The organism is Flavobacterium tructae, from assembly GCF_002217475.1.
GTDB lineage: Bacteria > Bacteroidota > Bacteroidia > Flavobacteriales > Flavobacteriaceae > Flavobacterium > Flavobacterium tructae.
In genome coordinates this window covers 1-45,368 of the sequence record NZ_MUHH01000010.1, presented here as the reverse complement: position 1 = coordinate 45,368, position 45,368 = coordinate 1, and the positions used below count along the sequence as shown (strand labels likewise).

Annotated in this window: 39 protein-coding genes and 1 other RNA gene; 23 read left to right on the top strand and 17 right to left on the bottom strand. The window is 34.2% G+C overall.

Features of this window, described 5'->3' with window-relative positions; genetic code table 11:
• Positions 1-58: 58 nt before the first annotated feature.
• Positions 59-1,261, bottom strand: a complete 1,203-nt coding sequence (locus tag B0A80_RS02515) for an NAD(P)-dependent oxidoreductase (protein WP_089076305.1) — start codon at positions 1,259-1,261, stop codon at positions 59-61.
• A gap of 240 nt (positions 1,262-1,501) precedes the next feature.
• On the opposite strand from B0A80_RS02515, the gene B0A80_RS02510 reads away from it, so the two are divergent.
• The 3 genes from B0A80_RS02510 to B0A80_RS02500 all read left to right on the top strand — a co-directional run bounded on the left by B0A80_RS02510 (position 1,502) and on the right by B0A80_RS02500 (position 3,950).
• Complete coding sequence (locus B0A80_RS02510; RefSeq protein WP_089076304.1) at positions 1,502-2,704, top strand: serine hydrolase domain-containing protein; 1,203 nt, start codon at positions 1,502-1,504, stop codon at positions 2,702-2,704.
• 219 nt (positions 2,705-2,923) lie between these two features.
• Positions 2,924-3,320: a transfer-messenger RNA gene (gene ssrA, locus B0A80_RS02505) on the top strand.
• 222 nt (positions 3,321-3,542) lie between these two features.
• A complete protein-coding gene (locus B0A80_RS02500; protein WP_089076303.1) occupies positions 3,543-3,950 on the top strand; it encodes a helix-turn-helix domain-containing protein in 408 nt (135 codons plus the stop codon).
• A 179-nt stretch (positions 3,951-4,129) separates the two neighbouring features.
• Here the strand turns inward: B0A80_RS02500 and B0A80_RS02495 are convergent, their stop codons facing one another.
• The 11 genes from B0A80_RS02495 to B0A80_RS02445 form a co-directional block, all read right to left on the bottom strand.
• On the bottom strand, positions 4,130-4,744 hold the full coding sequence (locus B0A80_RS02495) for a hypothetical protein (RefSeq protein ID WP_089076302.1): 615 nt from the start codon (positions 4,742-4,744) through the stop codon (positions 4,130-4,132).
• Positions 4,745-4,878: 134 nt separating this feature from the next.
• A complete protein-coding gene (locus B0A80_RS02490; protein WP_089076301.1) occupies positions 4,879-5,385 on the bottom strand; it encodes a hypothetical protein in 507 nt (168 codons plus the stop codon).
• A gap of 439 nt (positions 5,386-5,824) precedes the next feature.
• Positions 5,825-6,238, bottom strand: a complete 414-nt coding sequence (locus B0A80_RS02485) for a type II toxin-antitoxin system HicB family antitoxin (protein ID WP_089076300.1) — start codon at positions 6,236-6,238, stop codon at positions 5,825-5,827.
• 44 nt (positions 6,239-6,282) lie between these two features.
• Positions 6,283-6,471, bottom strand: a complete 189-nt coding sequence (locus tag B0A80_RS02480; RefSeq protein WP_089076299.1) for a type II toxin-antitoxin system HicA family toxin — start codon at positions 6,469-6,471, stop codon at positions 6,283-6,285.
• Positions 6,472-6,951: 480 nt separating this feature from the next.
• The gene (locus B0A80_RS02475) at positions 6,952-7,530 is read right to left on the bottom strand and encodes a DUF4833 domain-containing protein (protein WP_089076298.1); all 579 of its coding nucleotides are present in this window, start codon (positions 7,528-7,530) and stop codon (positions 6,952-6,954) included.
• Between the two features lie 18 nt (positions 7,531-7,548).
• Positions 7,549-7,980 carry a GtrA family protein gene (locus tag B0A80_RS02470; RefSeq protein WP_089076297.1) on the bottom strand — a complete coding sequence of 144 codons (432 nt, stop codon included), beginning with the start codon at positions 7,978-7,980 and terminating at the stop codon, positions 7,549-7,551.
• A 1-nt stretch (position 7,981) separates the two neighbouring features.
• A complete protein-coding gene (locus tag B0A80_RS02465) occupies positions 7,982-8,668 on the bottom strand; it encodes a CDP-alcohol phosphatidyltransferase family protein (protein ID WP_089076296.1) in 687 nt (228 codons plus the stop codon).
• Between the two features lie 153 nt (positions 8,669-8,821).
• Positions 8,822-9,628, bottom strand: a complete 807-nt coding sequence (locus B0A80_RS02460; protein WP_089076295.1) for a phytanoyl-CoA dioxygenase family protein — start codon at positions 9,626-9,628, stop codon at positions 8,822-8,824.
• A 230-nt stretch (positions 9,629-9,858) separates the two neighbouring features.
• The gene (locus B0A80_RS02455) at positions 9,859-10,647 is read right to left on the bottom strand and encodes an SDR family NAD(P)-dependent oxidoreductase (protein WP_089076294.1); all 789 of its coding nucleotides are present in this window, start codon (positions 10,645-10,647) and stop codon (positions 9,859-9,861) included.
• 252 nt (positions 10,648-10,899) lie between these two features.
• The gene (locus B0A80_RS02450; protein ID WP_070907296.1) at positions 10,900-11,883 is read right to left on the bottom strand and encodes a hypothetical protein; all 984 of its coding nucleotides are present in this window, start codon (positions 11,881-11,883) and stop codon (positions 10,900-10,902) included.
• 245 nt (positions 11,884-12,128) lie between these two features.
• Positions 12,129-12,959 carry a M57 family metalloprotease gene (locus tag B0A80_RS02445; protein WP_089076293.1) on the bottom strand — a complete coding sequence of 277 codons (831 nt, stop codon included), beginning with the start codon at positions 12,957-12,959 and terminating at the stop codon, positions 12,129-12,131.
• Positions 12,960-13,525: 566 nt separating this feature from the next.
• Between B0A80_RS02445 and B0A80_RS02440 the strand changes: the two genes are divergently transcribed.
• Complete coding sequence (locus tag B0A80_RS02440; RefSeq protein WP_165769211.1) at positions 13,526-16,240, top strand: S8 family peptidase; 2,715 nt, start codon at positions 13,526-13,528, stop codon at positions 16,238-16,240.
• A 335-nt stretch (positions 16,241-16,575) separates the two neighbouring features.
• Here B0A80_RS02440 and B0A80_RS02435 read toward each other — a convergent pair whose 3' ends face one another.
• Positions 16,576-18,774: an alpha-galactosidase gene (locus B0A80_RS02435; protein ID WP_089076291.1), complete on the bottom strand. Its 2,199-nt coding sequence runs from the start codon at positions 18,772-18,774 to the stop codon at positions 16,576-16,578.
• 858 nt (positions 18,775-19,632) lie between these two features.
• Here B0A80_RS02435 and B0A80_RS02430 point away from each other — a divergent pair.
• The 8 genes from B0A80_RS02430 to B0A80_RS02395 all read left to right on the top strand — a co-directional run bounded on the left by B0A80_RS02430 (position 19,633) and on the right by B0A80_RS02395 (position 27,819).
• Entirely contained in the window at positions 19,633-21,648 is a 2,016-nt protein-coding gene (locus tag B0A80_RS02430; protein ID WP_089076290.1) for a hypothetical protein, read from the top strand.
• Positions 21,649-21,918: 270 nt separating this feature from the next.
• Positions 21,919-22,272 (top strand): hypothetical protein, encoded by a 354-nt coding sequence (locus tag B0A80_RS02425; RefSeq protein WP_124020553.1) that lies wholly within the window; start codon positions 21,919-21,921, stop codon positions 22,270-22,272.
• A 158-nt stretch (positions 22,273-22,430) separates the two neighbouring features.
• Positions 22,431-22,811 (top strand): heavy-metal-associated domain-containing protein, encoded by a 381-nt coding sequence (locus B0A80_RS02420; protein WP_089076288.1) that lies wholly within the window; start codon positions 22,431-22,433, stop codon positions 22,809-22,811.
• A 63-nt stretch (positions 22,812-22,874) separates the two neighbouring features.
• Positions 22,875-23,363 (top strand): TlpA family protein disulfide reductase, encoded by a 489-nt coding sequence (locus B0A80_RS02415; protein WP_233430688.1) that lies wholly within the window; start codon positions 22,875-22,877, stop codon positions 23,361-23,363.
• 1 nt (position 23,364) lies between these two features.
• The gene (locus B0A80_RS02410; RefSeq protein ID WP_123923531.1) at positions 23,365-23,892 is read left to right on the top strand and encodes a heavy-metal-associated domain-containing protein; all 528 of its coding nucleotides are present in this window, start codon (positions 23,365-23,367) and stop codon (positions 23,890-23,892) included.
• 2 nt (positions 23,893-23,894) lie between these two features.
• Positions 23,895-24,701, top strand: coding sequence for a hypothetical protein (locus B0A80_RS02405; RefSeq protein ID WP_089076285.1), 807 nt, complete (start codon positions 23,895-23,897; stop codon positions 24,699-24,701).
• Between the two features lie 48 nt (positions 24,702-24,749).
• Entirely contained in the window at positions 24,750-26,723 is a 1,974-nt protein-coding gene (locus B0A80_RS02400; RefSeq protein ID WP_089076284.1) for a protein-disulfide reductase DsbD family protein, read from the top strand.
• 349 nt (positions 26,724-27,072) lie between these two features.
• The gene (locus tag B0A80_RS02395) at positions 27,073-27,819 is read left to right on the top strand and encodes a HesA/MoeB/ThiF family protein (protein WP_089076283.1); all 747 of its coding nucleotides are present in this window, start codon (positions 27,073-27,075) and stop codon (positions 27,817-27,819) included.
• A 75-nt stretch (positions 27,820-27,894) separates the two neighbouring features.
• Here the strand turns inward: B0A80_RS02395 and B0A80_RS02390 are convergent, their stop codons facing one another.
• Together B0A80_RS02390 and B0A80_RS02385 are read right to left on the bottom strand one after the other, a co-directional pair.
• Positions 27,895-28,878 carry a hypothetical protein gene (locus tag B0A80_RS02390; protein ID WP_089076282.1) on the bottom strand — a complete coding sequence of 328 codons (984 nt, stop codon included), beginning with the start codon at positions 28,876-28,878 and terminating at the stop codon, positions 27,895-27,897.
• A gap of 25 nt (positions 28,879-28,903) precedes the next feature.
• The gene (locus B0A80_RS02385; RefSeq protein WP_123923529.1) at positions 28,904-29,635 is read right to left on the bottom strand and encodes a hypothetical protein; all 732 of its coding nucleotides are present in this window, start codon (positions 29,633-29,635) and stop codon (positions 28,904-28,906) included.
• An 85-nt stretch (positions 29,636-29,720) separates the two neighbouring features.
• On the opposite strand from B0A80_RS02385, the gene B0A80_RS02380 reads away from it, so the two are divergent.
• Entirely contained in the window at positions 29,721-29,972 is a 252-nt protein-coding gene (locus tag B0A80_RS02380) for a JAB domain-containing protein (RefSeq protein ID WP_070907313.1), read from the top strand.
• A gap of 91 nt (positions 29,973-30,063) precedes the next feature.
• Here B0A80_RS02380 and B0A80_RS02375 read toward each other — a convergent pair whose 3' ends face one another.
• The gene (locus tag B0A80_RS02375) at positions 30,064-30,981 is read right to left on the bottom strand and encodes a hypothetical protein (RefSeq protein WP_070907314.1); all 918 of its coding nucleotides are present in this window, start codon (positions 30,979-30,981) and stop codon (positions 30,064-30,066) included.
• 54 nt (positions 30,982-31,035) lie between these two features.
• Positions 31,036-35,154 (bottom strand): glycoside hydrolase family 108 protein, encoded by a 4,119-nt coding sequence (locus tag B0A80_RS02370; RefSeq protein ID WP_070907315.1) that lies wholly within the window; start codon positions 35,152-35,154, stop codon positions 31,036-31,038.
• Between the two features lie 340 nt (positions 35,155-35,494).
• Between B0A80_RS02370 and B0A80_RS02365 the strand changes: the two genes are divergently transcribed.
• The 10 genes from B0A80_RS02365 to B0A80_RS02320 all read left to right on the top strand — a co-directional run bounded on the left by B0A80_RS02365 (position 35,495) and on the right by B0A80_RS02320 (position 45,199).
• On the top strand, positions 35,495-36,556 hold the full coding sequence (locus B0A80_RS02365) for a hypothetical protein (protein WP_089076281.1): 1,062 nt from the start codon (positions 35,495-35,497) through the stop codon (positions 36,554-36,556).
• The gene (locus tag B0A80_RS02360; protein WP_070907317.1) at positions 36,556-37,617 is read left to right on the top strand and encodes an NHL repeat-containing protein; all 1,062 of its coding nucleotides are present in this window, start codon (positions 36,556-36,558) and stop codon (positions 37,615-37,617) included. Before B0A80_RS02365 ends, B0A80_RS02360 begins: the two co-directional genes overlap by 1 nt.
• A 98-nt stretch (positions 37,618-37,715) precedes the next feature.
• Positions 37,716-39,785, top strand: a complete 2,070-nt coding sequence (locus B0A80_RS02355) for a hypothetical protein (RefSeq protein WP_089076280.1) — start codon at positions 37,716-37,718, stop codon at positions 39,783-39,785.
• Between the two features lie 383 nt (positions 39,786-40,168).
• Positions 40,169-40,363: a hypothetical protein gene (locus tag B0A80_RS02350; protein WP_089076279.1), complete on the top strand. Its 195-nt coding sequence runs from the start codon at positions 40,169-40,171 to the stop codon at positions 40,361-40,363.
• A gap of 27 nt (positions 40,364-40,390) precedes the next feature.
• Positions 40,391-40,861, top strand: coding sequence for a hypothetical protein (locus B0A80_RS02345; protein ID WP_070907320.1), 471 nt, complete (start codon positions 40,391-40,393; stop codon positions 40,859-40,861).
• Positions 40,862-40,876: 15 nt separating this feature from the next.
• The gene (locus tag B0A80_RS02340) at positions 40,877-41,434 is read left to right on the top strand and encodes a DUF6046 domain-containing protein (protein WP_089076278.1); all 558 of its coding nucleotides are present in this window, start codon (positions 40,877-40,879) and stop codon (positions 41,432-41,434) included.
• Positions 41,427-42,725 (top strand): hypothetical protein, encoded by a 1,299-nt coding sequence (locus tag B0A80_RS02335; protein ID WP_089076277.1) that lies wholly within the window; start codon positions 41,427-41,429, stop codon positions 42,723-42,725. Before B0A80_RS02340 ends, B0A80_RS02335 begins: the two co-directional genes overlap by 8 nt.
• A 12-nt stretch (positions 42,726-42,737) precedes the next feature.
• Entirely contained in the window at positions 42,738-43,670 is a 933-nt protein-coding gene (locus B0A80_RS20940; RefSeq protein ID WP_208861476.1) for a hypothetical protein, read from the top strand.
• A gap of 3 nt (positions 43,671-43,673) precedes the next feature.
• Positions 43,674-44,318, top strand: coding sequence for a DUF4280 domain-containing protein (locus B0A80_RS02325; protein ID WP_089076276.1), 645 nt, complete (start codon positions 43,674-43,676; stop codon positions 44,316-44,318).
• Positions 44,309-45,199, top strand: coding sequence for a hypothetical protein (locus tag B0A80_RS02320; RefSeq protein ID WP_070907325.1), 891 nt, complete (start codon positions 44,309-44,311; stop codon positions 45,197-45,199). Before B0A80_RS02325 ends, B0A80_RS02320 begins: the two co-directional genes overlap by 10 nt.
• Positions 45,200-45,368: the final 169 nt, after the last annotated feature.

Genomic DNA, 45,368 nt, shown 5'->3' with positions numbered 1-45,368 from the left:
AATTTTCTCCTTTTTTTAATAACTTGAAACTTGAAACCTGAAACTTGAAACAAAATTTCTATTTCCCGTCTACATAATCCTGCAGGTAACTAAATCGTTCTGTTAGTTTTCCTTTCTCGGTTATTTTAGCACGTTTTAAGATTCCGTCCTTATCACCATTGAAAAAAGCCGGAATTACATGTTCCATAAATTGCTCTCCGAAACCTTCACTTGCATCTTTCGGAATTTCACACGGTAAATTATCAACCGCCATCACTGCTACTGCCGCGGGATGAAAAAGATCCACTTCTATATCTTCTAAAGGAAAATAACCGTATAAAGGATCGGCAATTGTCGAAGATCTTAACGTACAGGCAATTGGTCCGTTAACATCACAAGAAATGTCGGCAACAACTTTTAACTTACAGTCGTTCGCATTCAGCATTTCACGTGTTAAAATCATCGGTGCTCCCGTCGCATAAAAATGACCTGCGAAATAAATATCCGTTACTTTTGTAAATTTCTCAAAATCAGAAACATACACTTCAGGATGCGCTACAAAATCCTTAAAATCAACCACCTGACCATCAATACGCTTGTTGTATTCTAAAACATCTAACTGTACATAAACAGCCTGCGCATAATTTTTAGTCAAATAATTATCAACTGTTACCTCTTTTACTTTTATAGCATCCAAAATCTCTTTGGCACCACTCCCTACCTTACCCGTTCCGGTAATCACAAATTTCAAAGCGGGCATGGTAATACGCTTCAAATGCTTGATTAGAGCCTCTTTTCCGTCAAGTGTTTCTGCTTTCGGCAGCTTAAACAATTCAAACTTAATCCCAAAAGCACGAATTCCGTTGTAAACACCAACCATTCCGGCATACCTTCCAAAACCAATTAAACGGCGGTTGTGAGCATCAACTATGGTTTCATGATCGTATAAATCAATATTTTTTTCCAAAATAGCCTGTAACAGTTTTCGGTTATAAGGCTGTTTCTTAATGGTATGCGAAAAGAAGAAGTAAGCCTTATTCGGAATCAAATTCTCAACCGGAACTTCTTTTACTCCAAATAATACATCACAATTAGAAACATCTTCCGTAACGGTGATTCCCATACTCTTATATTGTATATCCGAAAAAATCCTGATATCAGAACTTTCTACCTCAACTACTGCTTCGTGGTAAAGCTGTTTGAGTTTTGTAAGTTCATTAGGAGCAAAAACAACTCTGCGGTCCGGCGGGTTTTTTCTTTCTTTTATGATTCCAAATTTCATTTAAACGGGTTTAAAATAATTATTAATATAACTTTTTACATCTTATTTGTTTCAAATATAACAAATTTAGTTAAAATTTTGTTGAAAAAATACAATTTAGAATGTTTAAAAACCGTTAAAAGCTGACAAACAACCAAATAAATAAACAAAATCTTAATTTTTTGTTAAATCATGCTTTTAGAGCATCTCAAAACAGCCAAACATAAATATTGAATTCTATATATTTGTTTTTAAAGAATGATGAAAATGAGCCTCCTTAAAAAAACAAATATACCACAAATACTTTTCCTGTTATTAGTTTTAAGTTCTTGTGGTAATGATAAAAAAACAACCGCCGATACTACCACTACAACAGAAGATACATTACCGAAAATGAAACCGTTAGGTCCTGAAAAAAGAATTTCGCAGGCCTATATCAATTCAGTTGCAGGAAGAATAAATCACTTTTACAATAAAAACTGGCCCAACAATACGATGAACGGAAGTTTTTTGGTCGCCCGAAACGGTCAGATTATTTTCGAACGCTATAATGGTTTTGCCAATAAAAACGAAGGCACCAAAATAACCGCAGAAACTCCTGTTCAGATTGCTTCCGTGAGCAAGGTTCTGACTGCTACTGCTGTTTTAAAACTGGTTAATGCCGGTAAGATCGATTTAGATCAAAAGGTAAATACGATTCTAAAAACCTTTCCGTACGAAGACTGTACTATCAGAATGCTGCTGGACCATCGTACCGGAATGCGCAATTATGCCTATTTTACAGACAGAGACAAATCCGTTTGGGACAGGCACAATCAGCTTACCAATAAAGATATTCTGGACATTTTAGCGACCAAAAACATTGGTTTGGAATCCAGAACCGGAACGCGATTTAGTTATTGCAATACCAACTATGCGATGCTTGCTCTAATTATTGAAAAAATTACGGGCTTAACGTATAAAGATGCCATGCACCAAATGATTTTCAAACCTTTGGGAATGAAACACACCTACGTTTTTGATGATGATAAGGACAGAAAGAAAATTGTTCCTTCTTATAAAGGTAATGGTGTAGAAATTGGTTTTGATTATTTAGACAATGTTTACGGGGACAAAAATATTTTTTCAACAGTGCGAGATCTATTAAAGTTTGACCGCGCCAGAAATTCACCTGATTTTTTAAAACCTGACTTACTGAAACAAGTTTATACCGGATACAGTAATGAGCGTAAAGGAACCAAAAATTACGGATTAGGAATCAGAATGATCAATTGGGAAACCGGACAGAATTTTTATTTCCACAATGGCTGGTGGCACGGCAATACTTCTTCTTATATTACTTTAATGAAAGAACATGTTACCATAATTGCATTGTCGAACAAAATGACCCGAAATACCTACGCGGTTCGCAAACTGGCACCGATTTTTGGAGATTACCCGTTTAACTTCAAGGATGAAGAGTAATACAGATAGTCGTAAAGTCGAAAGTCGAAAGTCGTAAAGCAGTTGCAATATTGACTTTGATCTTTTTTAAACACCATCAATTGTGCGAAAACAAGAAGTAAGCGTTTGACTTTAAAAACTTTACAACATTCGACTTTAGACTAAATTGAATAATACAATTTTCTGAAAAATTTATTACAAAACTAACTGCAAATAGTATAAATTTGCAAACTCATTTTTGGGGTCGACTGGTTTTGACAGCAAGTCGAATTGAAAAGTAAGCACGTCGAGCATTGAGACCTTGCTCGTAAATATAAGATCTTACAATTTTACACGGCGAAAATAACTACGCTTTAGCTGCATAATCCGAATTATAGTAAGATTGCGCCACGTTCCTACAAGGTAGGAAAGCTGGATTCTCCTTGAAAGCCTTGGTTTGTGGCGGTCAGTACAGGGGAACCGTAAAAATAAACCTAGATTTCCATGAGCTTCGGGTGGATATCGAAATTAAGAAGATAAGTGTTGAGTGGTTGTTCCTGACCTAGCTTAACATCGAAAATCCAATCAGGAAATAAACGTGTAGAAAGCTCTTTAGTTGCTTGTTTGGACCCGGGTTCGATTCCCGGCGACTCCACAAAAAAATCGCAATAATCTAAACTTAGATCATTGCGATTTTTTGTTTATAAGGACTTTTCGAAGAGCGGGGATTCTACTTTCTCAAAAGGATAGCCTATTCAAAAAACAGACATAATATCTGACAAAAAAGAATGTTTTACTGGATATTTTTTTATCTTTGAAATTCAGGGTTTTTAATCAAAATCGCTTTATCTTTGAGCTTTTAGAAATATTGATACGCATTATGGAACAGAAAATACATCAGGGAAGAAACGTAAAACGCTTCAGAGAAATGCTCAACATCAAGCAGGAAGCATTGGCTTATGATCTGGGCGCAGACTGGAACCAAAAGAAAATTTCTATGCTCGAGCAAAAAGATGTAATTGAAGACAACCTCCTGAAACAAATTTCAGCGGTATTAAAAATTCCTGTTGAAGCTTTTCAGAATTTTGATGAGGAACAGGCGATAAATGTTATTTCTAATACTTTTGATAATGGAGCTTTCTTCAATACAGGACATAGTCCAACATTTAATGTTAACCCTATCGAGAAATTGATCCAACTTCATGAAGAGAAAATTGCGTTATACGAGCGTATGTTGAAAGAGAAAGATGAAATGATGGTAAGGCTTGAGAAATTGATTAATAGATAATTATTTATAAGGATATATAATAACAAAAAGAGACTTGAAAGTCTCTTTTTTGTTTTATGAATATTATTTACGGGTATGAAGCCAGGAGATGCTCGTCTTTTCATAAGAACACTTCGAAGAGCGGGTGAATTTACTACAAAATTCGCAACTTCACCAAATGACTATGACGCATAGTTCATTTAAAAATTATTTAAGTCCTCATTCTGTTTGTTTTTCAAAGCTATTTTTTCAATTCTATCATCAATCCAACTTTCGATATTCTCTTTTAGTTCAATATTAAATGCATCAATCTCTGCATTCATAGTTTTGACAATATTGTTTATTTCATCGTGTAACTCAATCATAAAATCCCGAACTTCCTTTTTTACTTCGTCGGATAGATTTTCATTAGCATAGTGTGTTTGATAATATATATGAAGTTTATCACTTCCTACCGAAAAATCAACATTTTTGTTAAAAGTGACTCCTTTTGGCAGATAATTTAACAAGCTGTCTTTCACAGGCTTCTTATAACTATACCTAACACGTGCCAATGGATATTTTTCTCCTCGTCTTACATCATAACCCGCTGGAAAGTGTTCAGCTGGGATTGGAATCATTTGAACGTCACTTGTTCTGTCTTCTAAATTGATTTGTAGATGTTCTATTTTTTCGTCTCGCATAAATAATTCTATTAGTTTTTCTTTTGGAAAACTAAAAAATTCTTCATCTGATCTATATCTTACTGATGCTTCAGTTCTCTGCTTTGCAGCATTAAATAAGTTTACTAATGGTTGTTGTTTGAATAGTGTCATAAAAAATTAAGTTTTTGTGAAATTACCAAAAAAAATTAGGATTACGCATCTTTATAGATTATGCATAACGGCTAGTCGCTTAGCCAGATTTTCAAATTCGCAACCTCCTCAAACTGCTGGGTTATGTCCTTTGCCTATTTTTTTTTGTTTTTTATCATTCCATGCTCCCAAGTATATTCAAAACCAAATATCTTCCCTTGCATTCTTAATTCTTCTAAAGTTCCAGAGTTCGAATCAGGTTTGGCAGTAAATTGAATATCTGTAGTTGAACCACTTGCTGAAATTTTTGCAAGTTGAATGTTATTTAGTGTTTCAGTTCTTCCACTAAAGTCTGCGTGATGAAATATTCCAAATAGTGACGATTGTGTTGAGCCACTTTCATATAATTCGAAATATGGTTCTTGGTCTATTTCCTGTCCGTCTAATCTAAAATAGTTCGCGAAATACATAATTGTATTGTCAGTGCTGCCAGAAGCTCCAATAACCACTGAATTTATACCTGTCATACCAGAAGGAACAATACCCAGTGTATATGCATCGGCTCCATTAATAACTCGATATTCCATTGGTGGACATATTTCATTCCATTCATCTTTGTCTAACTTTGCTTTGAAGCCTTTACTAAATTGATTTTTTGCCATAAGTATTTATTTCAATTATAAGAAATTTGAAGTTAAAAATAAATAGTATTTTTTAGCGTCTTAGTCGTGTAGCCTATAACTTACTTGTACCTACCATAAAATAACTTCAATAGAATTAGTCTAGCTTACTATATGTCTCAGCTTAAATTTCTTCCCCTCGAATATAGGAAATATCTTCATTAGTTTAGCACTATTATAGAGATAAAATGTACTAATTATTTATATAATACATTTTCAAATTAAACCCCGCTCTCCTAAGTGCTCTTCTTTACGCTGCGCAAATGTCACGCTACGCAAAGTTGTTAAAGAAGTAAATCGCAAACAAATTTTAGAAAAATCTCCCAATTTTTAAGTAAAGTTAAAAAATAAAAAACCCCTCTATTGAGGGGTTTTATTGTAATAAAAAAGTTCTAGAAACATTGTCTAGTCTTGTCAAACTTTATACCAATGTTAAATCACTAAGTTCATCGGCTAATTTGTGCAAGCCTTTAGAAATTCGCTCCATTTTATCTCCCGATAAAGGTGCTAATCCCTTGGTGTATTGTCGGAACAAACTTTGATTTATTTCTGCATAGTGTTCTGCAAATGCAGATTTATTGATTACATTAAAATAATCAAACACTTGCTCTAAATCAATTTCATAGGAAATACTAAAATCTCCTATTGTAACGATTTCTCCTTGTTCTTGTAGATATTCTACATGATATTGAAGGACTTCGCTAAAATTTTGTTTTAACTCAGATATACTACTCCCGACTGTAGCTAATCCAACTATTTCTTTTGCATAAGCAGAAAAACCAGTAGGTGTTTTTTCAATTATGGCTGTTATTTTGTGATTGGATAAGTTTTTCATAATATTTAATAAATGTTTTTCTCGGTTTTTTAAAAGCAACAGAACTATTTAAGTCCTGCTGCTTTTAAGATACTGGTTAATGTACCATTTGCCAATTCTTTACTACCATGTCTCGGTATGGTTAGTTGATTCGGCTTGGTTAAGTGTCTGTATAAATCATGATTTGCACCATTTCTATGCAGATACCAACCATCTTTCTTGAGTATTTTTAATAACTCGCTGACTGATGCCATTCTATTGGTATTTAAGTTAGACAAAATGTAAAAGAACTTAGGGCTATTGTTTTATTACATTACAAATATATAACAATTTTGTTATATAACAAAATTGTTATATCTATTTTTAAATAAAAAAAGCGTTCCATTTAAAGACCGCTTTTTCAAATAACCAAACTAAATACTACTTCTTTTTTTCAATTTTTATTGCTCCCCGCTCTCCGAGGTCTTCTACTTTACGCTGCGCAAATGTCTCTGACTTTGCGCCATTTCAAACAAATATAATTGAAAAACAGAAACTTCATAAAGTCTCTGGCTTTAAAAATAACTTTCTTAGAATATTCCTCTGCATGCAAAAAAATTCACGACAATAAATACGAACTAAAGGTAAAAAGTCGGGAGACTTTTATCTCGTTTATTATTTCTAAGGAACAAAAAAACGCAAAGTCAGAGACATTTGCGCAGCTTTCATGAGAACACTCAGACAATGAGCGTGTCTTATTTTAGCAACATCCTTTCGGTAATTGTTTTATTGGAAAGCGTCTCAATTCCGGTAACTTCTGCATACTTTACGTTGGGTAACCAAAAAGAACCTCCTTCAATGCGTACAAATATTTTTTCTACCTGTATTTTTTTCTGGTTTACATTTGCGAAAACATGATATTTTTGATCCGCCTCTATCTTCTTTAAGGTTAAGGCCAACTTTTTATACGACACAAATTTAAACTCAAACTCTTCATTTTCCAGCGTTTTAGTTTCTATTCCGTACGCAAATTTACGCTGTAAATAATTGAAATCTTTTTTTTCTCCTTTCTCAGCATATCGAATCCAATAGGCTTTTATGGGATGGCTTTTGTTTATCTTTCCATTTTCCTGGTAGTTTATGGCATAAATAGCCGTGTTTATATTGGGATCTCGCTGAATATAGAATAGCATATTATCTACATTCTTAGGCGTTGGGAAATTTAATGGCGATGGATTTTTGGATTGTGCCACTAGATTTCCTGAAATTATATACACTAAGATCGTTATAACGATCAGTGATTTTGAAAAATCTTTAAAAGATAATTGATTCATAAAAAAAACATTTATATACTAATTTGATTCGGCTATGTTCTGCTTTTTATTTGCTCTAAAAACCCAATACTTAATCAGTGGATAATTAAATCCGTAAGAGACAAAACTATCTGTGATTAATCTTCCAATTCTATAATCGATTTGAAATACTTTCTGAAAAATAAGGGTACCAAATGATTTTAAGGAAATACTCCCTAATACCACCAACGCAAACTTAAAAAGCTGACTGTTGATGCGGCTGCTATAACCCGACTGATTTTTAAACACCCAAAATCTATTGATGCTGAAATTGATAACTGCGCCAACGGTTCCGGAGATCAGAATAGAAAAGGCAAAATGCAATTGAAATACTTCTGTTAATAAAATCATCAGACCATAATCGGTAATACCGCCTAAAAATGCAGCGACTTGTGCTTGCAGAAAAGTAAAAATAGATTTTTTACTGAACATATCAGTCCTGGTTTTTATCTCTTAAATCACCCAATTTTAAAAGTCTTACACTATCTATAGTATTAATTACAAACAATATAATAGTAATTAAGCCTGCCAAATAGGTGATTGATCCATGAAATAAAATTTCTATAATTAAAATTAAAGCAATAATAAATCGAAGCTCGGTTGGGCCAACAAAACCGGAATCGATACTGTATTCATTTGTAATTTTATAGCGTAACTGACTGATGATGATAGACCAACCGTACAAGGCGACAAAAGCAAAGGCTACTATTTGTGTACCATTTTTAGCATAAATGTAGTAGCCAAAACCTATAAATACAATACCAATCCAATCGGCAATAATATCGAGTGCAAAACCATACCAACGGCGTGGAATATTTCTATAATAGGCCAATCTTCCATCTAAGGAATCCCCTAGCCAATTTATAATCAATCCAAAAATAGCCAAAAGCAAATACCAATCGGTTAGGTAAGCCCCTAAAACAAAGGCTAAAAAAATCAATCCCGAACCAAGTGTTCCAATTAAAGTGAGTACGTTTGGTGAAATGAATTCAGGTACCTTTGGAAGTAAAAATACAATCGTTGACTGTTCTGCTTTTTTTAAAATATTAGTTCGCTTACGGTCTGAAAATGCTCTTTGTACAATTGCACTATATGCTTCAACTTGTGTTTCTTTTCCCATTAATAGCGCAATATTTGTAAGCCTGAGAGTATCGCTAATTCCAGTTTAACCATTTTTAATTTTACTTTTCTTGGCGCATTTTTAAAAAAATCAGCAGTTCTTTTTAGCTTACCTGATCTAACCAGATAACTAAATGCGAGGACAAACAACATACTACTTAACAATTCCCGCAAAACGTTGATAAAAAACCGTTGGGCTATTCTCGTTTTTAGGAGCGTATTTTCCTGCTATAATTGGAACATAAATAACTCTCCTTCTACTCTCTTCGCCACGGATAGAGGATTCTGCCACTCTGTGCCACAAACGGCCATCGTGAATGGTTAAATCTCCTGCCTCCGGAATGATGGAAACTTCCTCGGAATCGGCGTTATGATCTAAAAAGTATTTTTTACGAAAAAGCATTTGGTAAATACTTTGCTTATGAGTACCCGGAATGATTTTAAGACCTCCGTTTTCGGGTTTCAAAGTGCTTAAGTGAATGCCCACATTTAACATCGGGTTTAGTTTTGCACCATAAAAAATATCTCTCAAACCATCTGTATGCCAGCCCATTTTAGTAAACTTACTTTCCGGCCCATTGATATAATGATTGAAAACCATTCCGTCTTTTTCTTCAGTACCTAATCTTGCGTCATCGCCTGCTAATTGCAGTAAACTATTAAATCTTGGATCCAATAAAAGACCGCTTAAGGTTTGGTGATGCTGATTGATAAAAGCAAAACGCTGTACAATAGGAGAACCATCCAAATCTTTTCCGTATTTAATTGGAACACCATTTATCTTTTTAAGATCATTGTCAATCCATTTTTGCTGTACTTGTTTTGAGGCATCGATAATTGATGAAACCGTTTCCGGATTTATAAATTTTTTGAAATGGATAAAGCCATATTCGTTAAAAAAATCAATTTGCTCAGCAGTTAATTGTTCTGTAAGGGTAAAGGTTTTATAAGAAGATACCATGATAAATATATTTAATAAATGAAATAATAGTGTTTGTAATTTTATCTAAAAGATTAGCGACAGCAACAACAGCGACACATTCGCATGTTGTTTACTTGCATTCGTTCTTTCGGAAAACTAAACATATTTCTTCTATTAGACATACTCTATAGAATTAGTAGATATTAAAACGAAGATAATAATATTTTATCTTTTGCAAAGCATATTTTCTTACTTTTTTTGAAAAAAAATTAAATTTTATAAATTCCTGCGGCCGTTTTTTCGATAAATCCCTTTGGCAGCAAGCGGTTGGCGTAAACCGAAATGACATTTGTAAAACCCGGAATAACTTCTGATTTTTTGCTGAACATGGCTTTTACGGCCATTTTTGCAACTTCACCAGGCTGCATATTGAACTTTTCAGCCATTTTGTTAAAAGGATTTAAACCCGCTCTTGCAGCAAAACCGGTATCAACCGGACCCGGGCTAAAACAAGTTACTGAAATTGAACTTTTACCGAGTTCGAAACGCAAGGCACGGGTAAACGATAAAACAAAAGCCTTTGTAGCGGAATAAACCGCCAGCGTAGGCACCGCCTGATAGGCAGCAGTACTCGATATATTTAAAATGTAGGCTTGTTTTTCCTGTGAAAGTATGGGCACTAATAAATGTGAAAGCTCTACAATTACATTCATATTAAGCTGCATCATGCCAAGCTGATCGGTCAGCGAAGACTCACTAAAATTGCCCCACACGCCATAACCGGCATTGTTAACTAAAACACCAACCGGATAATTATTCATTTTTATCCAATTGGCAACTGTTAGCGATGCACCTGCCAATGAAAGATCAATTGCCAAAATTGGAGCGTTGATACCGTATGTAAGCTGAAGATCATCAGATAGTGCTTTTAATTCCTCTTCTCCTCTTGCCACTAACAATAGCGGATAACCTTGTTTAGCCAATTCATAAACAATCGATTTTCCAATACCTTTGCTGGCACCGGTCACTAAGGCATACGGTTTAATTTTTTCGCTCATTTTATTCATTTAATTTTCAAATATAAAAATTAATTATTCCCAACGGATTAATTCTTACCTATTAACTCATAAGATAAAGAATACAATCCCCGCTTTCTCTAAAACTATTCTTTTGATATTCTGCCAACTTTTATGGAAACAACTAGCATTTCAAAAATAGGTATCGGTTGTTCAATCGTAACTCCGATGGCTCCACAAAAAAAGGAAGATATTGAATACCTTCCTTTTTTAAATGTCATTTTTTTCAATAACCTAAAGATGTTTTCTAACATAGTTGATAATATCCTTAATTATCTCGTCTACGGCATTTTCTTCAGGGCTAAATTTGCTTCCGTCAAAATATCTGGCATCAGTACCATTTCCTGTTGGAGAGCAATGATGTACATCAATAGAGTTTCTCCAAAATTCAGCATGATTTTTCCACTCCTCCTTATTGACCAAAGCGGGTTCTGTGAACCAGAGATTCCATGACAAGGTATTTCCCGGCTGAAGCATATTTCCTGAACCAATATTAAAAGCTTTCATAATTAATTGGTTAAAATCATCAACTACTTTATCTTTTGTCAGCTTAATATCTCCAATTTCAACGGCAAGATAAGCGGTAGCAAATGCTTTACCCTCATGTAATGCAAACGGAGGATTTTCAAATTCAGGATTTAATCCGTGGATCACTTCAAAGATGGGCTGATCAGGATCATTCTGCTTGTGTGTAGTAACTCTTATGGCATTATCTTTATTCAATGGAAATTTTGGAAAACTATATTCCAATAGCGGCCAAATCTCTTTTATCTTATCACCTTGTTGTTCATTAGGTGTTAGCCAAATTTTACCTTCAACAGTCATGTCTATGGCGATCTCTTTTGTTACTTCGTTCACCCAGCCTCTTTGTCCGGTAACCGTAACCTCAACATTGATACAAATTTCATCTTTAAGCCAGACTCCCTGTTGAGGGCAGATAACAGAATATACTCTTCCTTCATCAGTATAACCCGCTCTGGAAATGTAAGGCGCAAATTGTTGGTAACATCTCCTTTTATTAGGACTGTCTTTTTGGGTTTCCCAACTAAACTCAGGCCATCTTACACCAAGTTGGCGTTGTAAAAAACTAATATTATCCATATTACTTAACATCGGTAATGAGGAAAGATCCCGGGTTGGATACAACATAGGTGAACCTGCTGGTGGAAATCCACCAACCCATCCTATTGGAATGGGTGAATTTTCATTGTTTTGCATGATTTGTCGATTATTAGGGTTTAAGTAATAAATCTAGTACAAAATACAATCTTACAGCTACGTAGAATTACCCGTTTTACTTTTAATGTACTGTTTTAAATTATCCAAAAAAAGTCAGGATGGATACAAGGTATTTAATCGTCCCATCCATCATAAAAAAGTAAGCAGTTACTAAAAACAAAGTGAGGCTGCTCCAATTACGGAACAGCCTCGAATATTTTGCAAAGAACGCCTTAATTCAACTTCTAATATAGATAGTTCAGAGCAGTAATGTCATTACTATTGAAAGCTCCTGTTTCATTTGAGCTGAAACAAGCTCTCATGTATGAAGTTGAATCGTATCCTGTAGGAGTTCCCGGAATATGAATTGCTCCAACACCAGCAGCTCCTTCGTTTGAATTTTGTCCACAGCTTTGACGGCTAAAATAGTCTGTATGACGTAAACCAATACAGTGACCAATTTCGTGTGCTGCTACGTGAGCGTTTACATTCACAGAATAAGTATCTAATCCAGAATACAATGTAACTGAGTTATAAGGATTTCCTCCAGTAGGGAATCCGGCTACTCCACCGGCACCTCCGGATTGTCTTCTTACTACTATGTTTGCACCTGTAGTACTTGATCCGAAAGTTAGTGTAAAGTTAATCGTCAATCCTAAACTATTATATCTGTTTACTGCTGCACGTAATCCGGCTTGCATATTAGCAGAAAGAGCTGTTGTACCTGTTCCGGTCAATCCAACAATTTTAATAGTTCTTGGAGCACCTACTAAATTAGTAGTACGGTATTGCTCTGAAGTGATACCTCCATGAAGATCCATTTGTTTCAATTGTGCTTCAGTGATGATGATGTCACCTTCAACCAGGTAAGCATCTTCAGTGGTACCGTCTAATTTGGTATTTTTAATTACCTGAACATCATTAGTGTTCAATGCAAGTGAGTTAATTTTATCTAACACATCTTGTGATACTGTTAGAGCTTCTTTGTTTGGTTGAGTTACCTCATCCTCTTTATTACAAGACAATAGCGATAGCGCTATACACGACAAAAGTAAGGTTGTTTTAATTGTTTTCATTTAAAAGTGTTTTGGTTAGTTAAATAAGTTGATATTTTTAGGGTCTTTACAAAATATTACTACTTTATTGTCAAAACTACATAGATTTAGTATTAAAATACTTATAAAAACAATAATTTAACAAATTAAATGTATTTTGTTAAATTATTTCCCTATTTTTTATGCGGTAATCGCATAAAATTCACTATGAGCCCAATAAAAACAAGCAATCGATTACAAATCAACGTATTACTCTAAAACAATTCCTTCAAAATTATTAATTTTAGATTTCGTATACTTCGCGGGTGAAAACGAATCTGATAACTTTCAACAGCTTTGAAATACAACTGAAAACTCTTAAAAGTGGACTTAACCTTCTAAAATCACGAATTCCGAACGAAATAAAAAGGAATAAAATTTTTACAAATATTTTGATAACTTTGATTTTTTAGCGGCGATATTTAATTCAATTAGAAGTGTTTAAAAAAGATTTCTATCTTAAACTAAAAAGTAATATATCGCTAAAAAAGGCGGTTTTATCAAAATATTGATCAAAATGGCTGCAATTGCCCTAACACCTACAATAAATGAAGATAAAAATTACGTTTTTCCTTTTTATAGTAACGACAATCTGTTTGTCGCAAAACTCCAAAAAATGGGAACAATACTTAAAGAAAGAAAGCGATGGAACATTTGAAAAATACTCTCTTACCCCTATAGAAAATGCACATCGCAATCAGTATACTATTGTAAAAAAATTAGATGCTACCTATTGTATTGTTGAAAATAAAAGTTCAAAATACAATCGATCGTTGAAAGAGATACTTCCCGTTAATAATCTTTGGAAATTACCATCGGATTTTTCAAATCATCGAGAACGCAAAAAATACATCATAGCCACTGATGCCATTGAATCATTGCTTGCTGATTTGAAGCTGGCGAACATTTCTGTTGTTAAAATACTTGATGATCATCTTGTAATCCTGGAAAGTGATTCCAAAACGATTCTTGATAAGATTATTCCCTTGAGCAGCGTCAGGGCTGTTTCACAAGAAGCGCTTCAACCTGAAAGCGAGTCTAAAATAGCAGATCAAAACTTTACACTCAATGCCATAAATAAAGCGCTTATTAATTTTCCTCTTCTCACAGGTGAAAATCAAATTGCCTCTATCAAAGATGAGCTTTTTGACCTAAAAGATGTTGATCTCTTCCATAAACATATTCCTTCCTCAACACAGTCTTCGACGGTATCAAGCCACGCAACTGCCATGGCCACTATAGTTTCGGGATTGGGGAATAGCTCTGTTTTAGGAAAAGGGGTCGCCATAAAAGCAAAATTGCAATCGTCTGACTTTTTGAATCTCTACCCCGACGAAATAGCAACTTTACAAGGTGCCACCACTCAAAATCATTCTTACGGTACAGTGATTGAGAATTTTTATGGTTCACTCGCAAATGCTTACGACAATCAATTGACCTTAAATCCCGACTTGACTCATTGTTTTTCATCCGGTAATAAAGGATTGGAGGGCTATAAATCTATTACCGGTAATTTCAAACAATCTAAAAACAGTATTGCCTTTGGCTGTATAGATCAGAATGAGGTCATCCTGTCTTTTTCGTCAAAGGGTCCTGCTTATGATGGCAGAATAAAACCGGAGTTAGTCGCTTACAGCTCGCAAGGGACATCAAATTCTACCGCATTGGCCACAGGGATTATCACTCTTATGAAGCAACAATATAAAACGATACACAATACTGCTTTGTCTAATGCCTTAACCAAAGCCATTCTAATTAATAGTGCAAAAGATTTGGGTAACGCCGGTCCTGATTTCACCTATGGTTATGGCAACATCAATGCTGATAAATGTCTGAAAACGATTAGTGAAAACAGATTTATAACCGATAAATTGGCTTCCGGTCAAACGAACTCACATACCATTACAGTTCCTGCTAATGCGAAAAACTTAAAAATAACATTAGTCTGGAACGACTTACCCGCAGCTATCAACAGTAATATAAGTTTGGTAAACGATTTAGATCTCGAAGTTATTTCGGCCGATCCTACTACTTTTTTACCCTGGGTTCTGAATCCTGAAAATCCTCAGCAACCTGCCACTAAAGGAAAAGATAAACTGAATACTATCGAACAGGTATCGATTGAAAACCCTACATCCGGATCCTATACTATTGCTATTAACGGCGTATACGTCTCAAATGCTTCTCAGGATTACAGTATCGCCTATGAATATGAAACGAAAAATGGTTTTGAATGGAATTATCCAGTTGTTAATGATAATTTTCCTTACGATGGGAAAATAATTTCTCCTTTCAAATGGAGTTCTTCCTTTTCCGGTACCTCTGGTCAATTATCGATCAGTTATAATGATGGTCAAACCTGGGAAATTATAGCAAATAGTATCAATCTGGATAGTGAGCAGTTTAATTATACTCCTGCAGAGAAAAAATTCTCGAAAGCAAAACTGAAAATGACCATTGGCAATACAGATTACGTTTCGGATCCCTTTACGGTTTCTTATGATTTAAACATTAGAACCAGTTTAGTATGCGATGGCACAACAGAAATTAATTGGGACAAACCTGCGGATGTCGCTTCGTTTAAAATTTATCAATTGACCAATGACCGTTTAGAGTTTAAAGAACAAATAACGAACAACAATTATGTCTATACTGACGCGAAAATTTATACGGTTACTCCTGTGATAAATGATAGTGAAGGAATAAAAAGCGAGTCGACCTTACAGTATGATCAAAACTCAAATTGCTACTTTGAATTGGCTTCAGCAGAAGTTTTCGAAGAAGATCAAATAAAGATAAGTGTCAGTGTTTTTAGCTTATACAACATCAAAAGAATAGATTTAGTGAAGATTAATAATTCAGCTGAAAGTGTGATCAGTACTCTAAACGACATCCAATCAAAAACACTTTCTTTTCTGGATACAACTCCAATAAAAGGCAATAATAAATATAAAATCAATATACTATTAGGGAGCAATACTACCGTAAGCTCCCAAATTATTGATGCTAACTATCTAGGTGATGATTTGTTTTTGATTTACCCAACCCTACTAAGCAAAAATGAAGAATTAAATATTGAAGCCAAAAAAGAGGAAGCTGCTACTTTTTATCTCTACAATGTTAGCGGACAAAATATTGTTACTTCTTCGTTTCTTTCTAAAATCAATAGTATCAATTTAAAAAATACGCCTTCAGGAATTTATCTCTATAAAATAATAACAAGTTCGGGCGGGGTACAAACGGGAAAGATTGCGGTTTTTTAAACTGCTTCCTTATAATCTATGATGCTTTTTTACATTTGATAGTCAAACCCGACAGGTTATAAAAACCTGTCGGGTTTAAATGTTTCTATGTCTAAGATTTTTTTTCACACGCAGATCTTACAGATTGCTTCGCCTGTTCGCTATCGCTCGAGTCTGCAGATTTTCGAATCTTTTTAATCCGCTAATCTGTGGCTATTACTTTTCAAAACACCCAACTGGTTATAATTATTCATTTGAAGCTATTTCCTTTCTGCTTCACTATTAAAATAAAAAAGCCCTTCAAAATGGAGATTTTCCATCGAAAGGCTTTTCGTCTATACAAAAAACTAATTTAACTACAATTCAGTAATTTCGAGAACAACGCTGGTTTCGACCTTAGACGAAGAAACCCGTAAACCAACATTCATTAAATAATCTCCCGTAAAAGATTCTCCGGATTCTTCGACTGATTTCTTTGCCTCGGGCATTAGGTTTATTTCTTCTACTTTATAAGTTTTATTTGGATCTAAACCTTGAAAACGAACCGGATTATATTGTGGATCATAAAGTGGATGAAGCGTGTAGGAGAACAAAACCGCTTTACTTTTCGACTCGTTCACATACATCAATACCGCACGGCTTTCCTCATAAGGAGAAATCATTCGGTACAGGTCACCGTGCCAAATTACCGGACTCAATCGTTTATAATTAACTACGGCTTCCTGGCAATATTTCAATTCTTTTTCTTTCAGTTCTTTTACATTAATATCAAAACCTAATTTACCCATCATCGCCACATCGGTCTTGAATTTAATGGATTGATTTCCCCAGGAAGTTACATGGTTACAAATTGAAAAGGCCGGAAAAAACTGCGAATATCCCCATTGTATGAATACTCTGTTGAAAGGATCGGTATTGTCGCTTGCCCAAAACTCTGTAAAATATTGAAGTAATCCGTAATCGGTTCTGCCTCCTCCTCCGGCACAAAGCATCATGGGTAAATTTGGATATTTCGTTTTAATGCGGTCCAAAACTTTATACAAACCTCTGGTGTATTCAATAAACAAATGTGACTGCTGATTTTTCAGATAGGCAGAATAAGCATTAGTCATCATTCTGTTGCAATCCCATTTAAAGAAAGCTACCCCCTGTTTTGTCTGCATAATATCGTCTACTGTTTTGAATACGAAATCCTGCACCTGCGGATTACATAAATCTAAAACCAATTGGGTACGGTAATAACTTTCCGGTCGATTAGGCAATTTCAATACCCAATCCGGATGTTTCTCGTACAATTCACTTTTCGGATTCACCATTTCGGGTTCGATCCAAATTCCGAACTTTATTCCCGTTTTTTCAGCCTCCTGCATCAGGAAACCAATACCATTTGGCAGCTTTGTTTTGGTAGCCTGCCAATCTCCAAGCCCTGATTTATCGCCGCTTCTTGGATATTTATTTCCAAACCAGCCATCATCCAGCAAGAACATGTCAACGCCCAACGTTTTGGAATCGGCAAACATGTCGGTCAATTTCTTTTCATCAAAATTGAAGAAGGTTGTTTCCCAATTGTTCAATAAGGTCAGACGGGATTTTTCTCCATCTTTCACTCCGTATTTTTTGGCCCATGAATGAAGGTTTCTACTGGCCTGCCCTTTTCCTTTATTCGAAAAAGTATAAATAAAAGACGGCGTTGTGAATACTTTTCCCGGCTGAAGATTATACTCAGAAGCAAACGGATTGATTCCGGAGCTGATTCGAAGCGAATTTTTATTGTCCAATTCAAAAGCAAACTTAAAATTTCCGGACCAAGCAATCGTTCCCGCCACAAGTTCACCCGAATTTTCATTGGCTTTAGCATTTAGAGACAGAAAGAAAACCGGTGTTTGATACATATTTGTACGGACCCCTAATTTCGAGTCAATTACTTTCGTACCACTCGTTAATTCACTTTCCTGCATGCGAGCTTCTTTAGCCCAGTCTCCGTGAAATTGAGTCAGCCAATAATGATCGGCATCAAAATGCAACATTGATGACGCATAATTGTACAGCATAACCGGTTTCTTTTCATGGTGTACAATTTCAGTCCATTGTTCTATCGTATTCTCGTTATAAAAAGCCTTATAATGCAGTGTAACTTCTACCGGATATACAGGATCTTTAAGTTTGATAATAGTTTCGGTAGTGTTAGCATCTAATTTTTGTGTACTATGGTTTACATAGTTTAATTCCAGAGAGGGATTACCGTCATTATGAGTCATTCGAATTGCGGGTTCAAACAAATTCTCTGTTCCAAAAGTCGGGTAAGCCTGATGCCTTAAATTAACCAGCGGATTTCCGTCGTTAACCACAAATGTTTTGGTACTCTCTTTCGAAACCGCATTGTATCCTGAATTATCTCTTAGTTTCGTCCCTAAATAAGACTGATAAAGCAAACCGTTCTTTCCTACCTTTAAAATCAAAGCCGTATTTTGAGTTTCGATCTGAATTTGTTCCTCCTGCGCATTAACTTTACAAAACAGAAATGTAAAGACTAATAGAAATAGTATTTTTTTCATAAAAAGGGTTCAATAATAGTAAATGGTTGGTTTTTATGGTTGGTTTTTATGGTTGGTTTGTGGTATTCTTTATTTTATTCCTTTAATCTAAAATGAGTTTCAAAAGTATAACAATCAAGCATCCGTACACACCGGTACCTACCAGTTTGTTCTGATCTATTCCAAAAAGCATTTTTCTTAAACAACATTATACCAATAATTATAATACTATATTACCTTGTTTTTATTCTATAAAAGACCATTACTATTAATAAAGTAAAAAATCTAATGAAATATCATTTTATACTCTTCGAAGCAAAACCTATATTTCTCCTATCTCGAAAAGTGGATTTTTCAAACCCGGAAAAGAACCTCACAACAACAGTATTTTTAATCTTTTAACTTTACTATTTCCGGTCCTTTTTGTACTGTAGGCAACCTCAACTTTTTCCTCACTGTTGAACAATCCGATTGGTTTTTATTTTCGTAAAACGTAAAAAATCCTTCATCGTAAACCAATCTTAACTTTCTACTACCTAATCCTATATTACCCACTTTACTTTTCCTGTTTATCGCTGCTTTCTAAGCATCCTCAAAAAAACCGGTAGGAACTGTTCCCTTAAAGAATAGAACCTTTATACTTTTGGACTAAACAATAGCTATAAAACTATACTCCTAAATAATGAAAATTACCGTCAGTAGAAAAAAGATGACATCGAAAATTCCCGAACAGTTGTTAATTCAAGACAAAAAGCAACTACGTCTTTAAAACAAAACCAATAAAAAATTTATCTAAAAACAACACAAACAAATACTACTAACACGATAAATAACAAGCAGCTGGCGGTAATTATTCAACATCTATAAAAAACAATTCTAATGAAGAGATTCTTTGAGAAAAAACAAAAACACATTCTATTCGTCCTTGTCGCTTTTTGCTCGATAATGGGTAAAACATTTTCGCAGGAAGACCGACGCTGGCAAATCAATCCGGACGGTACTATTTCCTGGCAAATCAACAACAATATTCCGCATGACGATCATATTGAAATGAGTGGTAAGAAGATTTCGGCCGTTCTAAGGTATGGCGTTGCGGCAGATGGTTCGTTCCATGCTACCCGCAGCTTGGTATGGCCCATGCTCAGAACCATCCCTAATAATACTCATGCCAGTTTAACACGAAGGTTTGCGCAGGACGGTTTTAATTTGGTCACCGTAAACTACAAACCTATCGTGGCAGAAAAAGTGACTTCACTAACTCTGGACGGAACCTTGCTCGTTAAGAGTAAAGCCGGCAATACTCTGGAATTGACCCGACAATTTTTCCCGTCGACAACTTTAGCCGGTTATTTTGAAATTTATACCCTTAAAAACATATCTGAAAAAACCTGTGCCGTAGAAATTCCAAAATCGAATACCGTTTATACCACAGATCCGTCAAAAGGAACAGAAGGCAGTTATGCTGTACATGTTGACCTCTCTAATTCCGGGAGTTTTAATCTTAAGACCAATGAAGTAGTTAGTTTTTCTGTTTTCTATTCGGGTGTCAAAACAAACGAGCAGGTTCCTGTTGTAAATGCCAAAGAAGAAAAAGAAAAACGTACTCAATTCATTAATCAAATATGGAGTAAACTGATCTTAGAAACGCCGGATCCCGTTTTAAATACTGAATTTGCCTTTGCTAAAATCAGAGCTTCCGAAAGTATTTTTGAAACCAAAGGCGGTCCAATGCACGGCCCCGGAGGAGAATCTTACTATGCTGCTATCTGGGCCAATGATCAGGCCGAATATATAGGTCCGTTTTTTCCTTTTTTAGGATATGAATATGGTAATCAGGCCTCGTTAAATGCTTATTTGCAATTTGCAAAATTTATGAACAAAGAATACCAGCCTATTCCGAGTTCGATTGTAGCCGAAGGAACTGATATTTGGGCCGGAGCCGGTGATCGTGGCGACGGAGCAATGATTGCTTATGGAGCTTCGCGTTATGCTCTTTCAAGAGGAAATACAAATGAAGCCAAACAATTATGGCCCCTGATCGAATGGTGTCTGGAGTATTGCCATAGAAAATTAAATTCTGATGGTATCGTAACATCCAATTCTGATGAACTTGAAGGCCGTCTTCCTGCCGGAAAAGCCAATTTAAACACCTCTTCCTTATATTATGATGCTTTGAATTCTGCTGTTTATTTGGGTAAAGCTTTAGGAAAAAATAAAGCACAGCTTAAAGCTTACAAAGCAGAGGCCGAAAAATTAAAAGCAGCGATTGAGAAGTATTTCGGAGCTAAAGTCGAAGGCTTTGAAACCTACAAATACTACAAAGAAAATGATATTCTAAGAGCCTGGATCTGTACCCCGCTCGCGATGGGTATTTACGACCGGAAAGAAGGAACTATAAACGCCTTATTCTCGCCAAGGTTATGGACAAAAGATGGTCTTGCCAGTATTGCGGGTGACAAAATTTTCTGGGACCGTTCGACTTTGTATGCCCTAAGAGGCGTTCTCGCCGCTGGTGAAACAGACAAAGCACTGGATTTTTTACATTACTATTCTAACCGTCGTTTATTAGGAGATCATGTTCCCTACCCTGTAGAAGCCTATCCTGAAGGTGATCAGCGTCATCTTTCAGCAGAGAGCGGATTGTATTGCCGAATTTTCACCGAAGGGTTATTTGGCATCCGACCTACAGCACTGAACTCGTTTGACTTCACTCCACGTCTTCCTAAATCCTGGCCCATGATGAAATTGCGCCACATCAATGCATTTGAACATGATTTTGATATTACAGTGGAAAGAGTCGATAAAAAACTAAAAATAACAATCTCTGAAGGCAAAAAAACAATAGTTAAGAAAATTATCAAAGACGGAAGTACAGTCAATATCAATCTTCAATAAAGTAAACTTCAAATTACAAACGGCTTCTTATTTTACAAAAACTTTGATGTAACGATCAGATTTCAACTGCTGGTTTTTAGTTCTAATTAATGTTTTGCTATTTAATGTCAGGTATTCATTCTGCCTGAATTGCAAAACATTAATTAGAATTGATGCATCAAAGTATATGAACATCAAAAGAGAAAACCCTACCATCTTGTGCTTTTGTAAATTATTTACAAAAAAATTAACAAGCTAACCCGACAAATAAAAATATCTTTGCCTTCAACTATGACAAAAAAGTTCTACATACTGCTATTCGTTACACTTGGTTTCCTGATGGGACCAACGTTTACGTATGCGCATGGGACAAAAAAAGAAATGTCATGTTGCAAAAAAGAATCTGCTGCAAAAGATTGTTGCAGTAAAAAAGATTCGAAAGACAAAAAACATGGCTGTGATAAGAGCTGCATGGGGAATTCCTGTACGCCAACCAGTAGCTGTGCTTTTTCGCCAATGGCAATCTTTCAGGTAGAAAACCATTCTCTTTTTGGTTTTTCTGAAAAAAAACAAACTTACTTTTATTCTGAAATCTTTATTTCTTCAGATTTCCGTTCGATCTGGCTTCCACCTAAAATAAGCTAGATTTCTTTTGTGACAGCCGAAGGTCTGTCTTATCCAAAAGTCTTTTTTAAGACTTTATCAAAACTATTTTTTAATCTTAATCTATTGTCAGAGATAGCTGTATTTGCTATAGTTTCTGCTGTGCTTTAGGATTAATTCACCCAAAAAAATCACATACAATGAACTCAATAACAAAATTATTGATGGCAATGTCTCTATTGCTATCAGTTACTTTCGCCAGCGCTCAAATTAAAAATAAAACCACTGAAAAAGTAAAAGTAAACGGTAACTGCAGCATGTGCAAAAAAGTGATCGAAACTGCCGCAAACGTTAATAAAGAAGCCAAAGTAATCTGGAACGAAGACACCAAAATCGCTACTATTACTTACGATGCTCAAAAGACGAATCTTGATGCCATTCTAAAACGCATCGCTGATGCCGGATACGATAATGAAAAATTTAAGGCTTCAAATGCGGTTTATGACGAACTACATGGATGTTGTCAATACGACAGAGAACCAAGCGATAAAAAACAAAGTACTTCATCGTCACATCATTAAAACCATTTTGTTCGTAACCTTTTTATTCAAAATCAATTGCGAGCAAACGTAAAAAAAGAAATCATGTTCAAAATAAAAAATATAATCACCCTATTCACTCTTGTAGCAGCTGTTTCTATAACAAATGCACAAATAAAAGTGGGAGACAGTTTTCCGGATGTTCAACTGCAAAACAATAAGAATACTGCAACCAAACTAAATTCTTTTAAAGGAAAAACGGTTTTAGTAGACTTCTGGGCATCCTGGTGTGCTCCTTGTCGACTGGCCAACAAAAAGCTGGTTAAAATGTACGATCAATACAAAGATCAGAATTTTGAAATCGTTGGAATATCAATCGATAACGACAAAACAAAATGGTTGAAAGCCATTGAAAAAGACAAAATGAAACACCAGCAATTAATTGATCCAAAAGGTTTTGAAGCCAAAACAGCTCTGACTTTCGGAGTTGAAGCGCTGCCTTCTGCTTTTCTTTTTGATGCATCAGGAAAACTGGTTGCCATCAATCCAACAGAAGCTCAAATAATTGCTCAAATTAATAAAAACAAAAAATAAGATGAAAACTCTAAATATAAAATTCATAGCTCTTACACTTATACTATTGTTAACGGGTGTAAACTCCTATTCTCAGATTACAAAAGCCGAAATAATTGCAACAGGACTAACCTGTTCGATGTGTTCGAATGCCATAAACAAACAGTTGAAAGCTTTTACAGAAGTAGACAGTATCAGTACCGATTTAAATACCAATACGTTTACCGTTTATTTTAAAAAGGACAATTCATTGGAGCCTAAAGTCCTGAAAAAAGCAGTTGAAAAAGCCGGTTTTTTTGTTGGATCACTAGTTTTAACAGCAAAATTTCATGTAGATAAAATTGAGGACAATACCACTCTGAAAATCGATGATGCTACTTACACTTTTATCGATATTAAAAAACCTGTAGCACATGCCGAAGGGAAGTACAGAGTTTTAGACAAAGGTTTTGTAACGCAGAAAGAGTATAAAAAACTACTTAAATCGTACTCAAAATATCCTGATTACGCGACTGAAAATGAGAATGATTACTATTTAAAAGCCCTTTAAAAATGAGATATTTATCCCTAATCTTCTTATTCCTTGTTTCTTATCAAATTGAAGCACAAGAATTATTTGTAGTAACCGAACCTGCCAGTAATGCTCCGGCGGGTTCTATCGGAGTTCGTGTTGGACAATCCTTAATGGAAAAGAAACTCGAAAGCGGTTCCATGTACAATTTAACCCCGGAAGTTACCTGGGGTATCAATAAAAACCTGATGGCTCGTACCTCAGCTTTTTTAAGCAATCAGGACAATGGACTGGGCCTTAAAGGCGGTGGATTTTATGCCAAATACCGATTCTTCTCGGCAGATGATTTGCAAAGTCATTTCAGGATGGCTGCCTTTGGACGATACAGTTACAATAACTCTTACTTTAATCAGGAAGCCATAGATCTGGCAAACGGAAATTCAGGTTACGAAGCCGGTTTGGTTGCCACACAGTTGCTTCATAAAGTAGCTATAAGTTCTTCTGTAAGTTATGTGCGTGCTCTTAACAATGCCGATTACAGCTTTCCGGATATGCTGGGTAAAAATGCCATCAATTATACCTTCTCTGTGGGTAAATTAATGCATCCTAAAAAATACACCAGTTACAAACAGACGAACATTAATGCAATGTTGGAGTTTACCGGACAAACCATTACCGAAAATGGCAGATCGTACCTGGATGTAGTTCCTTCGATTCAGTTTATCATCAACAGTCAGGCGAGAATTGATCTGGCTTACAAAAAAGAGTTGTACAGCTCTATGCAGCGTATGGCAACCGATGGAGTTTTTCTGAAACTGGAATATACTTTTTTCAATGTAACGAAGTAAATAAATCCCATTACAACCGGAACAAATCGTTCTGATTAAACCTATAAAATGAAAAAAATAATTTATTTATTATTCCTGTTCTTTGCTTTTGCCAAAGTCCAGGCGCAGATTATAAATCCTGTAAAATGGGAAGCTTCGATCGAGAAAAAATCCGATTCGGAATATCAGCTTTCTTTTAAAGGAACTATCGAAAAAGACTGGCACGTCTATTCTCAATTCACTCCCGAAGATGGTCCGCTTCCGGCTGAATTCCTTTTTCATGATTCCAAAAGCAATTATGAACTTATTGGAAAAGCAACCGAAAGCGAAACCCACCAAAAGTTTAATGAAATCTTTGGTGTAGATGAAATTTTCTTTTCGGACAAAGCTGTGTTTACCCAATTAATCAAACAGACTAATTCGGAAAAAGAAGTCATACAGGCAGAGCTTTCTTATCAGGTATGTAAAGAGAATTGTATTAGCGAAACCAAGTACTTTGAATTCAATCTCAAAACGCTTGAAGCAAAAGAAATTCAGGCTGCCGACATAAAGAACGAGAAAACCGAGAAAACAACAATAAATCCCGCAATAAAACAACAACCGGAATCTGAAAAAACAGATTCCAGTTTGTACATGATTTTCATTATTGCGTTCTTATCCGGTTTTGCCGCACTGCTTACTCCTTGTGTGTTTCCGATGATTCCCATGACGGTAAGCTTCTTTACCAAACAAAGTAAAACGAAAGCTAAAGGAATTAAAAATGCTATTATTTATGGCATTTCAATCATCCTGATTTATGTATTTCTGGGCTCCGTAATTACACTTATTTTTGGTGCAGATGCCTTAAACGCCTTATCTACCAATGTCTGGTTTAATATTATCTTTTTTATCTTACTGATTGTGTTCGCAGCCTCTTTCCTGGGTGCATTCGAAATCATGCTACCCAATTCGTGGGCCAATAAAGTAGATCAGCAGGCAGATAAAGGAGGAATTATAGGCATCATATTTATGGCATTGGCTCTGGCCATTGTTTCTTTTTCCTGCACGGGACCCATTATAGGAACTCTACTGGTTGAAGCAGCTTCTAAAGGCGGAATTGCACCGATTGTGGGAATGTTAGGTTTCTCATCGGCTTTGGCATTGCCTTTTATGCTATTTGCCATGTTTCCGGGCTGGTTAAATACATTGCCAAAATCCGGTGGCTGGCTCAATACCGTAAAAGTGTTTCTGGGCTTTCTTGAATTGGCTTTGGCCTTTAAATTTTTATCTAATGCCGATTTAGTGCTACAATTACACTGGTTTGAAAGAGAAATCTTCCTGGCCATTTGGATCGCTATATTTGGTACGCTGGCTTTCTATTTATTTGGAAAAATAACCTTGCCACATGATTCTCCAACCTCATCCATTTCGGTAGGCCGTTTAGGAGTTGGATTAATCGTATTGACCTTTACCATTTATCTGATTCCCGGATTATGGGGAGCTCCCTTGAAATTAATCAGCGGATTCCCTCCTCCAATGACGTATAGCGAATCTCCGTATGGCGTGGGTGGAGCTGGAAAAAACACCTCATCCGCTGAGAAAACATTACCAGACGGTGCACACAAAGGTCCTCATAACATCACAGCTTTCACGGATTATGAAAAAGGGTTGGCCTACGCCAAAAGTGTAAACAAACCTATCCTTTTAGATTTTACCGGATTTGCCTGTGTGAATTGCCGAAAAATGGAAGATTATGTATGGTCTGATCCTCGTATTTTATCCATCTTAAACAATGATGTCGTTTTAATTTCTTTATATGTTGACGACAAAAGAGAATTACCTCTTGAAGAACAATATGTCTCTAAAGAAACCGGTAAAAAGATTACAACGATTGGAAATAAATGGAGTGATTTTCAAATTACACGTTACAAAGCAAATGCACAGCCTTACTATATTTTATTAGATACGAAAGAGCAAAAGCTGAGCAAACCTGCTGGATACACTCCTGACATCACTGAATACGAGCAATGGCTGAAATCCGGTATTGCTAAGTTTCAAAAATAAGAGTACCATTTTTTTACATCTGTGCATTTTTTAAACGTTGTGCACAATCGTGGTCCGATTACGACCACAACAAAAGGAGATATTTAGGTATCTCCTTTTTTTATTATTACAGATCATCAAACTCTGAAACAGAAATTTTATTTCAATTCCCCTCACGAAGCTATAGTGCACGAACACATTTTAAAATCATAATTATTAAGTTTTTATGCTTCAATATTAATATTATTTTCGATACTTTAGCTTTGATACAGATTGGTAAATTAACAGTTTTGATAAACTCCAAGGATCCCTGTTACTCCCTTTTATCTCTATCAAAAAGATAAATTTTTAACGATTGTAAAAAATAAATATGGAAGAAAGGCACATCAGAAATAGGCTTTACATCAGCCCGGAAGAACAAGAATTAATAAAAAAAACTCCGATATTATTAGGCGGAGCAGGTATCGGAAGTGCTATTGCTGAATGTTTATTGCGATTAGGTTTTGAAACCTTAACCATCATCGATGGTGATGTTGTCGAATTGTCCAATTTAAACCGACAAAATTATACCGAACACAATATTGCACAACCCAAAGTAGAGGCGCTTAAAGAACGCTTACTGGCTATCAACAGTCAGGCAAAAATCACGATTCACAATTGTTTTTTAACACCTGAGAATGTTGGAAACTACATTACAGACCATAAAATTGCCATCAACGCTCTGGATTTTACTTCTGATGTTCCGCTTATATTCGATTCAATTTGTCAGCAAAAAAACATTCCGGTTTTACATCCCTACAACCTCGGATGGGGCGCATTGGTATTGGTCATTTCAAAAGATGAAGGCTTAGAGGTTCTAAAAAAACCAGATGAAAAATTTAGCGAAGTGAATGTCGTCGATTATGTTTTAGAGTATATGCGCTATTGGGAAAATCCGCAAAAATGGCTCGAAGAAATTCTGGACAAATACAAAAAGGAAAACAAAAACCTGTCTCCTCCCCAACTCCCAATTGCATCTTGGCTGGTAGCAGGAATGTGCACCCACATTGCATTTGACATCGCCACCAACGCCCCCGTAAAAACATTCCCGGAGTTTTATTTGACTTCGCTTAAATAAGGAATTTAAAAGATTTCATCTCTGAAAAAATAAAGCTGCCGATTAGGGCAGCTTTATAAAATCTTAAAACATATTTTATTTCTTGTCCAGTTTTATCCATTCGTGAAAGGTTCCTTCACCTCCCACTCCTTTGATGAAGTACTTATTTCCCTCTTTTTTAATTAAATAAGTAGGATCTAATTTTATACATCGATCATCATTTCCATTGTAATATAATTCCAAAACATTATTCTCTTCTGTTCCCTTATAATCCCCTTCACAAATTGACTGCCCATAAAAGGAATCTAACTTTAGCGAAATTTTATCCTCGTTTATTATAAAATTATATGTTGAATTCCCCATACCTTCGGTTGTTAATTCCTCTTCAACAGTTGCCGAAAAATTCCCCTGATAATTTTGATCAATTGCTTTAAGGTTTTTTAATTTGTAGGATAACAACAATTCCGTATATAAATCAACTCCCTCTTTGGTTATTTTGTTTGTTAGAAGCTTTTTTAGAAAAACCCATTTATTATTTTCATAAATATAAAAGTAAGTACAGGCATTGTCTTTTAAATCAAACTCTCCTGACCCGTCATTGTAGTATTTTGATACCGCCTCTTTAGGCAGGAAACTTGCAACAATATAATACTCATTTAATTTCTGTTTTAAAATTTGACTTACTTTATCATTTATCTCTTTTGAAGTTTCAGAGCTTCTATCGATATTTTTAAATTCCGAAAAAAAACCTTTCTTATTATAAACAGACCAATAATCCTGAATCAAGCTTGATTTTCCAATATAATTGACACTAAATATACCCAACTCTTCATCCGCAAAAAAATAAACCGGAAATGTTGGATGATAATCCGGAAGATGATATCCATTTACCTTGTATTTTTCTTCTAAAAAATTGACAGGCACGACTTTGAAATCAGATTCTCTATTACTAGTATATACTTTTTTATCAAGTTGTTCTCTCTTAACCTCATTCTTACTGGAAACAATTTTAGTTTCTTGCTTACAACTAATTAATATCACTCCTAATAGCAAAGCCAATAGTTTTGTACAATTTCGCATATTCTATAATTAAACTATCTTTTTATCAATTAAAATTTTGCCCCTCACTTACCTTATTAACAGTATTTATAATTTTTTCCAACGAAAAATATTCCTTTTTAATTTTCTTATCATATTTAATTTCTGGCTGAGTTGTTTTACCTTTAAAGAAAATAACCGGCAAAAATTTCTGATTTTCAGGAACTAAAACATTTCCATCTATTTCTATATTATTAGCAACAGACGAAAGCAATTTATGATCAGAAACAACTATTTCTGAAATATCCCATGGATATCCATGAAAATAATTATTTGGTCTCTCCTTGTCAATTAAAATTGGAGTGAAATAAAGGAAAGGCTCCAATTTTTTATTTTTAATGTCATAAAAAGCATAGTCAATACCATCTTCTTCGCCTGAACATCTAAACAATTCCAATATATCATCCTTGTCCAGATTAATGAAAAATTTATAATTAATACTACCATAAAACTCGTTAACTAAGAATAATTTATAATTGGAAGTAATCCAATATTCTATATTTATATCTCTTTTTGAATCATATACTGTACAAATGAAATCTTTCTTTGAGTCATTATCAAAATCAATAGTTTCTGTAACAACATTTTCATATACATCAGGAATAAGACCTCTTAATTCTTTACTTATTACAACTTCCTGTGGTTTAATTAATTTAAGTTCATTTTTGACTTTTCCGTTTTCTTTATCTTTACAAGAAAACATAAATAGAGAAAGAAATAGGCATATCATTATTTTCATTTTTTTTTTATCTTTTTTCTCAAAAATAGTAATTTAAAAAATTCTACTTCTCAATCAGTCCAATAAAGTACTTGGAGTTTATGAAGTGACTTCGGGAGGAATACCTGGAGCATCTGTCGATCTTAGATTAGTATTTGTCACGGCACTCAAAGCAAATGCTTCGGCCGGAATTATGATACACAACCATCCATCAGGTAAAACACTTCCTTCTCCTGCCGACAAATTGATTACCCAAAAAGCCAAACACGCTGGTGCTCTTTTACACATTAAAGTAATCAATCATTTAATTGTTACCTCTGAAAGTTATTATTCCTTTGCAGATAAAGGCAGTTTATAGGTAACACTGTTTTTCAATTTATATGAAAAACAAAAGCTACCTCTAGCAGGTAGCTTTTGTTTTTTTATCATCCATTTTTCTCACCACCTACTTATTTTATGAGTAAGTTTTTATACGTTGGTTTCTCAGCTAAATCTTTATTCAAAATATAGCCTTTCCGAAAATTTACCCTATCATAAACATCAAGCCACGAATTATTGCCTGTTGATCCCTTTTCTACAGTATCGTTAATAATAACCCAGTCATTATATTTTAAATTTTCGACGACTTCTGACGATACATCTGGTGATGTATACATTGCAACCTTGTTTTTTGAAGAAACAAAACGAATTGGATTGTAATTTTTCCAATGTTTGTATTTCTCTTTTAGTTTAAAATAATAGGGCATTTTATAACAAACAGTATCTAAATTCTCGTCATTATCATCCTCACTCCATACCCCTTTGGTTAATACTGTAATGGAGTCTATACTCTTTTTATTTACAAATAAATATTTCTGACGCAAATCAAGATTTGCAAGGTAATCTCTCTTGGATTCTTCTTCTTTCCATGAAGGTAGAAATTCGAATTTCCAGACATCATCCTTTTTATTAATAAGTCCAAAATTAATTCTCGCATCCTTACCTTCAAATTCATCAAAAACAGCTATCTCATAATTGGAACTACTCTCGACTTTATAATTTTTAATCCGATACAATTGATTCCTAAAAGGATTAAACTCATTGTCATAAAAAATATTATCAATGGTCGCATCACTAATAAGAGATTTAACATTAAAATTAAGTGTTATATTCTGGTAATCTCCTTTTTTTCCCAAGAAGTAACAATACTTATTTTCATGAAGCATAAGATGGTAAACCTGACTTTCAAGTTCTTTTATCCTTTTATTACCTAAAACCTGACCCTTAGTATTTTCTCCTTTTTTAACACCTACAGTACCAACATCTTTTTGTTTCTTAACACAAGAAACAGCAACTAAAGAAAATAAAACAATAAGCAAATAACGCATACACAATATAATTAAATTTGAAGTAAATATAGTACATTTTTAAAATATAGTACCTTAATTTAATTGAATATGAAAGTGATCCGGGTTATCTGAAAAAACAATAATTATATCTTTATCATCCATTCTCCTTTGCAATTCTTTTTTTAATGCTTCACTTTTTAAATGATGATAGGCTTGATTGTAAACTTTGTTATATTCTGACTTACCATGTTTTAATTTTTCATCGTTTGGAAAAAAATTTCCTTGCTTAGGAAAGCCAAAACCATAATTACCTTTAGGTAAATGCTTTATAATTTCTAAAACCATTGTTTCAGCATTTGGCTTACTAAAATCAATTTTATCATTAGAATACGTACTAAGATTAATATCTATTGCACTAGCTTTATTTCCATGTTGTGACCCCCTTAAAGCTCCCGCTATTCGGTCTTTACCATTATTATTCCAAACCATAAAACTACCCAGTTTTAACTTATTCGGTTCTTTTGGATTGTAATTGTTATCAACCCAGTTTTTAACATTAGACTGAATTATTTTTAAGGCTGTTTCAATTATTGGTATATCGGTCAAGGTAGGGTCAAATTTATTTGGTTTAGCATTTCCTTTACCACTTCCTATTATGATTCCATCTCTAATCTTGATAAAAGTATCCTGACTGCCTCCAAGCCCTGATTCAAAAACCCCCGGTTTTCCTTCGGAATTAAATTCAACCAAATTTAATGCATGCGCTTCCAAAATTAGAGCAGCTATAGATGAATTTTTATCTTTAATTGGACTCTTTTTATATTCTTTCTTCAGCCAACTTTCTATTTTCTGAGTAATATTGTATTCCTCTCTTTTATATTTTAATTCGTTTAATCTATTTTCCCATCCTTTTTCGTACACCTTTTGTGTAGGATCCTTTTTAATAATGTCTTCAACAAATTTTCTCCTATTTTTATCTAATTTTTCATAAAATATTTTAGGATCAACCCGATTAATATTATTCACTGTACTTGTTCCAAAAACACCATCTGCTGAAACATTTAATGTTGCTTGAACTACTTTCGTAGCATTAGGAACTCCGGAATGTATTGCAAAATCAAAGATATAAGCCGCAATACTAGCATTATAAATTTCATCCCCATGAATTTTATTCCAAAACTCAATCTTATATATTTTTTTAGCCTCAGTATTAGAAAGATTTCTGTGCATTTCTACTGTTCCTGCTTCACCATTACCATATAGGTTATAAAAACTTTCATATGTCTTAAAAGTAATCCCTTTGTTCGTCTTACCACCTCTATCTTTTTTATCATCAACATAACCTCCTTCAACTTTAAAAACATGTATCATATTCTCGTCAAAATGGCTTTTGTAAGTCCCTGTATTGGCTGTATTTGTTACATTACTTACAACCATATTCAATCCTTTATAACCTAGATGCAAAGTAGAATGTCCTTCAATACCTACGAAGTAACTCATTTTTTCGCCAATTTTTGCACCCTTGCGACGTGTTATTTTAAAAGTCGCAGATGCATTACCTTCTGAATCTATTTTTACTTTACTTCTGTAGATTGGTATTTCATCGACTTTATGGGCTGTTAATACAATTTCTTTCCCTATCATGTTTTGCGTTTTAGCGACAATGGTTACATATCCACCGCTATAGCTAAGAGGAATTTCATCCTTTGCCGTGACTCTTTTTCCATCGTACTGAAAATAGGCAGCTGTTATGTTTGCACCCGTTACAACATTTAAAACTGCCGTATTTACACTGGCATTTTTCTTAAATGCATACAGTCTATTATTTTGTATCCCCATCAACTTGAAACTAATTTTCGCCGTTTTTCCTTCCTGAATCCCAAAACGTCTCTGAAAAGTATCATCAAAAGTTATAATCCTATTTATTTCTCCACTTTCATTCGTTGTCGTTTCATTATAATAAGAAGGCGCTTTACTGCCGTTTAAGTAAAAACTAATTCTTACTTTCTGATTGTCATAGCCCGGAATCTTCGCTTTTACATGATTTACTTCTCCCGAAAAACCAGAAGTTTCTTTTTTGTCATCATTACTATAAGCCCAATACGCCTCAGTGACTTGCGGACGCTGCACTTCCATTTTGTAGACAGCTTTAGCATCAACACCTTTTGCTATGTCACTAAAGGCTTCTATTGTGTAGTGCCCTTCTTTATCGGGCACAGATATCCCAAAAGATTCCCATTTATGAAGGTGCTTTCTTTTTGGAGTGTCTTTTTCAGTATACCAGATATCTCCTGACGTTAAATACGGATTATACTTAGAATCATAAACGATCCATTTTACATCCTGTTTTTCTTTATCTGTAGGAGGTATTTTAAAAGTTTTTGCTTCTAAAGTAAAAGTCTTATTTGAACCGCCCAATAAAAAGACATTTTTGTTTGATTCTCCTTTGATAGGACCAATACTGGTCACTTCATTTTTAATTGCTGAAACTTCAAATTCCTGCGTCAATGCATATTGATTCTTACTGATTATTTTAATCTTATAAGTTCCCAAATCGGGCATCAATACGCTAATATTTCCTGTTGAATCTAGTTCTTTTTCGTCTGAAATTATGGTTCCTTTATTATTAGTTTTAGTCTCTATTTGATAGTAAAGCTTTAATGGATTTAGTGATTTTACTTTAGGGTATTTCAAAGCTGTCTTAAATAAAACCTCTTTCGATGAAGGTCTCACCAATCGTTCTTTAACTATAGAAGGAGGTGTAATAACAATCTCCTGAGCCACTATTTTTACTTCTGTAAAAGCGAATGACTTTTTACTTTTTTTATTGTTGGCTCCGTACTCATCTCCATAGGCTTCAATTTTATAAGTGCCTGCTGTATCAAAATTATAACTAAAGGATGTCCCTTCATCTTCAAAAATAGTTTCTTCGTATTTTTTACCTTTCTTCTTTTTGTAAACAATCCAGTTAATACCATCATTTTTATTTCCATTTTGAACGATCAGGGTTTCGTCAAGGAAAAACTCCAAAGTTTCTCCTATAATAAATGAAGAAGTATTTGCATTTTTTATTTTGACCGCTCCTCTTTTTACTGCATTTCCCTGAACATCTTCATAACTTATTTCTTTTAAGAATACATAGACAGCCTCTTTTCCAATCTTACCATAAAGTCTATCTGCGCTTAAATTAGGATAAATTTTGGTTTTAGTGGTTATAGTAATTGTACCAGGTAAGTCATCCAGTCCCTCTACTTGTCTTAGCAATAAAAATAGCTCATTATATTGTTCGAAAAGATTAGCAACATTGGTGCTGTCTTTCTGTAATTCTTGTTGGATTATTTTCCAGCGTTTTTTACTTCCTTCGGAAATTTTCCCAAGCAAGATATTGGTATCAATGGCTTTAATCATTTTTTCACGAACGATTTCCCAATTAAAATTTGGGGTCGCTGTTACTGAATTTGACTGTTTTAGAGTGGCATACATTTCTGTAAATAATTCATGATTTGGTTTACCGTCAAAATCCTGAACAGACGCTCCTTTATTTTCATCAAAAGCCTTAGAAATTATAGTCCAATATTCTACTGCTGTTCTATCATTTGCAGCATTAGCCTGCTCTATTTTTTTCCTGATTGCTTCTTTAACAGCTTCCAGAGTGGGCTCACCATTTGTTTGCCATTTTTCCGGCATCGTCAGCATTTGCTGCGCCTCCACACCAGAATAAATCTGACTTGTTAAACCTTTACTTAAATTTAAAGTATCATCTTCAACTCTAAATATCGGAGAAGTAGTGTTAACTGATAGAACAGCACTCATCATTGTGCTGTCGATAGTATCAGCAACGCCTTCTCCGATTGAAGTATTAACATTTGTTGTTCCAAAAGGAATAGTTCCAGCCCCTCCTCTTATATCATCAAAAGTATGCCTCGCTTCTCCGAAAACCGAAGGAGTATTGTTTACCGATAATGCTGTGTTACTTCCTGTTTTAGCAATTGTATCGTTCACGCCCCCTTCGGCTGAGAAATTAGAGTTGTTGACAAAAGGATTTTGGCTCTCCTGCTCCTGCCATAATTGTTCTATATCCTTTTTCTGACTCATTTCTTTTGAAATTTTTGCCAGCTCTTTTATCATGACATTGGTTAAATGTTCAGCACTATTTATATCAGCACTATTTTGTATTAAAATATCGAAATTGTGAATTACGTTTTTACTCATCGGTAGCTATTTTTCAGAGTGTAAAAGTAGTCTCCTAGTTTATCATTTTAAAACTTCAAGACGTTTGTATTCAGTAGTTTCAGTAAGTTTCCATTCTACTGAAACTACTGAATAGAGAAGGTTATTTTTTCTTCTTTTAGTATTCTTCTGTTCTACTTTTACACCCTCAAAAAAATTAAATAATCCTATTTTGTATAGGGATTTGAAATTTTAAAATTTACTACTCACTCCTATTTAACATCATTAAAAACATGGAAAAAAGACCTAAAATACCGGATAAGAAAAGCTTGAAAAACTTCTTAAATCAGTCTTACTTACATCATTAAAAAAGAAAACAAACATGGCTATACAAGCGTTAAATACGATTAAAAACTGGTTTAAAACCGGCTTTAAACCAACACAAACACAATTCTGGGATACTTGGGATTCCTTCCGACATAAATACGAAAAAGTTCCTGTAAAAGATGTTGAAGGGATTGACGAATTACTTGCAGAAATTAAACCTACCCATATTAAAGCGGGTAACGGCATAACCATTAATGGATACGGTGATATAAATGATCCCTATATTATTAATTCTGGTTATCCTACAAATGGAATAACTTACACTGATAATCCATTTACAGCCTACTGTTTTATCTATCCAGACAGAGGTTTTCAATACTTTAAAGACAAATCACCTGGTAATGAAGGAAGATCTGCTAGAGCAACTTATTCAGATTCAAGTATAAAATATTTTTTACAGGGCGATGCTGAATGGCCCGAAAATAATAATACTGAACTAGAACTAAAATTCCCTAAACCTACCTCTAGTTATAGTACTTACACGATACCCATCTCGTTTAATGGTCAATTCGCAGATACAAAGGGTAATATAAATTTAAATCGTACATTCTTAGAGAAACAGTCTGAAAAAACAGAAAATGCCCAGTTTTACATAAAAGAAACTGATGGAACACAAAGCATGTTAAACATAGAGAGACCTTCTTTTGAACATGCTTATATATCAGATGCTGATAGCGGTAATTTAAATGCGGTTAAATATGACCGAAATACTTTAGTCCCTTCGGAAAATTCTATTCCCAGCTCAGCAGCAGTATCCAAAGCTATTCAGGAAAATATAGTAATTGATTCTCAAATTGAGGTAGGTACACATATGAGCATCCCTAATTCGTGGAACAAGCAAACAATTATATTTACCTCTAGCTGTACCATAACAATACCAGCAACATTACCAACAAATTTTTATTTTAATGCCATTACTTTAGATCAGGTAAATGTAACCTGGTCAATAACTTCACCATTCACATTTTTATTTGATGATCCAGGGGTTATTACAGAGAAAACTTATTTTAATTTTCTAAGGAGAGGCAATACAAACAGTATAATAATTGGTTTATAATGAGTTTAAATACATTTAATTTCGGAAAAACAAGGTTTCCTACCAAATTAGTCGGAAGTCCTTTTCAGGGGAGTGCTAAATTTGCAGGAGGGTGTTTAGCTCCAAATGGCAATATCTATTTTGCTCCCTATTTATCTTCTAGGATTTTAGAGTTTAACCCGAATTCTTATGAGACAAATTATGTAGGAAGTGTTTATAATGTAGCAGAGGGATGGCTTGGTGGGGTTTTAGCACCAAATGGCAAGATTTACTATGCTCCGCTATTAGGGTATCAAGTTATCGAATTTGATCCTGTAACAAAAACTTCTCATCTTATTGGAACTGTTTTTGGCGGTGGCTATAAATGGTATGGAGGAGTTTTAGCTTCAAATGGTAAAATTTACTATGCCCCTTATAATTCTGGAGAAATACTTGAAATAGATCCTGAGAAAGGGACAACAATACTTATCAATGCAAATATAACTTCATATGAAAACTATTCAGGTTGTGTTCTAGCGAAAAACGATAATATTTATATGATACCTGCAAGGGCTAATAGAATTTTAGAATTTAATCCCATAACAAAAACATCCAATTTTGTTGGAGAAACTTTACCTCCAACAATATTCAAATATGATGGGGGGACTTTGGCTCTAAATGGTAAAATTTACTTTTCTCCGAGAAGGCAGTCAAGGATACTAGAATTTGATCCAACAACAGGAACAACAACTCATATAGGACAGGATTTTGGTCAAACAAATCTAAATAAGTTTTCTTCTCCTACTCTGGCTCCTAATGGATTAATTTATTTCCCTTTTTCAGGAGAAAACAGAATACTTAGACTAAATCCCTCTACAGGACTAACTGATCTTATAGGAAAATCTATGATGCAACAGGGAAAATACTCTTCAAGCAAGCTGGCTCCGAATGGAAATATATATTTTATCATGGCATCAGCAAATAAAGTTTTAGAATTAAGCCACGTTATAGGCCCAGACTTATTAGGAAACGACAGATTTATCCCTGAAGATTTAAGCTTGCTGGCAACTTCAAACTATAACAAATACTATAACAAACATTAGTATCCCCTAAATAAGACAAAAATATCTTAGACACTTTTTTATCACTCTGCATATCTACCGCTTCGGGTAAAATTGCATATAATTAATTCAAATATATCATGCCAACAAATATCAACACCATTCTAAGCTGGTTCAAAACCGGCAAAAAACCCACTCAAAAACAATTTTCGGATACCTGGCAAAGCTTTTGGCATAAAGACGAACAGATTCCGCAGAGTTCTATTGAGAATCTGGCACAAACTTTAAATAATAAAACTGAAAGAACTCAATTTGAAGATCATAAAACGGATAAAACTGCTCATGAAACTTTATTTGCATCAAAAGAAAACATTGCTAATAAAAATATGGCACTTTCCTCATTATCAACCGATACTGATTACCCGTCTTCAAAAGCAGTTTATGATTTTGTAAATAATCTTATAAGGAGTGAAAATAATGTGAATACAGAAAAAGTATTAAATCTGGTAGAATCCAATTCATTGATCCCGGGCAATTATTATTTGATCAATGATTTTCAAACCATTTATACCATTAATGGATCAAACTCTGCACCAACACTATTTAAAAGACGAATAAATTCTTTTCCCGCAAAGTATGCTGCTCTCGATGTTGGTTATGACCTAAATTTAACTGTAGGTAAAACGGTTGTTATCACTAAACTTCCCAATGACTACACAGGCCCATTACTTGTTGGCTCAACAACAACCGTGACTACCGTTGCCTCTCAAGGCTATTATTTTCGTTTTGCCAATGGAATGCAATCCATCATAGGATTAGAATTTGAATATTCGATGCCAAAATACTCCAATGGAATTGCTGACAATTTAACGGTAAATGACGTTAATGGGAATCCCGTAATACGCCCGGGAGGAGTATTAAATACTGAAGTTCACAATGGCGCGGCATACATGGATATGTCAGCAGATGAAAATCTTAACGTTCCGTTAGAATCAATTATTTTAAAAGCAAAATCAACAAAAGAGTTCGAATTAGAGGGAAAATCAGTAACCTATCCTGACGATATTATTGAGTATAAACTACCTATAGAAGGAAGTGTCGCTAAAAAAGGAACAATTTTAAGAAGATACAACAAGGCTCTCAATATTGATCTTAAAATTGACTGGAGGGTACAGCGCTATCGCAGATGGAAAATTTCGGCTGATTCTATTTTAAAAACACTGAACCAAGATCAACCGGTAACTTCTTTAACAGGATTTGCAGGTGTTTATCAATTTACAGCAACTAAATCAACTACCGCAACATCAGAAAGATTCTATGTCGCCCACGATTTAGACTATAAATCTTTAACAATCGATGCCGATACAAAGATTGTTGATTTTACAATGGAAGTTAGCTCAAACATTCACGCTAAAGATTTTACGATTTTCAAATTAGATCAGAATCATCAGCCTGTTAATGTCAAAATGATGAAAGTTTCCGGGTTATTTGAGAATACAGTAATTCAGTATAATTTAGGAGAACTTAATTTTGACACGAATGTAGATGCCGAAACATTATCAAATACAACATTTGTATGCTCAGTAGTAATTACCGGAAATTCTAGCCAGATATCCAACAGCTTATTTTTAGATACCCTTTATAATATTAATTCAAAAATTGTAATTAATAACTTGAAATCATTATCTCAACTATCAATTGATGCATCATCTTTTTCTCAAATCAGTAATTCCGTAATCGGTGTTAATCTTAACAATTACAGTAGTGGGAGCAAACCTTCTGTTAGATGGATCAAAATCGAAAACATACAAAGTTCGTCCTTAAACAAGGTTCTTCTGGGTGGGGCATTACCATCTTATAATTTTAACAACTCAATAATTGAAAACAGTACTTTATATTTCTATAATAACTTACGTAATGAAGCTTCACCAATATATACCAATTATAGTAAATTAATATTCAACAACTGTTTAATATTTTCAATGTCCATTTTCAATAGGTCTAAACTAGGCAATACTATATTTAATGGCATCACAAGCAGTGTAAATTATATTTCCACCTCTGCATCAGGAAGAGATGTTTACATCAATTCAGTAGATTTAGATGAAATGAAAATCCAGATGAATAAATTTAATCATAAATTATTTTATGAGGAGCGAGATGCTTCAGACACTTTAAGCATTAAAACTTACGCTTCTCCTCTATTATAGGAGAAGAAAAAAAAAATCTTAAAATATATTCATCTTTGTTTATCTCGAATTACATTCGAATAATAATGTTAAGCCTAAAAGAATAAAAAATCTCTTTTAGGCTTAACTCTTTTCATTCCGCCCTACTTTTTAAACTACCTCAATTTACTAAACATCTACATTTAAAGAAAACAGCTATCTACTGAAACTACTGAAAACGAGGAGCATATTTTTCGTTTTCCGACTCCCAATGCCTTATTTTTACATCTGCTAATAAAATCGGTTAGCACTCTCAAAATCAATATAAAAACACCACTTACTTACGGGAATATCCTGAAAGTAACTACCTCATCTATTGAGAATATCTTAAACAGTATTACCAACCTTTAAACATCAAATCAATCATGAATTCTACATCCAGAGATTTAGGAGAAATACCTTCGGCACCAGACATGAGTAATTTTAAAAACCCTTTCGGGCAGCAACCCGAAGGCAACATTATTATTGGAAATTTTAACATTACTCCTTTAAATCCGTTACAAACCACTGAAAGTCTTACCGAAATCCTGAAAAGAGAAAGTACAGACAGTTCTATTTAAAACATCAAAATTCTTAAAATCAAAAAAATGTTAGACGAAACAGCAATCGAAAAACTAAAAGAAAAATATGGTAATGTATTAAAACTTACCTCTGATGATCAATCTATAACAGCATATTGCAAAAAACCATCTCTCACAACATTTCTTACTTATCAAAAACGATACAATGATGATCCTCATGATGCAATTTTGTTTCTGTTCAAAGAATGTGTACTTGAAAAAGAAAATTATGAGGACGAATTCATGCTTTCTGCAGGAAATTCAATCATCTCAATGATTCGGTCGGATAGTGAATTTACCATCAATGCAACACCTCAAAAAGACGAGTTTAAGAAATCCGCAGCACTTATCCGCCAAGCTTTTCAGGTAGATCCTTATCAATTACCTATGGATGAATTTTATAAATTAATCGAAGAAGCACTCTGGCTGCAGAAACACAACGAAACAAGACTCGAAAACACCTTTATTACAGCCTTCGCTAAAACATTCTCCAACTAAAAACTAAAAAAAATAATGAAATTCAATTTTAATGTAAACGAAATCTTAGACTCAAAAGATACTGAATATACGGGTATTAACTATAACGAATCTGAATCGAAAGATTTTATTATCGATAAAACCGGAGGCGAATTTAATCTAAGAGTCTTTGCTCCCCTAATTTTTGAACCTCTGGTAAAGAATGATCTCAATCTGCCTAGTTTGCGTATAGATGCGGTAACAGTTAATTTAAATCGCTCAAAAGTTATTAGAAAAGAAGGAATAGAAGGCAGAGATTCAACCATTAAAGAACATATTACAAATGGTGATTTTAATATTTCGATTGAAGGACTAATTGCCAACGAAAGTGGAGATGAATATCCAAAAGAGAAACTTTTCTTATTGAAACAATTTCTAAATGCTCCCTATGCTTTGAGGGTAACTCATGCCATTCTGAACCGATTTGGTATTTACGAACTGGTTATAGACTCCTACTCTATTCCTTCTATTTCCGGAACAAAAAACATTCAAAAATTCACGGCCAGCGCCACATCAGACGAAACTGTAGAACTAATAATCAGAGACAATGCTTAAACTAAATGCCAAAATTAAAGTTTATGAAACGGTGAGGCTCATCCCCAGTCCGAAATTTTATGAATTTACCTATGTCAAAAACATAGAAATCAATAGCTCCTATAAATCATTAACCGACACCGCCACGATTGTTATGCCTCAAAAAGTATATACCGATACCAAAGGCTTTGATCAGAACTTATTTGCAAATGCAAGCGGTGAACAAAAAACAATTCATGATTTTTTTAAAGTTGAAAACTTCATAGAAATATTTTTAGGATACGACGGAGATTACAAACCGGCTTTTAGGGGTTATATTACAGGAGTACAATCCGATACCAATGCTACGATAACCTGTGAGGACTTAATGTATGCCTTCAAAAAAATAAAAGCAGTAGATAATACCGATGCTCAGGACAAAAATGACACTTTGAATGTTGTAGCCACTAATCCAACCACCAATGTCGAAAACTTTAATCCAAAAACGTTTCTTGAAAAAAGAATCAAACCGCTAAATCTTCCATTGAAGATAGATGCTCTTGACGAAAATTTAGGAAATCTAATGATTAACAGAGGACAAACATTGGCTCAAGTTTTCGAAATGCTGAAAGATAAAGGAATCTACACCTACTTTAAAATGGAAGAAGCCCAACCTGTACTTACAATTACCAATAACCCGCAAAAACACACAACCGGAGAATTAAGCAGTTTTATCGATCGCAATTTTATCCAAAGCCCTTTGGCCGGGGCAGTTGTAAAAAAACTAATCAATCAGGGACTTCAGCTTTTGAGTACACAACTAAACAAAACAATTCAAGCCGCTTCCGGGAACTTTTTAGGGAAAGCACGTTTCAGATTTCGCTACAACATTATTGAAGATAAGCTAGTTGTAGTTAATGAATCGACAAAAAATACCCGTACACGAGTAGAAAAGTACTTTAAAAATTCTAACACCCCAATTTACATTGAACTGGGTGATCCAAACGGACAATTAGTAAAAACCCACGTATTGCACAGTGATAGTGAGGATTTACCTAAAGATCCTACAACTTTTGAAAAAACAACGACAAAAGTGGCTTCAGAGCTGTACCAATATGCTGCTTTGAGAGCAATGGAATCTAAGCCCAGCGGATTTGAAGGTTCCTTTCTCACCTTTGGAGAGCCGTTTGTTCGACCAACGGATAAAGTAATTCTGGAAAACGCTAAGGATAAAGAAAAAAACGGAACCTTTCAGGTTGAAAAAGTCGTACGAACTTATGGTGAAAACGGTTATCGACAAAGAATTTACATTGGAAGAAGAGTAGAAGTTTAATAAAAATATATCATGGGAAATATAACCGATTTAATAAAAGATGTTGCCAGTAAAAATCAGATCATTGAAACTTTTGCGGCAAAAGTGATCGAAATAAATAATGAAATAGAATCATTTCACAATCCTGAAGACGCTTATACGGTAAACATTATGCGTGCCGATGGCGCCATTCTTAAAAATGTAAGGTTAAAAGCTTCTATTCAGGATTTGGAACAGGGAATTATCACCATTCCTAAAAAAGACAGCTGGGTTCTGGCTACTATTATAGACGGAGTTGAAACCCGAGCTTTTATCTCGCAATATTCAGAAGTCGATAGATTAATGGGAAGAATACAAGGAACAAATGAACCAAAATTACTTTTTGATTACAGCAGTGATGGCGAGCTACTACAAATTCGTTATGTAAAAACTGATTTGATAACGGAAACTAACGAAACAAAAATCATTGATGTAGCTAAAATCGAATTTAACAAAGATAGAAACTTTAAAGTAAGCTACTTTGATGACGATGAAAAACCACTAGCAATTACACATTTTACATCTGATAGCCTCATAACAACTTTTAATGCGATTAAAGACAAACAGGTAAAAGAATGTCTGGCATTAACTTTAAAAAAGAATGAGGCCTCTTTAAAATTAAATAATCAAGAGGGGAAAAAGCAAAGTACAATAACAATAGATCAGCATAAAATTTCCGGTCTTTTATTTAACGATCAAGAAGCTGAAAAATTAGTTTTTGAATTAAATAGCGAAAATGACAGTATCCAATTAAGAAAAAACGATAAAAATTTAATTGAACTGAAAGGAAAAACAGCCATTACTTTAAAAAGCGAAGGAGATATTAACATCGAAGCAAAAAACATAAATATTAAATCGACTGAAAAAATCAATATTAATGCCACGGGAGATACTATTATAAGCGGAGAAAAAGTAAAAATTAATTAAATTATGGCTACCCAATATGTATGTAATGGTGCCTTGTGTATCTGTGATCAAGGTGCTACAGGGGGCGTTTTGGACGTAAAATCTCAAAACAACATTTTTATTCAGGAAAAGTTAATGGCTACCGATAGTGACCTAACTTTCAAAATTCCTCTTTCCGGAATATGTGCAATAAATCAAAAAAACTGCAGTCCTGTTTTTCTAACTAAATGGGAAAATCCTGCAAATAATGTATTTGAAGGAGATAAAAAAGCTCTTGTAAAAACCTCAACCTTAGCATGCAACGTTGGAGGAGAGATTAGTATTACAAGTTCGCAACAAACTGAATCGAAAATTGTTATATTTGATAATTATTCCGCGCCGGAAGTTATAAAACCAAGACAAATTGTCAGTGCTTCCTGGATGACCGGAGATTTAAAAAATAATATAAAAAATGCTTCGTATGATGAAAAAATAGGTCTTCTAGTTAAAACTATTAACTATGAAGCTGGAGAAAGAATCACTATAATTGTAGATGAAAAAGAGGGCAAAGATATAAATCAAGGGAGTAGAGAAATTAGTTTAAGCGGGATAGTCAATGAAAATGGTTTTGCAGAGTTGAGAGAAATTATAAAAATCGAATCATCAAAACAAAATACAACATGGATATAACACTTCAGATAAAAGAAATTAATGGTAATACTAATTTTAAACAAGTTACTTTAAAAATTAGCAATACCGTAGAAGGAGATTTTTTTGATATGTCTGGAAATTATTTGGGTTCAACTAAACGAAGCAAAAAAGAAATTTATATTTTGGGGAGAGATTTTATAAAAAATCCCTATTCCAGAACCAATCTTCCTAAGGGTTTTTATGACAAACAAGTATCTTTTGATGGCAGAGGTAATATAGTAAATATCAAAGTTGGTGGTCAATATGGAACTATAATTACTGATTTGTCAATGGAAAACAAATTAAAAATCGCTGAAAAAATTTTTAATCATTATTACACTGAGGCCGGTTTTAGTTTGAATGAATTAAAATATAAAACAATTACAAATGCAGATGATTTAGACAGGCATTTAGATAAAGCTGAGATTCAAAGACGAAATAGTAAATACACAGAAGCTAGAAGATTCCAACTTGAAGGTACAGGATTTGCAATAACCAGAATTGGGGGATATACTGATTATTCAGAATATTTAAAAAAATTTGAAGGTGAAATAAGTATCTGTTATTCTCATCTTGGATCTAATTTTGACACTGGCTATGACATTATGAGTATCTGCGCACATGAACACAAGCACCTTGAAGATTGTATAAAAGATTTAAAGAATAACACAACGATAAATTCAGAGAATAGGGCATATACCCATCAAACTCTAGTTGACAAAAATTGGCCTTTTGTATCATTTCGATTTAAAGCTGGAATGTATTTTAATACTCCAGCAAGTTCAAACATGTATAAAGATGACTTTAAAAAAGCATTTGGAAAGCATGACGATTATCAAGAATTTATTGAATACGTACCTGGTAAAAATATCACTTTATGAAAAAAATACTTTTAATAAGCTTATTGGTTCTTTCGTGTAACACAAACAAAACCGCACAACCAATTGATTGCATTGAGAATATAGAGTACACTGAATTTTCCAATGAAAATCAACCTACTGTTATTTTAGATATCAAGATAAATGATTTATCCACTATTAAAAAGCTTGA

Bases quoted from the DNA above. Each gene is read 5' to 3' on its own strand.
- B0A80_RS02515 (WP_089076305.1), bottom strand. From the start codon at position 1,261: ATGAAATTTGGAATCATAAAAGAAAGAAAAAACCCGCCGGACCGCAGA.
- B0A80_RS02510 (WP_089076304.1), top strand. From the start codon at position 1,502: ATGAAAATGAGCCTCCTTAAAAAAACAAATATACCACAAATACTTTTC.
- B0A80_RS02500 (WP_089076303.1), top strand. From the start codon at position 3,543: ATGGAACAGAAAATACATCAGGGAAGAAACGTAAAACGCTTCAGAGAA.
- B0A80_RS02495 (WP_089076302.1), bottom strand. From the start codon at position 4,744: ATGACACTATTCAAACAACAACCATTAGTAAACTTATTTAATGCTGCA.
- B0A80_RS02490 (WP_089076301.1), bottom strand. From the start codon at position 5,385: ATGGCAAAAAATCAATTTAGTAAAGGCTTCAAAGCAAAGTTAGACAAA.
- B0A80_RS02485 (WP_089076300.1), bottom strand. From the start codon at position 6,238: ATGAAAAACTTATCCAATCACAAAATAACAGCCATAATTGAAAAAACA.
- B0A80_RS02480 (WP_089076299.1), bottom strand. From the start codon at position 6,471: ATGGCATCAGTCAGCGAGTTATTAAAAATACTCAAGAAAGATGGTTGG.
- B0A80_RS02475 (WP_089076298.1), bottom strand. From the start codon at position 7,530: ATGAATCAATTATCTTTTAAAGATTTTTCAAAATCACTGATCGTTATA.
- B0A80_RS02470 (WP_089076297.1), bottom strand. From the start codon at position 7,980: ATGTTCAGTAAAAAATCTATTTTTACTTTTCTGCAAGCACAAGTCGCT.
- B0A80_RS02465 (WP_089076296.1), bottom strand. From the start codon at position 8,668: ATGGGAAAAGAAACACAAGTTGAAGCATATAGTGCAATTGTACAAAGA.
- B0A80_RS02460 (WP_089076295.1), bottom strand. From the start codon at position 9,628: ATGGTATCTTCTTATAAAACCTTTACCCTTACAGAACAATTAACTGCT.
- B0A80_RS02455 (WP_089076294.1), bottom strand. From the start codon at position 10,647: ATGAGCGAAAAAATTAAACCGTATGCCTTAGTGACCGGTGCCAGCAAA.
- B0A80_RS02450 (WP_070907296.1), bottom strand. From the start codon at position 11,883: ATGCAAAACAATGAAAATTCACCCATTCCAATAGGATGGGTTGGTGGA.
- B0A80_RS02445 (WP_089076293.1), bottom strand. From the start codon at position 12,959: ATGAAAACAATTAAAACAACCTTACTTTTGTCGTGTATAGCGCTATCG.
- B0A80_RS02440 (WP_165769211.1), top strand. From the start codon at position 13,526: ATGAAGATAAAAATTACGTTTTTCCTTTTTATAGTAACGACAATCTGT.
- B0A80_RS02435 (WP_089076291.1), bottom strand. From the start codon at position 18,774: ATGAAAAAAATACTATTTCTATTAGTCTTTACATTTCTGTTTTGTAAA.
- B0A80_RS02430 (WP_089076290.1), top strand. From the start codon at position 19,633: ATGAAGAGATTCTTTGAGAAAAAACAAAAACACATTCTATTCGTCCTT.
- B0A80_RS02425 (WP_124020553.1), top strand. From the start codon at position 21,919: ATGACAAAAAAGTTCTACATACTGCTATTCGTTACACTTGGTTTCCTG.
- B0A80_RS02420 (WP_089076288.1), top strand. From the start codon at position 22,431: ATGAACTCAATAACAAAATTATTGATGGCAATGTCTCTATTGCTATCA.
- B0A80_RS02415 (WP_233430688.1), top strand. From the start codon at position 22,875: ATGTTCAAAATAAAAAATATAATCACCCTATTCACTCTTGTAGCAGCT.
- B0A80_RS02410 (WP_123923531.1), top strand. From the start codon at position 23,365: ATGAAAACTCTAAATATAAAATTCATAGCTCTTACACTTATACTATTG.
- B0A80_RS02405 (WP_089076285.1), top strand. From the start codon at position 23,895: ATGAGATATTTATCCCTAATCTTCTTATTCCTTGTTTCTTATCAAATT.
- B0A80_RS02400 (WP_089076284.1), top strand. From the start codon at position 24,750: ATGAAAAAAATAATTTATTTATTATTCCTGTTCTTTGCTTTTGCCAAA.
- B0A80_RS02395 (WP_089076283.1), top strand. From the start codon at position 27,073: ATGGAAGAAAGGCACATCAGAAATAGGCTTTACATCAGCCCGGAAGAA.
- B0A80_RS02390 (WP_089076282.1), bottom strand. From the start codon at position 28,878: ATGCGAAATTGTACAAAACTATTGGCTTTGCTATTAGGAGTGATATTA.
- B0A80_RS02385 (WP_123923529.1), bottom strand. From the start codon at position 29,635: ATGAAAATAATGATATGCCTATTTCTTTCTCTATTTATGTTTTCTTGT.
- B0A80_RS02375 (WP_070907314.1), bottom strand. From the start codon at position 30,981: ATGCGTTATTTGCTTATTGTTTTATTTTCTTTAGTTGCTGTTTCTTGT.
- B0A80_RS02370 (WP_070907315.1), bottom strand. From the start codon at position 35,154: ATGAGTAAAAACGTAATTCACAATTTCGATATTTTAATACAAAATAGT.
- B0A80_RS02365 (WP_089076281.1), top strand. From the start codon at position 35,495: ATGGCTATACAAGCGTTAAATACGATTAAAAACTGGTTTAAAACCGGC.
- B0A80_RS02360 (WP_070907317.1), top strand. From the start codon at position 36,556: ATGAGTTTAAATACATTTAATTTCGGAAAAACAAGGTTTCCTACCAAA.
- B0A80_RS02355 (WP_089076280.1), top strand. From the start codon at position 37,716: ATGCCAACAAATATCAACACCATTCTAAGCTGGTTCAAAACCGGCAAA.
- B0A80_RS02350 (WP_089076279.1), top strand. From the start codon at position 40,169: ATGAATTCTACATCCAGAGATTTAGGAGAAATACCTTCGGCACCAGAC.
- B0A80_RS02345 (WP_070907320.1), top strand. From the start codon at position 40,391: ATGTTAGACGAAACAGCAATCGAAAAACTAAAAGAAAAATATGGTAAT.
- B0A80_RS02340 (WP_089076278.1), top strand. From the start codon at position 40,877: ATGAAATTCAATTTTAATGTAAACGAAATCTTAGACTCAAAAGATACT.
- B0A80_RS02335 (WP_089076277.1), top strand. From the start codon at position 41,427: ATGCTTAAACTAAATGCCAAAATTAAAGTTTATGAAACGGTGAGGCTC.
- B0A80_RS20940 (WP_208861476.1), top strand. From the start codon at position 42,738: ATGGGAAATATAACCGATTTAATAAAAGATGTTGCCAGTAAAAATCAG.
- B0A80_RS02325 (WP_089076276.1), top strand. From the start codon at position 43,674: ATGGCTACCCAATATGTATGTAATGGTGCCTTGTGTATCTGTGATCAA.
- B0A80_RS02320 (WP_070907325.1), top strand. From the start codon at position 44,309: ATGGATATAACACTTCAGATAAAAGAAATTAATGGTAATACTAATTTT.